Source organism: Neorhodopirellula pilleata (genome assembly GCF_007859915.1).
Lineage (GTDB): Bacteria > Planctomycetota > Planctomycetia > Pirellulales > Pirellulaceae > Rhodopirellula > Rhodopirellula pilleata.
In genome coordinates this window covers 57672-115342 of sequence record NZ_SJPM01000016.1, presented here as the reverse complement: position 1 = coordinate 115342, position 57671 = coordinate 57672, and the positions used below count along the sequence as shown (strand labels likewise).

At 53.3% G+C, this 57671-nt stretch carries 36 protein-coding genes (2 of these 36 cut by a window edge); 34 read left to right on the top strand and 2 right to left on the bottom strand.

Annotated features, from left to right (window positions below; genetic code table 11):
- The 15 genes from Pla100_RS25940 to Pla100_RS25865 form a co-directional block, all read left to right on the top strand.
- Positions 1 to 1143 carry the 3' portion of a DUF1559 domain-containing protein gene (locus Pla100_RS25940; protein ID WP_146581500.1) on the top strand. The gene continues 84 nt to the left of window position 1, outside the view, so 1143 of the gene's 1227 nt are visible here — the last part of the coding sequence; its start codon lies off the left edge, out of view; its stop codon occupies positions 1141 to 1143.
- A 151-nt stretch (positions 1144 to 1294) separates the two neighbouring features.
- Positions 1295 to 1486 carry a hypothetical protein gene (locus tag Pla100_RS25935; RefSeq protein WP_146581498.1) on the top strand — a complete coding sequence of 64 codons (192 nt, stop codon included), beginning with the start codon at positions 1295 to 1297 and terminating at the stop codon, positions 1484 to 1486.
- 299 nt (positions 1487 to 1785) lie between these two features.
- Positions 1786 to 2766, top strand: coding sequence for an alpha/beta hydrolase (locus tag Pla100_RS25930; protein WP_146581497.1), 981 nt, complete (start codon positions 1786 to 1788; stop codon positions 2764 to 2766).
- Positions 2763 to 4937 (top strand): right-handed parallel beta-helix repeat-containing protein, encoded by a 2175-nt coding sequence (locus Pla100_RS25925; protein ID WP_146581495.1) that lies wholly within the window; start codon positions 2763 to 2765, stop codon positions 4935 to 4937. The genes Pla100_RS25930 and Pla100_RS25925 overlap by 4 nt, the downstream gene beginning before the upstream one ends.
- A gap of 114 nt (positions 4938 to 5051) precedes the next feature.
- Positions 5052 to 5438 carry an SGNH/GDSL hydrolase family protein gene (locus Pla100_RS25920; RefSeq protein ID WP_146581493.1) on the top strand — a complete coding sequence of 129 codons (387 nt, stop codon included), beginning with the start codon at positions 5052 to 5054 and terminating at the stop codon, positions 5436 to 5438.
- Between the two features lie 138 nt (positions 5439 to 5576).
- Entirely contained in the window at positions 5577 to 6806 is a 1230-nt protein-coding gene (locus tag Pla100_RS25915; protein WP_146581491.1) for a putative glycoside hydrolase, read from the top strand.
- Between the two features lie 66 nt (positions 6807 to 6872).
- Positions 6873 to 8372 (top strand): alpha-L-fucosidase, encoded by a 1500-nt coding sequence (locus tag Pla100_RS25910; RefSeq protein ID WP_197168237.1) that lies wholly within the window; start codon positions 6873 to 6875, stop codon positions 8370 to 8372.
- Positions 8373 to 8680: 308 nt separating this feature from the next.
- On the top strand, positions 8681 to 10858 hold the full coding sequence (locus Pla100_RS25905) for a right-handed parallel beta-helix repeat-containing protein (protein WP_146581488.1): 2178 nt from the start codon (positions 8681 to 8683) through the stop codon (positions 10856 to 10858).
- A gap of 133 nt (positions 10859 to 10991) precedes the next feature.
- Complete coding sequence (locus tag Pla100_RS25900) at positions 10992 to 12509, top strand: sulfatase family protein (protein WP_146581486.1); 1518 nt, start codon at positions 10992 to 10994, stop codon at positions 12507 to 12509.
- Between the two features lie 222 nt (positions 12510 to 12731).
- Positions 12732 to 14948 (top strand): right-handed parallel beta-helix repeat-containing protein, encoded by a 2217-nt coding sequence (locus tag Pla100_RS25895; RefSeq protein ID WP_146581484.1) that lies wholly within the window; start codon positions 12732 to 12734, stop codon positions 14946 to 14948.
- A 379-nt stretch (positions 14949 to 15327) separates the two neighbouring features.
- Positions 15328 to 16851, top strand: a complete 1524-nt coding sequence (locus Pla100_RS25890; RefSeq protein ID WP_146581482.1) for an arylsulfatase — start codon at positions 15328 to 15330, stop codon at positions 16849 to 16851.
- A 264-nt stretch (positions 16852 to 17115) separates the two neighbouring features.
- Entirely contained in the window at positions 17116 to 18687 is a 1572-nt protein-coding gene (locus tag Pla100_RS25885; RefSeq protein WP_146581480.1) for a sulfatase, read from the top strand.
- Between the two features lie 262 nt (positions 18688 to 18949).
- On the top strand, positions 18950 to 20281 hold the full coding sequence (locus Pla100_RS25880; RefSeq protein WP_231603607.1) for a sulfatase-like hydrolase/transferase: 1332 nt from the start codon (positions 18950 to 18952) through the stop codon (positions 20279 to 20281).
- 474 nt (positions 20282 to 20755) lie between these two features.
- On the top strand, positions 20756 to 24244 hold the full coding sequence (locus Pla100_RS31945) for an alpha-L-fucosidase (RefSeq protein ID WP_231603605.1): 3489 nt from the start codon (positions 20756 to 20758) through the stop codon (positions 24242 to 24244).
- A 54-nt stretch (positions 24245 to 24298) separates the two neighbouring features.
- Positions 24299 to 28708: a sulfatase-like hydrolase/transferase gene (locus Pla100_RS25865; RefSeq protein WP_231603603.1), complete on the top strand. Its 4410-nt coding sequence runs from the start codon at positions 24299 to 24301 to the stop codon at positions 28706 to 28708.
- A gap of 87 nt (positions 28709 to 28795) precedes the next feature.
- Here Pla100_RS25865 and Pla100_RS25855 read toward each other — a convergent pair whose 3' ends face one another.
- On the bottom strand, positions 28796 to 31480 hold the full coding sequence (locus Pla100_RS25855; protein WP_231603601.1) for a glycoside hydrolase family 95 protein: 2685 nt from the start codon (positions 31478 to 31480) through the stop codon (positions 28796 to 28798).
- Here Pla100_RS25855 and Pla100_RS25850 point away from each other — a divergent pair.
- The 4 genes from Pla100_RS25850 (at position 31470) to Pla100_RS25840 (ending at position 35513) form a co-directional block, all read left to right on the top strand.
- Complete coding sequence (locus Pla100_RS25850; protein ID WP_146581477.1) at positions 31470 to 31832, top strand: hypothetical protein; 363 nt, start codon at positions 31470 to 31472, stop codon at positions 31830 to 31832. The two genes, Pla100_RS25855 and Pla100_RS25850, sit on opposite strands and share 11 nt — an antisense overlap.
- The gene (locus Pla100_RS25845) at positions 31829 to 33394 is read left to right on the top strand and encodes a sulfatase family protein (RefSeq protein WP_146581475.1); all 1566 of its coding nucleotides are present in this window, start codon (positions 31829 to 31831) and stop codon (positions 33392 to 33394) included. The genes Pla100_RS25850 and Pla100_RS25845 overlap by 4 nt, the downstream gene beginning before the upstream one ends.
- Positions 33395 to 33681: 287 nt before the next feature.
- Positions 33682 to 33852 carry a hypothetical protein gene (locus Pla100_RS31215; RefSeq protein WP_197168236.1) on the top strand — a complete coding sequence of 57 codons (171 nt, stop codon included), beginning with the start codon at positions 33682 to 33684 and terminating at the stop codon, positions 33850 to 33852.
- A gap of 83 nt (positions 33853 to 33935) precedes the next feature.
- On the top strand, positions 33936 to 35513 hold the full coding sequence (locus Pla100_RS25840) for a sulfatase-like hydrolase/transferase (protein WP_146581527.1): 1578 nt from the start codon (positions 33936 to 33938) through the stop codon (positions 35511 to 35513).
- Positions 35514 to 35942: 429 nt separating this feature from the next.
- Here Pla100_RS25840 and Pla100_RS25835 read toward each other — a convergent pair whose 3' ends face one another.
- The gene (locus tag Pla100_RS25835; protein WP_390620665.1) at positions 35943 to 36212 is read right to left on the bottom strand and encodes a sulfatase-like hydrolase/transferase; all 270 of its coding nucleotides are present in this window, start codon (positions 36210 to 36212) and stop codon (positions 35943 to 35945) included.
- 259 nt (positions 36213 to 36471) lie between these two features.
- Between Pla100_RS25835 and Pla100_RS31940 the strand changes: the two genes are divergently transcribed.
- The 15 genes from Pla100_RS31940 to Pla100_RS25765 form a co-directional block, all read left to right on the top strand.
- Positions 36472 to 36774: a hypothetical protein gene (locus tag Pla100_RS31940; protein WP_231603600.1), complete on the top strand. Its 303-nt coding sequence runs from the start codon at positions 36472 to 36474 to the stop codon at positions 36772 to 36774.
- 56 nt (positions 36775 to 36830) lie between these two features.
- Positions 36831 to 38441: an alpha-L-fucosidase gene (locus Pla100_RS25825; RefSeq protein ID WP_146581472.1), complete on the top strand. Its 1611-nt coding sequence runs from the start codon at positions 36831 to 36833 to the stop codon at positions 38439 to 38441.
- Between the two features lie 39 nt (positions 38442 to 38480).
- Complete coding sequence (locus Pla100_RS25820; RefSeq protein ID WP_146581470.1) at positions 38481 to 39992, top strand: glycoside hydrolase family protein; 1512 nt, start codon at positions 38481 to 38483, stop codon at positions 39990 to 39992.
- A gap of 23 nt (positions 39993 to 40015) precedes the next feature.
- Positions 40016 to 41482: a sulfatase family protein gene (locus Pla100_RS25815; protein WP_146581468.1), complete on the top strand. Its 1467-nt coding sequence runs from the start codon at positions 40016 to 40018 to the stop codon at positions 41480 to 41482.
- Between the two features lie 65 nt (positions 41483 to 41547).
- Entirely contained in the window at positions 41548 to 43095 is a 1548-nt protein-coding gene (locus tag Pla100_RS25810; RefSeq protein ID WP_146581466.1) for a sulfatase family protein, read from the top strand.
- Between the two features lie 106 nt (positions 43096 to 43201).
- Positions 43202 to 44371: a DUF6786 family protein gene (locus Pla100_RS25805; RefSeq protein WP_146581464.1), complete on the top strand. Its 1170-nt coding sequence runs from the start codon at positions 43202 to 43204 to the stop codon at positions 44369 to 44371.
- Positions 44372 to 44508: 137 nt separating this feature from the next.
- Positions 44509 to 45480, top strand: coding sequence for a family 43 glycosylhydrolase (locus Pla100_RS25800; protein ID WP_146581525.1), 972 nt, complete (start codon positions 44509 to 44511; stop codon positions 45478 to 45480).
- Between the two features lie 267 nt (positions 45481 to 45747).
- Complete coding sequence (locus tag Pla100_RS25795) at positions 45748 to 46629, top strand: alginate lyase family protein (RefSeq protein ID WP_146581462.1); 882 nt, start codon at positions 45748 to 45750, stop codon at positions 46627 to 46629.
- 35 nt (positions 46630 to 46664) lie between these two features.
- Entirely contained in the window at positions 46665 to 47804 is a 1140-nt protein-coding gene (locus Pla100_RS25790; protein ID WP_146581460.1) for a glycoside hydrolase family 95 protein, read from the top strand.
- A 28-nt stretch (positions 47805 to 47832) separates the two neighbouring features.
- Positions 47833 to 47949, top strand: coding sequence for a hypothetical protein (locus Pla100_RS32520; protein ID WP_390620664.1), 117 nt, complete (start codon positions 47833 to 47835; stop codon positions 47947 to 47949).
- Positions 47950 to 48075: 126 nt separating this feature from the next.
- Entirely contained in the window at positions 48076 to 50226 is a 2151-nt protein-coding gene (locus Pla100_RS25785; protein WP_231603598.1) for a glycoside hydrolase family 172 protein, read from the top strand.
- Entirely contained in the window at positions 50223 to 52784 is a 2562-nt protein-coding gene (locus Pla100_RS25780; RefSeq protein WP_231603596.1) for a glycoside hydrolase family 95 protein, read from the top strand. The genes Pla100_RS25785 and Pla100_RS25780 overlap by 4 nt, the downstream gene beginning before the upstream one ends.
- A gap of 544 nt (positions 52785 to 53328) precedes the next feature.
- Positions 53329 to 54702, top strand: coding sequence for a sulfatase family protein (locus tag Pla100_RS25775; RefSeq protein ID WP_146581458.1), 1374 nt, complete (start codon positions 53329 to 53331; stop codon positions 54700 to 54702).
- Positions 54703 to 54875: 173 nt separating this feature from the next.
- Entirely contained in the window at positions 54876 to 56231 is a 1356-nt protein-coding gene (locus Pla100_RS25770) for a sulfatase family protein (protein WP_146581519.1), read from the top strand.
- 104 nt (positions 56232 to 56335) lie between these two features.
- Positions 56336 to 57671, top strand: the 5' portion of a protein-coding gene (locus Pla100_RS25765) for a sulfatase family protein (protein WP_146581456.1). The gene runs 107 nt beyond the window's last position; only the first 1336 of its 1443 coding nucleotides appear in the window; the start codon lies at positions 56336 to 56338; its stop codon lies off the right edge, out of view.

Below are 57671 nucleotides of genomic sequence, written 5' to 3'. Positions count from 1 at the left end.
TTGCTTCCCGCCGTGCAGGCTGCCCGTGAGGCTGCCCGTCGAATGAGCTGCAGCAACAATTTCAAGCAAATCGGTTTGGGCATTCACAACTACCACGCTGCTTACAACCAAATCCCTACCCATGGTGCGGGTACGGCGGCATACAACCCAAGCGACACAGCTGCCTATTGGGCAGAGAGTGATATCGCAAACAATCGACGTCTTAGCTCGTTGGTTGGGATCCTACCGTTTATTGAACAGCAGGCGATTTGGGAAGAAATTTCCAATCCAAGTGCAAGGCGAGCTGACGGAAATACCTCAGCGGCGATTGGAACTCCGGCGAATCCATGGCAGGCCATGGGGCCAACGCCAGGTACGATCCAGTATCTCCCGTGGACATACGAGATTCCATCCTATCGTTGTCCGAGCGATCCAGGTGCCGGTTTGCCAGCTCTTGGACGAACTAACTATGCCGCCTGCTTGGGTGACAGTACCTATCACACTCGCTTTGGCCCCTGGAACGACCGACGCACGAACTCAGCTCGCGAAACAAGCTGCCAAGGTGCTCATCGTGGCTTTTTCAAGCCGTATAACCCCAAGGGTCGCTTCCGTGACGTTCTCGATGGCTTGGCCAACACGATTGCGATGGGAGAAATTGCGACGGATTTGGGAGACGGTGCCGTTTCGACGAGTGCCCCAAATGACGGCTCGACTCTGGGGGGCAACAACGGCGCGATTGCGACGGTTCGTGACAACCCAGGTGCTTGTGACTCATTTCCCAACCCTGCTCGGCCACAGTTCTGGCTCAACGGTGGTGCCAACTCCGACCATTCCCGGGGTTTCAAATGGGGCGAAGCCAAACAGATGTTTACAGGTTGCTTCACGATTCTTCCGCCCAACGACCTCTACTGCGGACGACACAATGCCAAGGATTTGTCGTTCCCAGGTCCGATGTCGAGCCGCCACCAAGGCGGTTGTCATGTCTTGATGGCCGATGGGGCCGTGAAATTCATTACCGATTCGATCGAAGCTGGTAATCGAAATGCTGGCAATGTCTGGCACAGTGGCACGGGAGTTCAGGCGCCTGGCAACAAGAGCCCATACGGACTCTGGGGAGCTCTTGGAACTCGCGCCAGTAAGGAAACGGAGAGCTTGGATAATTGATTGAGATAGTTCTCACTTGATGGCAGGACACCCGGAGTCACTGAGCCTAGCTCGCGTCTTCGGGTGGCGTTGCCAACGATCATCATTTCACGCTCTTTTGCAGCTTTTAACTCTCAACTCCTCAATCCAATCTGATTGGCCGCAAGCAATAATGAAAACTAAATCCTTGTCTCTAACACTGCTTTTTTCCCTGCTGACGATGACTTGCTTTTTGGGCTGTGAAGAGCCGAAAGCGACTTCGGTCACAGAGGGTCTTCCTGCAAGCGATATCGAAGCGTACGAAGCACGTGTCAAGGAGATGGAGGCGGCAGCGATGAAAGAGATGGAAGGATCAGGCGAATAGTGAATCGTCACCCGAGAATCCATGTCTTGGCATCAATCGTGCTTCCAAGATGCGCGGATTGGCTGGTCGTTCGTTGCTTTTGAAATCGGGCCTTCGCAAACGCAACGAGAGTTCGCGGCACAACACGCCGTCAAAGCCCGCTAATTTCAGCTGAAGAACACGCACAAGACTGAAGCGACGGCGCTAGCCGCGGATTTCCTACTCAAATCATTGTTTCGCTTACCCGCGGCTAGCGCCGTCGGCTCACAAGCACTCAAGTCATCACCACACGTTTACCAGTCTTCAGTCCAGAAAACACGATGAGACAACCGTTGATATTAGTGCTGGTGTTGATGCTCGCGGGCCTATGCGGCGCTGACGATGCGGCTTCCCCGAAGAGCCAAGTAGATCCCAAGTGGAGCGGACAAACATTTCGCGATGTGACCTACAAGCAAGTGGGCAAGCGGAAGCTCCAGATGGATATCTACTTGCCATCGGTTCGCCAATCCGAGAAGTCGCCGGTCATCTATTACGTTCACGGTGGCGGATGGGCGGCGGGCAGCAAGAACGGCTTCGGCAGTCGTCTGATGCTGCCGGTTTTTGAGCAATTGGCGGCGGACGGATTTGTTTGCGTCTCCATCGACTACCGGCTTTGCAAAATCGGATCGGGAGTGCGGATGCGTGATTGTGTCACCGATGCCATCGACGGTCTGCGTTTCCTGAATAAGAACCATCGGCAGCACGCGATTGATCCCGAACAAATTGTCGTGTTTGGCGACTCGGCGGGCGGTCAACTTGCTCAGATGCTGACTTATGCTGCTCGCGATCAGTTTCCGGGCGATGAAATGCTGGCGGGAAATGATGTCCAGCCGATTGCCGGAATCTCTTGGTACGGCCCTTCGGACTTCACAGACGTCAATCTTTTCAAAACCAATCTCTCCGATAAGAACCCGGATCGCTTTGGCGCCCGGATCGTTGGCGACGACGGCAGCTATTCAACCAACCCGAAAGCTTTCGAGGAGATGAGTCCGTATTTTTGGATCCAAGAGGACAGCGCTCCGATGCTCGTCTTACAAGGCGATACGGACGCGACCATTCCCCTGCCACATGCAATCCATTTGAAGGAAAAAGCCAACCAGATTGGGGCCAACGTCGAGATGGTTATCGTGAAGAACGCTGGGCACAACTGGCGGAAGGCAGGAGGAGATCCGACGCCCGGATTGGAGGAGATACAACGCATGACCGCGGCCTACGCGCGGCAGCAAATCGCTCGTTTCGGAAATCGAAAGAAGACACAATGAATAAACGATGCGGGTACCTTTTGGTCCTGATGACGATCGGCATCTACTGCTGCGATGCGAAAGCGGATGACGTTCACGCGGCAGACTTTTATGTGTCCCCCCAGGGCTCGGACGCATGGTCGGGAACCTTACCCACACCCGCCCCATCGGGAGACGATGGTCCCTTCGCAACTCTTGCTCAGGCGCGTGATGCGGTTCGGCAAACTGCGAATCACGCCGCGAAAGACATCGTTGTACTTGTCCGTGGCGGAACCTATCGACTGACCGAGACGGTCGTGTTTGGTATCGAGGACTCCGGCGCGGGCGACTCGACGATCACCTACGCGGCTTATCCCGGCGAGACGCCGATATTCAGTTCTGGTCACGAGATCACGGGCTGGAAAAAGGTGACAGCCAAACTCCCCGACTTGCCCGAGGTAGCTCAGGGAAACATTTGGGAAGCGAATGTCTCGGGTTCGTTCCTGACACTTTATGACGATGACGGGATGTTGCCACGCTCGCAGTCGGAACGTTTCGTTCCGCTAAAGGGCGGAAGCCTTCGAGAACTTCACTTCCCGAAGGGCAAGCTGAAGAATTGGTCGAACGTCGAAGACGTTGAAATCCTGGTCCGTCCTACACGCGACTGGATGATGAATGTTTTGCCGCTGGAGTCAGTCGACGAAGCGTCGGGGATCGCTCGCACCGCGATCAACGCAACCTACGCAATGGTCAAACACGGTTGCTGGGTCGAGAACGTGTTGGAAGAACTCGACACCCCTGGTGAATGGACGCTCAATACAAAACTGGGGAAGGTCTACCTTTGGCGACGGGGCGATTCACTCGTGTTCGCGCCCAAACTGATCGAACTGGTTCGCGTGGAAGGCACGATCGACAAACAAGGGCCCAAAGATGTTCCAGTCCGCAACCTGCGATTTCGCGGTTTGACCTTCAAACATGGCGCGCGATACACGCTCACCAACGACGATGCCGGGCTGCAGCATGACTGGGACATGCTGGACAAGAACAACTCGCTCGTTCGCCTGCGGGGCACCGAGAAGTGTTCGATTCAGCAGTGCCATTTTCTTCACAGCGGAAGTGGTGCGATCCGCGTGGATCTGCATGGAATGAAAAACCAGATCTCCGGAAACCACATCGAGTCGATGGGCGGAGGCGGCATTCTGCTTTGCGGATACGGTCCGGGCACCAAGGACGTCAATAAAGACAATATCGTCTTCAACAACCACATCCATCACGTTGGCGAAATCTACTGGCACTCACCGGGGATCTTCCTCTGGCAGAGCGGCGAGAATCGTGTCGCCAACAACCTGATTCATCATACCAACTACACCGGTCTGATCGTTTCGGGATGCGTCCTCCGCTTTTTCACGATGCCCGATAAACGCGAACAGGTTCGCGCTATTCGCGGGCACGAAGTTGGAAAACTGTCCGGCGACCCGAAGCCTGACGAGGTCGAACGCTTCCTGCACAGTCGCGAGAACGTGATTGAGTACAACGAGATCCACCACGCGATGCAAAAGCTAGGCGATGGAAACGGGATCTACATTCGCGGCGCAGGCCCAGGCAACGTGATTCGCCGCAACTATGTCCATCACCTCATCGCCCCGACGCCCAAACAAGGCGCGATCCGGACCGACGGCGGGCAGATGGACACGCTCATTTCAGAAAACGTGATCTACAAGTGCACGTCGCAGGGGATGACGCTGAAGCTGAACAATCGCTTTGAAAACAACATTATCGCTGACGTCATCGCACCGCGGGGCGTCTATTTAAAGATCGTCGAAGGCCCCATGAAAGATGCGAGCAACAAGCGAAACATATTTTACTCGTCGACGGCCGACTGTACGTTCCTATCAGAACCGCCCGAAGGCAAAGGGAATGTCGGCGAAGACCGACGAGGTGATGTGCCAGCACGAATGCGAGACATCGATTCGGATCTCAACTTCTACTATTGCAAATCAGACCCCAGCATTGGCAGGGCGACGCTCGAAAGACTGCAGCGCAAAGGCAGTGATCCCAACAGCAAAGCCGTCGACCCGATGTTCGTCGATCCTGAAAACGGTGATTTCACGTTCCGTCCCGCTTCACCCGCGTTGACGATGGGCATTCTTGAAATTGATCGATCCCTGATTGGCCTCCGTGCCTCAGATGCCACGTACTCACCACAAGAATAGAAACCTAAGAGACGTCGCCGTCTCCAAAACCCTGCCAGGGGCAATCGGCAACGGTTTCCGGATTGATGCTAACTGATTGCCCCACAACGCACTCACTCAAACTGAAATACCGAGATGAAGTCCACTTTCCTTTCAATGATGCTTGTTGTGTCGCTTTGCTCGCCATTGCTGGCGCAAGAGTCTGCGACGAAAGCAACCGAACAGATCGTCAAGTACCTGAAGAATCTAGCTCCCGGCGCAAAGCTGATTTTTGCGACGACGACGCCCGTCCCCGACGGAGAACCGGGCCGAGTGGCGGGCGACGCAGACAAATACAATCAAGTTGCCACGAAAGTTCTGCTCGACTATCCGGAAATCAGAATCAACGATCTCTATTATTTCACCAAGCCGAATCATTCGAAATGGTGGGCCAAACCAGGCGATGTTCACTACGGCACCGAAGGTCGAAATGCTCAGGGCGACGAAGTCTCACGCATCATTCTTGATTCCCTTCCGAAGTGACCCAGACGCTGTTCATTATTCATGTTTTGCGTGGTATGTGACCCGATGGCGTTAGTCGCAGTTGCCGACCGAAACCCGCGACCAACGCTGTCGGCTCACGTTTTGAAAACAGCACATCGTTCCGAAGGAGAATAGTCGATGGCAACCAGATCAATTTATCGTATTTTCCTGATCATCGTGTTGATGATTGCTACATGGACAACGCTTGCTACCGCTGAAAAATTAGCGCATTCGTTGGATGAGAATTCCTTGCGAGTCAGTGACGGCAGCCAGTTTGTGCCCCAGGACCTTTTCCCGAAGTTCAGTTGGGATACGGTTCCCACCTATTACATGTTTGGGCACATGGATCATTCGTTGAGTCCCGAGCAGGTCAGCTTCATTGCCGAGCGGACAGATTTTCTCTGCATTGAAAAATCGCATGGCAGGGGAGAGTTCGGGGCGGCGGACCTCGGTGCCAAACATGAAGCGGCGGCCCTGAAAAAGGCGAATCCCGACTTGAAGGTGCTGTTCTATTTCAACTCTGCCTATGCTTGGCCCTACACGTCGTACAGCAAGGAATTCACGCAACAGGGTATCAAGTCCAAGCCAGAGCTGAAGGAATTCTTGCTCTCCGATCCAAAGACTGGCGAATTGGCCAGTCATCATGGCGGCGTTCTGATGTTCGATATTTTGAACCCTGAATTTCGCGAATGGTGGATTGAAACGGTTGCCAAAGGCGTGAAAGAATCGGGTTGCGATGGCGTCTTTGTTGATCAGATGCACGGCAACGCAAGGCTTCGCAAAGACAAAACCACCGAGATTCGACGATTAATGGGCGACATGATGGTGACGCTCAAGGCCCAGCTCGGTCCCGAGAAGCTCCTACTGGGCAACAATGCGTGCAACGAGGATGCAATCTTTGTGTATCCGGTTTGCGACGCAATCATGTTTGAAAATTTCGCCGACGTTCATTGGAACAAAGAACAACTGCTGGCTGACTGGAACGGCATGTTGAGAAATGCCAGAGAGGGGAAGGTTTCTGTGTTTCGACTTGGCGTCGAAGGGTACGGACGTGGGTATCTGCGGAGCATCACTCGTGAAAAAAAGTTGAAGGTAATGCCGCAACGATCGCGAGAGAAATTGGAGTATGCGCTCGCCTCCTATCTCATTGGCGCCCAGCCTTATTCGTATTTCATGTATAGCTGGGGGTGGACATTGGCAGACGGCGCCCTGGTCGACTACCCAGAATTAAGAAAACCGCTTGGCCCGCCTACAGCTGCGTATCATCGCACCACGCCCAAAGGTTGGGAGTTCACTCGTGAGTTCGAACACGCCAGCGTTTGGGTTAACACTGAAACCCGACAGTCCAAAATCACCTGGAAAGAATAAAGAATGACGAGGCAGCGAAAATATCGAAAGCAACTCCGTGTCGTTTTCCTGATCGTGGCATGCACAATGAGTTGGACGAAGTCCGTTTGTGCCCAGGAACAAACGCAGACACCGCCCAAAGTCGTTCAACTCGATCCGGACGAGGTGACAACAATGATTGCTTCAAGTGGATCATTGGCCGGTCATGCGAAGCGTCACTTTCGGAGTGCCAACGTGGTGCATGGATTCTCGTCACCGCAGGACTCCGTGACCTGGACAGTCATTGCACCGCAAGAAGACGACTACGTGGTCGATGTACTCTTCAGTAAGAAGGGACAGGTGAAGCTGGAAGTGAGTTCGGGGGATTCTGTTCTGACTGCACCGTCGATGATCAAGACATGGGAGTATCGCCCTTTCTTTTGGCGTCAAGAATTATCCGGCACATTGCATCTGAAGGCGGGCGAGAACCAGATCACGTTTCGCTTGCCCGATGAGAAACCTGAATCAGCATCCCAGCGCGATGACACTGAAGAGACCCCTCGTTTCGGACAAGGCGTCACCGAGAAATTCCATTTGTTTTCGATTGAATTAGGGACGGCGTCTGCACGGCAGGCGCAGGCCGAACGGGCACTGGCGATTCGCGGCGATGCGTCATGGATGGTGGATGGCAAGTACGGCATCTTTGTCCATTGGTCCGCGCAGAGTCGTGGTTTCCATATCGATGAAAAGAGAGCGGATTGGTTTCAAAAGTCCGTGGAGATGTTCGATGTCAACGTGTTCGCCGACGCCATTGAGCGGACCGGTGCTGCATGGGTCACGTTCACCGCGACGCACCAGGGATTCTATTGGCCCGGCCCCAACGCGGCGCTCGATAAGATTGCACCGGGCCGCACCGCCGAGAGAGATTTACTAGGCGAGATCATTGACGAACTGGACCGTCGAGGCATCCGGACTCTGTTTTATCTGCACACCGGATACAACGGCTATGCCCCCGAAGTGTGGCGAGAAGCGGTTGGCGCAAACGATCCCGATACGACGCGTTTTAGCGACAACATCGAGTCGATCTTACGCGAATGCAGTCTGCGTTATGGCAAAAAACTGAAGGGGTTCGGCTACATCGACGGCGCACAAGCCTGGGATTATCCGCTCAAGCCATCTTGGGAAGGTTGGGCGAGAGCGATCAAGGCTGGCAATCCCGATGCGTTGGTGGGGTTCAGTTTCAATCGCGGCACGACGGTCAGCCCGTTCAATGATTTGTATGTCACCGATGGCGGCAAGGAATTATTGAGTCCCGATCCTCAGTTGATTGGCCCGGGGCGACAGTTGGGCGATGTGACACCGGCGTGGTGGTTTCTGATGGACCACGAAGGATGGTTTCCCAACCAACCGTTCCATGGCAAGCATGGCCTGGGCCCGGTTCATTCCACGGAGGAATACGTTGACTTCTTCCAGCGGATGGCAGCCGCCAAGATTCCCGTGACCGTCAACTTGATCATGACAGCCGATGTCACCGACGACCACGAAATCTTCCATCCCAAATGCACGGCGGTGATGGACGAAGTGCGGATTGCTATTCGTGCGAAATAGTCACAATCGCATGGCTGGTCGATCTGCGGTATGGAATCAGGAATTGAAAAGGCGAGGCGAAACTTGAAAAATCAATTTCTATCCTTTCGGTCGCTGAAGATGTTTCAGTGGATTCTGGTCATACTATTGCCCGCTGTGCAGAGTGAGACTTTTGCAGTCGACATCAATGTATCGATTGCCGGAAATGCCCAAGCTGACAACGCTAGCCGCGGGTGCCGACCGATACCCGAGGCTAGCGCCGTCGGCTCAAATGAAGCAAACTACAAGACAGACGAACCTTGCCAAATAACAACTCGAACGAGCATCTCATGAAAGCACTTCCAATCTTGGCATTTACCCTACTCACAGGATCGTTGTTCGCAGCGACTTTGGGTTCGGCCGCTGGAACGCAAGCGAACTTCTATGTCTCCCCCACCGGATCCGATGAATGGTCCGGGACATTGGATGCCCCCAATGCCGATGCCAGCGATGGTCCGTTCGAGACACTGACGCGAGCGCGCGATGCCGTTCGCGTTCTCAATCGGCAAGAGCCGAAAGACATCGTCGTTCTGGTTCGCGAAGGAACTTATCGGTTGAGTGAAACCGTTGTCTTCGGCATCGAAGACTCGGGGCAAGAGGATTCAACAGTGACCTATGCGGCGTACCCCGACGAGACACCGGTCTTTAGCTCGGGAAAGTCCATCGAGGGCTGGAAGAAAGTCACGGACAATTTACCGGGGCTCCCTGACGCGGCCATTGGGAACGTGTGGATGGCCGAAACGTCGGATCGATTTTTCACGCTCTATGACTCCGAAGGAATGCTTCCGCGGGCCAAGTCATCTGGGTTCATACCGCTCAAAGGCGGCAGCCGCAACCGACTTCATTTTCCGGAAGGCCGATTGAAGAATTGGTCGAACGTGACGGACGTTGAAATCATTGTCCGGCCGCATCACGCATGGATTTCAAACGTGCTGCCACTGGAATCGGTTGATGAAGAAAAGCAATTGGCAACCACGTCCATCGACGCCACCTACGCGATGAACGTGCTTCACTTTCTGCCGACGGTCGAATCCTGCTGGGTGGAAAACGCACTCGAGGAACTCGATGAACCCGGTGAATGGGTACTCAATACGGAGCAAGGCAAGGTCTACCTCTGGCCGCGAAACACAACGTCCGTCTTGGCTCCTCAATTGACAGAGTTGATTCTTATCGAAGGTGAAATCGACAAACCAGGGCCGAACGACATCCCAGCGCGGAATTTGTGCCTTCGCGGCCTGACATTCATGCACGGTGAACGCTACCAGTTAACCGCCGACGATGCGGGACTGCAGCACGATTGGGATATGCACGATAAGGCCAACGCTTTGGTTCGTCTGCGTGGTACCGAGAACTGCAAGATCGAGAAATGTCACTTTGCTCACAGCGGCAGCGGTGCGATCCGTGTGGATTTGCATGGACAGGAAAACAAGATCTCCGGCAACCATATCGAGCACATGGGAGGCGCCGGTATCCTGCTATGCGGTTACGGTCCGGGAGCCAAAGATGTGAGCAAGAACAACCTTGTCTTCAACAACCACATTCATCACATGGGGCGAATTTATCTTCATTCGCCTGGAATCATGGTCTGGCAGAGCGGTAATAATCGTGTGGCGAACAATCTGATTCACCACATGCCTTACAGCGGAATGATCCTCTCCGGTGTCATGACCGACTTCTTCAACAAGCAGGGCCGAGAACTTTCTCGAACCATTCGGAAGCAGGAAGTCGGTGACTTGCCTCGAAATCTGAATCTGGAAGACGTACGCCCATTCCTTCACTCTCGTGACAATAAGTTCGAGTACAACGAGATCCACCATGTGATGGAGACGATGGGCGACGGCAACGGAATCTACATTCGCGGTGCTGGTGCGGGTAATGTGATCCGCCGCAATTACATTCATCATCTGGTCACACCCATGCTGATGCAAGCCGCAATTCGAACTGACGGAGGACAGCAAGATACGCTCATCACCGAGAATGTGATCTTTAAGTGCATGGCGCAAGGGATCATCTTGAAGCTGAACAATCGTGCCGAGAAAAATATCGTTGCGGACGTCCTTGCGCCGCCTCGAGGGTATTACCTGTCGCTGCGAGAAGGGCCTTTGACCGATGCGGTTATCGAACGCAATGTTTTCTATTCCATCAACAAAGAAACTGTTTTTATCGATGAGTTGGCTCCTGGAAACGGAAGAAAGACCGAGGATAGCCGAGGACGAGAATTGGCGCGATCGAAGGACGCGAAGACTGATTTGAATATCTACTACTGCGCGATTGATCCTGAATTGGGTAGGCAGGTGTTGGAAAAACAGCGAGCCGACGGAGTCGACGCCAACAGTCGTGCGGTCGACCCGATGTTCGTCGATCCTGAAAACGGCGATTTCCGATTCATGCCGGGATCGCCCGCGTTGGAGATGGGCATCGTCCCGATCGACCTGTCCCAAGTCGGTTTGCGTGACACCGAACAGTAAAGAAAATCATCGACGAATGATCTGAGGGCGCGTTTGTTGTCTGTCTGATGGCAGACTCTGCCCCTCGGGAGACCATTCTACAATTGTTATTTGGACGCGTCCTGCTGTCGCCCTTGCCCAATTGAGAAACAACATGAAACCAATATTCGAAGTTAGCCCAGTCTTGAAAATCACCAATTTGCTTCTGCTAGTGACCTCTGCATTCTTACCAAGTGAGAACGCGAGTTCGCTGGCTACCGCGGCCGACGGAGCGGGTGCAAAGCCGAACATCGTTTTTCTGTTCGCCGACGACCAAAATACTTATTCAGTTGGGTGCTATGGAAATAAGGATGTTCAGACACCGAACATGGATCAGCTTGCTCGTGAGGGCGTGCTTTTCGACAGGCACTACAACACGACAGCCATCTGCATGGCCAGCCGGGCGAATGTGTTTACGGGGATGTACGAATACAAAACGGGATGCAATTTCAATCATGGCGATATGAAGTCCAAGGTTTGGGAAAAGTCTTATCCCGTTTTGTTGCGAGAAGCTGGTTACCTAACAGCCTTCGCCGGAAAGTTTGGAATCGTGGTCGAGGGCAAAGGGTTATGCGAAGACGATTTCGACTTTTGGGGGGGAAGTCCGGGGCAGACGGAATATGCGACGGTAAAGAACAAGTCGATGCGGAAGTATGCTGAAAAGTACCCCCATTCAACCTTGTCTTACGGAGCTTTCGGACAGGATGTGATCCGTGAATCAGTCAAGCAAAAGAAGCCTTTCTGTTTATCGATTAGCTTTAAAGCACCACACAAGCCAGCGACTCCTGATCCTCGCTTTAACGAAATTTACGCGGGTAAGAAATTCACCAAACCACAAAATTTCGGTCGTCAATTCGGCGAACATCTATCACCGCAAAGCAAGGCGGGTCGCCAGTATCCTCGCTTTACAGAGTGGAACTATGACACCGACTACGACGGCGAAATGGCAAAGTACCATCAGCAGGTCTATGGAATCGACGTCGCCATCGGGATGATCCGGGACCAATTGCGGGAACAGAACGTGGCGGACAACACAGTCGTAATCTACACCAGTGACAACGGCTACATTTGCGGCTCGCATGGCTATGGCTCGAAAGTTTTGCCCATGGAAGAATCCGCTCGCGTTCCACTGATGATCTACGATCCACGCAGTCCGCTCAATGGTCAACAGATTCGCTGTGAACAACTGACGGGCAACATTGACATTGGGCCAACGATTTTGGATATCGCCGGTCTTTCGCCGCCCGTCAACATGGATGGAAAGAGCCTGCTGGGATTGCTGCAGAATCCAAACGAAGGTGGTCACGAGCAATTGGCTTTCATCAACACATGGGGTGCAGTTCCGACGACAAGCCTCACTTGCCTGACCAAAAGATACAAATACACGTACTGGTGGTACGGCGACAAAACGATGAGTCCCGCTGAAGAACTCTTCGATCTGCAAAGCGACCCGTTGGAGCTGACCAACCTCGCTATCAGCTCCGATAGTGCGAGTCTCTTAGAAGCGATGCGTCAGCGGTACGACCAAGAACTTGCCAAGTGGAATCAGCAGGCCGTTAATTACAACGACTATCAACGCTACGGAAAACTGTTTGATCGAACGATCCCTCTTTCGTCAAAGAAAGTGAAGTGACACGCAACGGCGTTCCCAATCGAATTGATACTTGGGACGGTGACTCGCTTGATGATCGTCTTGTCGGGTTTCGTTTTACCAGCATTTTGTAACAAACTACCCGATACTCTCACGTTCGGCTCACAAAACGGATCTGTCGACTTATAGAAAAGACGAACGAACACTATGAACGAGCATTGGCAGTCCTGTTGTTTACAAAGGATCACTTTACTTTTGATTCCTATGCTGGCTCTCTTTGGGGCGTCCGATGCGAGTTTTGCTTTGGACGTCTACGTTTCTGTCGACGGAAACGCTGAGGCTGATGGCAGTATCGCTCACCCTTACGGATCTCTTCACGATGCCGTGCAGGCCGTGAGGACTTTGCGCACAGCAGGCAATACCGAGCCGGTGGTAATTACTCTCCGCGTGGGACGCCATCAGGTCAACGAAACGTTGGTGTTGGGAATCGCAGACGCTGCGCAGACGTCAAGCAATGCGGCGTTCGAACAATATGGAGCTGGCGATGAGATCGGTCCCGCTTATTTGACATTTGCTGCCTACCCCGGCGAGCATCCAGTAGTGAGTGGGGGCGTGCCAGTTACCGGTTGGACGCGATTGGAGTCACCGCCTGCTGATTTGCCTGCCACGGCGGTGGGCAAGGTCTGGGTGACAGACATGCCTTCGGACATGGATCGATTCTATACGCTCTATGACAACTATGGACGTCTGAATCGCGCTCGCAATTCTGGGTTCGCCTACACCAAACCTGGTAGTGCACGAACGCTGCACTTTCCGCAAGGAGCTTTGAGAAATTGGAGCAATGTGGAGGACGTCGAAATCCAGGCAAGGCCCGGTCGCGCCTGGGTGATCAACATGCTTCCGCTTGCTTCGGTCGATGAAGTTGATCAGGTCGCCACTACCAGCGTTTCCGCGACCTATCCGATGGGGCCCTTGGCGCCTTATCTGCACAAGCCTGGCGACTCCGTCGTATGGGTTGAGAATATTATTGATGCGCTAGACGAACCCGGTGAATGGGTGGTCAATACGCAGACGCGAAAGATCTATTTGTGGCCCTCTGATCCTGCCCCGGATGGATCGCCACGTGGAATCCTTGCGCCAACGACGACTGAACTGATTCGTGTCGAAGGGGTCATCGACTACCAAGGTCCGACGGACACGCCCGTTCGCGGCATTGCTTTTTCTGGACTGACTTTTTCGCATGCGGATCGTTGGGCATGGAAAAACGATGAAGGTCGCGTGGGTTGGGGCATGCAGCACGACTGGGACATGTTCGATCGTCCCACCGCCCTGCTTCGATTCCGTGGAGCTGAAGACTGTCGGGTGACAGATTGCACGTTTATCAATTCCGGTGGTTCCGGTTTGCGCATGGACCTGCATGCCCAACGCAATCGCGTTGTTGATTCCGAGTTCGCTCACCTAGGCGAGGCGGGAATTCTGCTGGCAGGTTATGGCCCCGGAACCAAAGACGCCAACCACCACAACGACATCATCAACAACCACATCCATCATTTCAGTGAAATCACTTGGCATTCCCCAGGACTATGGGCTTGGCAGAGTGGACACAATCGGATGGTCCACAACGAGTTGCACCATAGTGGTTATGCAGCGGTGCTGATCACCACGCGCGTGGAACCTGACCGGAGTCTAAATGGCGAGGGCGGAAGAACGGTTCGCCGGCATGAGATTGCGGCTGAGGACGAGAAACGGACACGCGGTGGATATGAGAGCTGGAAAATCCGCGAGAGGTACAATCATGCCCGGCACAACCTTCTGGAGCACAACGAGATTTCACACGCCGTTGAATTGCTCTCTGATGGAAATGGTATCTATGTGTCCGGAACGGGAACAGGGAATATCGTTCGCTACAACTACCTTCACGACAACCTTGCGCACTCCCTACCAGCGGCCATCCGTTGCGATGATGACCAACATGAAACGCTCATCTATGGAAACGTCCTCTACAACAACGCTGGATTCTCCGCAGCAATCGCCTCGAAGGGTGTCAACGACATCATCAACAATTTCATCGTAGCACCAGCGGTGGTTCCCAGGTCGGGATACATCAGCTTTGAATGGGCTCCAGTAGCGGGCTCGAAGGCACACCGCAACATTATTTTGTCACATCCCGATGGTGGTAGTGCCTATTCCGAAAGGCTCAGAAGTGGACAGACAAGTGGAGGTCCCAAGCTCGTGTCGACGGACATGGATTCAAACCTCTACTACCATCCAACGAATCCGCATTGGATTGACGATCATCTGATAAAAATGCGGGCGGTAGGCAAAGAGGACGCCAGCCTCTTTGGTGATCCTCTGTTTACAGATCCCGGCAATGGCGATTTCACTTTCCGCCCCGGCAGTCCCGCCGTGGTACTGGGAATCGAGTCACTGGACGTCTCGAAAATGGGGCGGACGAGCAAGGACAGTGTTGACCATCAGTGATTGAAGTCATTCATTGGAATGATCGTCCAAATGCTTCGAACTGTGTCGACTCTGTTAAAGAGTTCTATTGGATTGGTGCTGAAGACGTTGATGCGGAAAAATCTCGTCTCATGGAGTCAAGCCAGTTTCTCGGCGAAGGCCCAGGCGACGTAATGACAACTTGCCGTTTGTCTTGGTTGATAACATCGTCTCTGTATTGACGTTGCTTCGCTTCACAAGAACCGATCTTGACAACTACAATACGTTCTGAAACCCGTCCAGCGCACCGCAGCGACAACCGGGGGGCATGTCTACGGGAGAGGAACAATGTCTCGGAATGACCTTCGGTTGGAAGTGTTTGGCGAAGTGGTTTGGGAATGCTACTTTCGCAATCAAATCGATGAAAGCAGAACCCCACATCCCTAACATCCAACAAGCGGATGGTGATACCGAATTAGTCTCATCAGCGAAAGCAAAATTAGTGATACGGATACTTCTCCCAACGTTCAGTGCCCTTGGTCTTGGGACGCTGCTTGCTTTTGGAGCACCGACGCTTGCCCAAGCCGAATCCATCGAGAAACCCAATATCATCTATATCATGATGGATGAATGGGGCTACTTCGAATCCTCGGGGATGGGTCATCCAATTTTGCAAACCCCAAACATTGACAAAATGGCTCGCGAGGGCATGCGGTTCACCCAATTTTTGGCGGGCGCGAATGTTTGTGCTCCGACCCGCAGCACGCTGATGACGGGGCAACATACCGGACACACGACGGTACGACTCAATGGCGGCGGAGCAGCCCTGCGCTCCGACGATCGCACGATCGCAGATGTCGTACATGAGTGTGGATACACGACCGGAGGCTTCGGGAAATGGGGGCTCGGTGATGCAGGCACATCGGGTGTTCCAGAGAAACATGGATTCGACACGTTTTTTGGCTACTACCATCAGGTCCACGCTCACGTCTACTATCCGCGTTACCTGCTTCGCAACAGTGTCAAGGTTCCGCTGGAGGGTAACACGGGAGATCCTTATTTCGGTGAAGTGTTTGCACAAGATCTTATTCATGAGGCCGGGCTAGACTTCATTCGAGAGAATGCCAAGCGACCGTTCTTCGCATATATGCCATGGACACCACCTCACGGCCATTGGGGGATGCCCAAGGACGATCCCGCTTTTCTCAAGTACCGAGACAAGAATTGGGATGCAACAAACCAGCGTGGCGAAATCGATGCGCAGATTTACGCAGCGATGGTCGAGATGGTCGATCGTCAAATCGGAGACATCTTTGGGTTGCTTCGCGAACTCGATCTCGATCAAAAAACAATCGTTTTCGTCTGCGGTGACAACGGCGGGCAAGCCTACTTTCAGGATGAGCGTCATCCTCATGGCTTTTTGGGGCCCAACCTGAATCCGAAAACGGGCGAGCGGTTTCGTGCTGGCAAGGGAACGTTCTACGAAGGCGGGCTGCGGATTCCATTTATCGTTCGCTGGCCTGGTCACATTGCTCCAGGTTCGATCTCGAACCATCTTGGATACTTCCCCGATGTGATGGCTACCCTGTCCGAGCTTGTGGATGTGCCGCTCGACAAAAACGCTGACGGAATCTCGATTCTGCCAACGCTATTGGGGGAGGCAGTCGTCGGGCACGAGCAGAAACAACATCCCTACCTCTATTGGGAAGACGGGAAAAGCGTCGCCGTTCGAATGAACAATTGGAAAGCCATCAAACCGAATCCTTCGGCTCCATTTGAGTTGTACGATCTAAGTGAAGATTTGGTAGAAAAGAACAACGTTGCGACTCGCTTTCCTGAGGTTGTCGAGAAACTGAAGTTATATGCCACGGAAGCACACTCTGTCCCACGCTCAGGAACTGTCTTAGACCCAACCGTTGGATTCAAGGGCCACAACGCTCCGTAACAGCACTGCAGCTAGGACGATGATTGCGGCGGAAGCGTCAGCGGCACTTGAGGTGACGTCACTGGTCGTACCTCACAGCGTGAGCGTTTCTCAACTCGCAAATAGCTGCCTGGTCGACGTTTAAGCGATTTAAGAGACTGTAAGCAAATTCCTTCTTCGGCAACCAATTCAGCCAATGACGATACGGGTGAGGCCACCCAAAGGTCTCGAAGTCGGCTATGTTCCTATTGTCTCGCGTCAAGAATCCAACCCTGAGGATCATCAATGATGAAGCCATCAAATTTCATTCTGTTGTTGCTTTTAATGTTCGCGGTGCATGCCGTGGCTGATGATTCCTTCACGCAGGGCAAACCGAATGTGCTGTTTATCTCGATCGATGATCTCAACGATTGGGAAGGAGCAATGGGAGGCAACCCACAAGCCAAGACACCGAATCTCGATAAGCTCTCGACGCAAGGCATGCTGTTTACTAATGCGCATTGCTCACAAGCCGTCTGCATGGCGTCACGAAATTCACTGCTGAGCGGGATTCATCCGAGCACTTCGGGTTGGTACAGCTCGACGTCGAGTATGCGTAAGACGTACGACCAAGTGATGGGGGAGCACAAGATGCTGCCACAACACTTCAGGGATAACGGATACGAAACTCTGGCGGTCGGAAAAGTGTTTCACCAAGGAGTTTCAGATTACGGAGATCGCACGAAAGACTTCTGGGATGAAACTGCGCCAGGTTACAAAGTTCCCAAAAGCTTGCTCGCACGGGGTGATGGATACGGCGGCAAACACTTTTATCCATTTCCGAAAAATGGCAGTCAGATCATTGACCGCTACGGCAAAAAATACTCCGACGGAAATTCGTTGTGCTACGGCGCACTGGATCGCGAAGATATGCCTGGCGGGAAAATGTTCGATGAGCTGATTGCTGATTGGGCGGTCGATCAACTCACCCACGATCATACCAAGCCGTTCTTTCTCGCCGTTGGGTTTGTGCGACCACACGTCCCCTACACCGCACCGAAAGAATATTTCGACATGTACGATCTCGATGAGATTCGCATCCCCGAAGTGCCTGATGATGAAATGTCCGACATCCCAATGATGGGAAAGTCCATCGCTTATGGAACGATTCGGTCGGGTGATCACTACGCCGTCGTGAACCTGAGTGACACCTATTGGAAGGAAATGGTCTACGGCTACTTGGCGAGCGTTTCATTCGTCGACGCCCAAGCGGGCAAGGTGCTTGATGCGCTCGAGAATAGCAAGTATGCCGACAACACGATCGTCGTTCTTTGGTCTGACCATGGCCAACATCTGGGTGAGAAGAAACACTGGCGAAAGCAAGCGTTGTGGGAAGAATCGACTCGGGTGCCGTTGTTTTTCAAGGCGCCCGGTGTTTCCCTGGCTGACTCCAGATCCAGCGAGCCGGTGAGTCTGCTGGACGTTTACCCGACACTGGTCGAGTTATGTGACTTGCCGGCGGCACCAAAATTGGAAGGCAGTAGCCTGGTTCCTATGATGAAGGAGCCGTCGCGGAAAAGTGATCACCCAGTACTAACGAGTTGGTACTACGGCAACTACGCTGTTCGTAGTCATGATTGGCGATACATTCACTATCGAGATGGAACGGAAGAATTATACGACCATCGAACGGATCCGAACGAACACAAAAACGTTGCTGGTAATGCGGCACACTCCGCCGTCATCGCTGAACACAAGAGGTGGTTACCCAAAACCAATGCTTTGCCCGCTGGCAGCGATACGTGGAATGGTGACTCGCTTGATCGTCGGATCGAGCAATGGGAAGCCGACGAGTCACTTCCAGACTGGCTCCGCTAAGTACGGTCAATTATCTTCTAGACCTTAAATCGGAGCCGATGACGCTAGCCACCGTTCCGGCAGGGTCTTCGTTCCCCGATAACACCCGCGGCTAGCGCCGTCGACCCATCATTGATAGACAGCGACTCGTCGCAGTGAAACACAAACCAACATTTCGTCTTGAGTGAATAGATTGATAAATCAGAAGATCATATTTACCCTCTGCGTCTGTATCGCCTCCAGTGCAGCTTGTGTATCGGCTGAGAACGAGGCGCAACCTCGTTTGCCAAACATCGTTCTGATGATGAGCGATGACCAAGGATGGGGTGATGTCGGGTTCAACGGCAATGCGGACATCATTACGCCGAACTTAGACAGTATGGCGAAGAACGGCGTGCGGTTCGATCGATTCTACGCAGCGGCACCGCTCTGTTCGCCAACGCGTGGTAGCTGTTTAACAGGTCGCTTTCCATTTCGCTACGGAATCCTTGCTGCGCACACGTCTGGATTGCGAGTCGGTGAGACAACGATTGCTGAGATGCTCAAGAGCAAAGGATACTCCAATGGTTTTTTCGGTAAGTGGCACATCGGTTGGGTCAAGCCGGATGAACTTGGAACGCGTGGCCACTATTCGCCGCCGTCACACCATGGGTTTGACGAAGTCTTTGCCACGACGAGCGCCGTGCCAACTTGGGATCCGACCGTGACGCCCAAGGGCTGGGACAGTAAATCCAACAAGGTGGGTGAGCCTTGGAAAGGTGGCTTTCCTTACATGCACAACGGAAAAGAAGCGACCGAAAATCTTGAGGGTGATGACAGTCGTGTTATCATGGATCGAGTGATCCCCTTCATTGAACGGAACAAAGAACAACCCTTCTTTGTAACCGTTTGGTTTCATACTCCACATGAGCCCGTTGTCGCTGGTGAGCAGTACAAAAAGCTGTATGCCAAACGCGGACAATCACGTCAGAATTACTACGGTGCGATCACAGCGATGGACGAGCAAATTGGGCGTTTGCGAGACAAACTTCGAGAACTCGGTGTCGAAAAAGACACGCTCGTATTCTTCTGCAGCGACAATGGGCCCTCCGATGGCGCCGCAAAGAAAGGCATCGCGTCGGCGGGGCCATTTAAAGGTCACAAACATCAAATGTACGAGGGCGGTGTGCTGGTACCAGCTTGCGCCGAGTGGCCGGGTGTGATTAAACCCGACACAAAGACCGACGTGCGTGTCTCAACGATCGACTACTTTCCGACGATCGCGGGCATCGTGGGCTATTCGTTCTCAAGCCAAAAATCGAGGACGATTGACGGGATCGACCTGATGCCGGTGATCAGTGGGAAAGTCGTGCGGCGCGACAGGGATTTGTTTTTTGGTTTCCGCCGATTGCATGATGAAATCGATGGCAAGTCAATCATCAGTGGCGACTTCAAACTCTTGCGGGAAGCAAAACCGAACGGGCAAGTTCGTCTCTACGATCTGAGTCGCGACCCCTTCGAAGAGCATGATCTCGCCGCAGAGATGCCCGACGTGCTTGCAAAGATGATGCAATCACTTGAGGCCCTGGAAGCAAGCTGCCAACTCAGTCGCGATGGTGCTGACTACAGCTACTGACGAGGTCCGGGCATCGGTCCTGCAGCGTTGATCGTTTCTACTTTTCTTCCCAAAACGCAGGTTTCACCGCGTGTTGTGGACAGCAATCAGCCAGTGCTTTCGCAGCAATGTGGAAACAGAGGTCGCAATTCCTTAGTTGCGTGTCGCAAAACGTCATTGCTACTTGTTCGTGCAGTGCAGATCATATAGGTCTGCTTAGAGAGGCTGTTGGAAACTGGGGTGAGAACGACATCGAAGAGTGCGAATCGTCATCTTTTTTACCACGTTGTTTAGCCTTCGTTTTCCCAACATCCCGGCTTCAAGCGTCTTCGCGTTCACAAACGTGCCACTGTCCAGTTAAAGTGTCCTACGGCTCGTCTGCTGTGTCTGAAATGACGGAGACGCTCTTCTGTTTTCGTGCGTTGATGGCTCACAAGCCCGACGCTCAACTGAACACACGCTCTGACCGCAAACCCAATTATGTCGCGATAACTCATGACTCAGAAACTTTGCATCTACCTGCTCACTGTTGGGCTTTTCCTCTCGGGTGCCCTTACTGCGGCTGCCACAAATGTCGTGTTTATCATCTCGGACGACCAAGGCTATGGCGACCTTGGATGCACCGGAAATTCGATTATCAAGACACCCAACATCGACAAACTGGCGTCCGAAAGCTCTGGATTGAGCGACTATCACGTTGCTCCCACCTGCTCTCCCACGCGGTGCTCGCTACTAACGGGTCACTGGACGAATCGGACTGGGGTTTGGCACACCATCATGGGCCGTTCGATGTTGCGTGAGAACGAAGTCACGGTTGGTCAAATGTTCGCCGACGCTGGTTACGAGACCGGCATGTTTGGGAAATGGCACCTCGGTGACAACTATCCCTATCGTCCCGAAGATCGTGGTTTTACAGAAGTCTTTCGGCATGGCGGTGGCGGTATCGGGCAAACTCCCGACCTTTGGGACAACGCGTACTTCGACGGATCCTATTTCCACAACGGCGAAGTCGTCCCAGCGAAGGGGTTTTGTACCGATGTCTTCTTTGAGCAAGCCAACGCATTCATTAGCAAATGTGCCAAACAGCAGAAGCCATTCTTTGCCTACATCTCAACGAACGCGCCCCACAAGCCGCTGCACTGCCCGCCCGAATACTTCGAGATGTACAAAGATCAGTCCGATAGCATTGCCGCGTTCTATGGCATGATCACGAATGTCGACGACAACGTTGGCAAGACCCGCCGGTTGATCGAAGAACTCGGAGTCGCCGACGATACGATCTTCGTTTTTACCACGGACAATGGAACGGCCAGCGGTGCGAAGGTCTATAACGCGGGGATGAGAGACGGCAAAGGTAGCCCGTATGAAGGTGGTCACCGAGTCCCGTTTTTTCTTCGTTGGCCAGCCGGCGGTATCACTCAAAGGCATGACGTTCCTGTGTTAACGCACGCTGTTGATATTGTCCCGACGCTTCTCGAGATGACCGGTGTGAAGAAACCGGAAGGCGTGAAGTTTGATGGCGTCTCAATTGCCAGCTTGCTTGATCCGACCAAAAAAGTTGACTGGCCAGAACGCTTCGTGATCAGTGACTCTCAGCGCGTTCGCGATCCGATCAAGTGGCGCAGTTCGTCGGTCATGTCCCAGAAGTATCGACTCATCAACGGCAAAGAACTTTACGAAATTGCCGTCGATCCCGGACAGAAGAACAACATTGCCAACGACAATCCAGACGTTGTCGCAAAGATGCGAGAATTCTATGAACAATGGTGGGCGGAACTCAAACCGACGTTCTCACAGACCACCGAGATCTACCTCGGTCACCCCGAGCATCCCGTCGTCAACCTCACCGCTCACGATTGGATCCAGGAAATCTATCCTCCTTGGCACCAAGGATCGATTCGCGAAGCCGACCGCAAACATGCTGATTCCGAGAAACTCAAGCACTTAGGTTATTGGGCGGTGAAGGTAATCGAAGATGGAATGTATCGGATTTCGCTCCGCCGCTGGCCGGTCGAATCGGGAGCCGCGATCAACGCGGCGCTTCCGGCAGGAGAAAATGTTCCCGGTGCTGATAGAGCGTTTCGCGCCGTGGTTGGAAATGCCATCGGTGCTACGCATGGAGTCCTTCGAATCGATGGCAAGGATCTCGATCGGAAGCCCGTCGGGGAAGACGCCGAAGACGTAAGCTTTGTCACTGAACTCAAAAAGGGATCGCATCAACTCGCCCCAGTATTCCAAATCCCCGAAGGTGAATTGGGCGCGTATTACGTTGTCGTGACGAGGTTGACCGCGGACCAAGCAAAGCTTGAAGCTGGACCAAGTGGTGACTCTCGACTGGATTGGTGGCATGAAGCCAAGTTTGGGATGTTCGTTCACTGGGGTGTCTACTCGGTGACCGGGGGCGAATACAACGGTCAAAAGTTGCCCAACAGTGCCGAATGGATGATGGCTCGGGGCCAGATACCGATCGCTGAATACGAGAAGTATGCAAAACAGTTCAACCCGACGAAGTTCAACGCCGACGAGTTTGTCGGGCTCGCAAAACAAGCAGGCATGAAGTACATCGTGATCACCGCCAAACACCATGACGGGTTCGCGATGTTTGGTTCCACAGCAACCCACTACAACGTCGTCGAGGCGACGCCCTTCAAGCGTGACATCATGAAGGAACTTGCTGATGCTTGTCAGAAACAGGGCATCAAGTTCGGCTTCTATTATTCACAGGCCCAGGATTGGCATCACCCCGGTGGTTTCGGCAACAGTTGGGACAAGTCGATCAAACGGGTCAGCACCGACGAGTATGTCAACGAGAAAGCTGTCCCCGAAGTCCGCCAACTGCTGACTGAATACGGGCCGATTGGGATCTTTTGGTGGGACACGCCTCGCAAGATGAGCCAGGAATCGTTCGATGCATTGCATTCGTTGACCAAGTTGCAACCCAACGTGATTACGAATGATCGTTTGGGTGAAGGCTATCGTGGCGACTACAAAACATTTGAACGCAACATTCCTCAGCAAGCACCCGCTGGCGAAGACTGGGAAGTTTGTATGCCGATCAGTGGCAGTTGGGGCTACAAAAAAGGCGACAACGATTTCAAGTCGCCCGCACAATTGATTCGCAATTTGATTGATATCGCCAGCAAGGGTGGGAACTACTTGCTGAACGTCAGCCCTACCGGCGAAGGAACTCTTATGCCAGAGTCTGTCGAGCGGCTGAAGTTGATCGGTCAGTGGATGAAGATCAATGGCGAGTCCATCCATGGAACATCAGCCAGTCCACTTCCCAAGTTGGATTGGGGACGCTGTACAGCGAAATCGGTCGAAGGCGACACGCTGTTGTACTTACATGTCCTCAATTGGCCAAAGGACGGAAAGTTGCTGGTGCCAGGCGTTAAGAACGAAGTGCAGAGTGTCAACTTGTTGTCAGACGGCACTGTCTTGACCGCGCAAACGACTGACGCTGGGATTGAGTTGTCATTGCCAGCCGAGGCACCCGACGAATTCGCAAGTGTGATCGCATTGAAAGTCAACGGCACACTCGACGTCGGGATTCAATTACCCACACCGGGATCACAGGGGTTGCTCGTGCTTTCCGCTGACTCAGCCTATATCCACAACAACGAAGGCAGCCCGCAAGCTGATGTTCGCGTTCACGACAATGTCCCACACATAGGACACTGGATCGACTCACAAGCGTGGGTTGAGTGGAATATCAGTATCGACCGACCAGGACGATATCGGGTTGACGCCATCATGTCGGTCGAGAATGAGAAGACACAGTTTGGCTTTGGACTCCCAGGACAATTGCAACAGGCTGAGGCAACTTCCACCGGGAGTTATGGCGCATACGTAGAAAAGACTTTGGGGACGATCGATATCGGCCAACCCGGTCCGTGCAGTGTTCAGATCAAACCGGATGCTGGGCATTGGCAGCCAATGAACCTTCGGCGTGTTACTTTACAAAGAATTGAAGACCTACTGTAGAACTTTCAGTAGCAGCTTACTCACTACCGACTGAACACTCACCATCGACTGAATATGAAGTTCACCAAACTGACTGCGGTTTCATTGTTTTTGGTTTTTGGTTTTGCCAAGTCAACGCTGGCAAGTGACATCTATGTCAGCCCGTCAGGAAGTGATACCAATCAAGGCACGCAATCGTCACCGGTCGCAAGTCTTGCGAAAGCCCAATCGCTCGCACGGACGTTTTCCGGAATCGAGTCGGTGACCGTTCATGTTGCCGATGGCGTTTACTATTTGCCTGAAACGATCGTGTTTGAGCCAGCGGATTCAGGTTCGGATGAGCACCCGGTCGTTTACGCCGCCGAGCATGAAGGCGGAGCCGTGCTGAGCGGCGGAACCAAGCTGAGTCTTGCGTGGCAGCCGTACCGTAACGGAATCTTCGCAGCCATGACACCTGCTGGACTCGTCATCGATCAACTCTTCGTCGATGGCCAGAGCCAACGAATGGCACGCTATCCGAACTATGATGCGAGCAAACCGACGGAGGCGTATCAAGGTTTTGCCGCTGACGCATTTTCAATAGAGCGAGCAGCGGCTTGGGCCGATCCGACAGGCGGTTATATCCATGCGATGCACCGTTCGCGTTGGGGCGGATACCACTACCAAATCACCGGTAAAGACTCGAACGGTGAAGTGACCTACGAAGGCGGCTGGCAAAACAACCGCAAGTCGGGAATGCACAATGAATTCCGAATGGTGGAAAACATTTTTGAAGAGCTTGATGCTCCGGCGGAATGGTTTCATGACGTGACGACATCAACGCTGTATTACATGCCGGTCTCCGGCGTCGATCTTGCAAATGCAGTCGTCGAAGTCGTTCGCCTCAAACACTTGGTCGAGTTTCAAGGGTCGCTAGAGTCGCCCGTCCGAAATATCACGATGAAAGGTTTCGCCGTGCGTCATGCTGCGAGGACTTTCATGGAGACCAAAGAACAGATGCTGCGCAGTGATTGGGCCATCTATCGTGGTGGCGCTTTCGTGTTGACGGGAACCGAAGACATCCACATTGTCGATTGCGAATTTGATCAAGTCGGTGGCAACGCGATTTTTGTCAACAACTACAACCGCGGCACCGTGGTGAAGGGAACGCACATTCATGATACTGGTGCGAGTGGAGTGTGTTTTGTCGGTGACCCCGATGCGGTTCGCGATCCTTTGTTTGAGTATGGGCAGAAGAACGACCTAGAGAAGATCGATCGCACGCCGGGACCCAAGACGCAGAATTTTCCATCGCTCGGGACCGTCGAGGATTGTCTGATTCATGGCATCGGTCGTGTTGAGCGGCAACCCGCCGGCGTGCAGATGGAAATGTCGCAAGAGATCACCGTGCGTGACTGCTCCATTTACGACTGCGCTCGCGCTGGGATCAACATTGGCGACGGTGCCTGGGGTGGCCATCTGATCGAACGCTGCGACGTGTTCGATACGGTGCTGGAAACGCATGACCACGGTTCGTTCAACTCTTGGGGACGCGATCGCTATTGGCGCAGCGATCAGGGAACCTCACAAAAGGCGGTGGATGCAGATCCTGATCTACCGTTCTTGGACGCGGTCAAGACTACGACAATCCGCAACAGTCGCTGGCGCTGCGATCATGGTTGGGACATCGATTTGGATGATGGATCGAGCAACTACGACATCTACAACAACTTGCTGCTCAATAGCGGATTGAAGCTTCGCGAAGGATTCCGACGTCACGCCTGGAACAACGTCATCCCGTATGGCAGTTTTCACCCGCATGTTTGGTACGACGGCAGCAAAGATCAAGTGTACGCCAACATCTTTGCGTTCGCTCATCGTCCGGCGCGGATGTCCAGTCCCTACGTGAATGAAACGATGGTCGATCGGAACCTGTTCACAACCCAAGACCCGAGCATTTTAAAAGCCTCCGAGAAACTGGGCTGGGATAAACATTCTGTATTGGGCGACCCAATGTTTGTCGATCCTGCCAGCGGCGACTTTCGAGTCAAAGAAGGCTCTCCCGCTTTACAGCTTGGTTTCAAGAACTTCCCGATGGATCAGTTCGGGGTGAAGAAGGCGTCGCTCAAGGCGATTGCCGAAACGCCTGCGATCCCGGATCTAACCGCAGGACGCAGTCCCAATGCTCCGGTGAAAACCGTGCGACTGGCGAAGTCGAATCCCGTCTGGCTTGGGGCCACATTGCACAGCATCGAAGGTGAGGAGTTCTCGGCCTTTGGCACCAACAAAGAAGATGGTGGCGTCGCTCTGACAAAAGTGTCTAAAACCTCCGCTGCGGCAAAAGCCGGTCTCCGCGAGAACGATTTGATTCAAGCCGTCAATGGAAAGCCGGTCGCGACGGTTGAGAAGCTCTTTGGCGAACTATCCAAGACCGAGTCCGCTTCGGTCAAGCTGAAGGTGATTCGCGACCAGCAAGCGAGAGAACTGACTGTTGAACGGCCATCCGTTGTTGAAATCGAATCGTCATCCAGTGCGAATGGCTTCAAGAAACTTCCACTGCCTTCGTCAACGTCGGCAATAGTAACTACCAATCAAAAAACTAGTGATGACCCGATCAGCACGTTGATCGATGGTAAGTTGAATCAGGGATACGGCCCGATTTTTGGCAACGGAATCCGAGTCGGCGCCTACAAAATGGACTTGGGATCGTCAAGTTCTGTTGCTGCGGTCACCAGTTGGTCGTTCAACAAGGGCGGTAAACGCGGCGCACAGATACTGACAGTTTATGGCAGCAACGCGTCGTCCGATCCTGGTTGGGACCTGACGAAATTCACGGCGATTGGAAACATTTACACTGGCGAGGCAACCGCGGAATACACGGCAGCCTCGCTTCGCAGTCCGGAAGGCAAGCCGCTCGGTAAATTCCGGTGGATTGTCTGGGCGGTCTCACCGGTGACGGAAACTGGGGGCGGCGAGAATACCGCCTTTCAGGAATTCGCCGTCGAAGCGGAAGCGTCTGCCGACGTGCAGTCTGAATCACAGCGAGGCTCGAATGAAAACAGCAAGCCAAATTCAGAAGAAGTCAGCGGTCTCCCGCAAACCGCCAGACCCAACATTGTCTTCCTGATGACGGATGACCAACGATGGGACATGTTCGGCTGTTACGGGCGAAACGATGTCGAGACTCCCAATATCGACAAGCTCGCCGCACAAGGTGTGGTCTTCGATAACGCCTATTACGCGGTAGCGATCTGCATGCCCAGTCGCGCGACGATGTTCACCGGACGCTACTTTTCAGATCACAGATCGGGATTCACGTATCCTTATGATCGCGCGATCCCCAAGGAAGAGTTTGCTGATAGCTATCCGGCCCAGTTGAAACAGGCGGGATATCGCACCGGCTTCGTTGGCAAGTTTGGGACCCGTTTAGAAGAGATGGAGAAATCCGTTGCTGAGTCTTTTGACTATTTTGTTGTTGGAGACAACGTCTATTTTCCAAAAGGTGATCCAGGGTTAGAACAGATCTACCGGCACGACCGTCCAAGGCAAGAGCGGACTTTGAAGAAAGGCGACGCCATGATTCGGTTTCTGGAGACTCAACCCATTGAGCAACCGTTCTGTTTGTCGATCAGCTTTGACGCAGTCAAGAATGACAAAGACTCGGACATGTACGCGCCGCATGTGGAGCGATTCAAGGACAGACAGATGTGGGTGCCCGAAAACTGGGTCGCAGGGAAGAACGATCGGCTACCCGACGTGCTTGATCATTGCCGAGGCACCTATCTGCACGTCGCTCGAACCGCGACCCCAGAGCAGTATCAAAACGTCGCACGCCGATTTGCCGTCCAAGGCTATACCGTCGATCTGCAAGTTGAACGCCTGATGGCAAAGCTAGAAGAGATGGGGGTGCTGGAAAATACTGTCGTCATCTACACCAGTGACAATGGCCGCTTCCACGGTTCTCAGGGACTCTTTGACAAAGCGATTCTATATGAGGAAGCCATGAAAGAGCCTCTCATTATTTTCGATGGTAGGGCTCCACAATCACAACGAGGGCGTCGTGTGGACGCGATGGTTTCTTCCGTCGATATAGCTCCGACGATTCTCTCACTGGCGGGTTTGAAGACTCCAGAGATCGTGAAGGGGCGTGACTTGCGTGGCTTGTTGAAAGGCACGCAGGACCTGTCCCAGTGGCGTGATGCGGTACTACTGGAAAACTTCTTTATCCAGGAAATCCACGCTGCTGGCGTCAAGAAGCGTCCTGACATTCCCGAGCTCAATGATGAACTCATCGCTGGAAATCGATCCTATCGTACGCAAGGAATTCGTACAGATCGATACAAGTATTTTAGGTACCACGAGCATGACCCCGTCATCGAAGAACTCTACGATCTGGCGAAGGACCCGCACGAGCTGAACAACCTCGTTTCCAACCCAGAATACGCGGATGTCTTGTCAAAGTTGAGGACGAAAACCGAGGAACTCTTGGCCGAAGCGATCAAGTAACTTCGCTTTGTCGAGCAGATCATTTCTCAACAACCCATCGGAGAACCCAACGAGATTCATGAGAAAGGCATTGGTAAACAAGTGCCTCTACTGCAAAAGCCGAATCGCCCTTGCACCCCCGTCGCTCTCACGGCCATCTGCGCGCACCGCGGTGACTTTGATTGTCATCTGGTCGACCTGTTTTAGGTCAGGGGATTGGTACGTGAAATCGGTGGCTGTGATATCTGCAGCGATCAACTCATAGTCCGGTGCGTTGCCCACCGCGCGGTAGAGTTTATACGACGTTGCATTCTTGCTGCCGGTCCAGGAAAGTTGGATCTGACTTGTTCCTGTCTCCTCGCTGATCTTTAGGTTCGTGGGCGCGATCACTGGAATGCACGTCGGGATGTCGGTGACCACATAGGCCTGGCCTTTGACTGTCTCGATGCGAACTTGGTCACTGCCTTTATGGACGAATGCGACTGGCTGACCTGATGCAGTCTTGATCACGGACTGCGTAATGTTGGGGTAGCGTAGGTCCAAGTTTCCTCCCGATTTGGACAGCACTTCCAGTTGGCTGGCGTGACCGCCGGACCACTGCGCGGAGACTTCGAAGTTGCCGCGTGCTAGGAGTCCTCGATAGCTGCCTTCGGGCCACGCTGCGGGTATCGCGGTCAACGGGGCCACGACGTGATCCTGGCTCTGTAGGAGCATCTCGGCCACGCCGGCAGTGGCGCCGTAGTTCGCGTCCGCCTGGAATAACGGTCCGCCTCGGTGGTCGTTGAACAGGTTGTGAAGATAGTTATCGCCCAACAACGCTTCGTAGAATGAGTAAGCCTCATCGCCGTCGTGGACTCTGGCCCACATCGCAATCCGTTCGGCACGCGCCCAACCAATGTTCGTTTTGTTGGTGCGATTGGCCAGGCTGACTCTGGCGGAATCGAGCCATGCGGGCGTCGCGTCATTGATCAATTGGCCCGGGTACAAGCCAAGCAGCATGGAGGCGTGCCGGTGGGCGGGATCACCGATCTCGCCGTAGTATTGCTCCTGACGAAATTCCTTGATGTGTCCCGACTTGCCGATCTGGATTGGGTCAAGCAGTGGTAACTGAGTCTTGAGTATCGACAATCGGCTATCGCTACGTCCCAAAATCTCCGCTGCCGTCACAGTGTTGTGGTGGTTTTCGTAGAACATCTGCTGATCGAACGTGGTCCCCACCGTGTTACGCAGTTTTTGTTCCGGAGACGAAGAAGGTTCGGCGAGCAGGACGCCGTCAACATCTTTTACGAACCGGGATACAAAATTAGCCTGGTCGTACATCACGGGATACACTATCTCCGCCAGCAGTGCCGGATCTCGCGTGTAGTCGTAATAGTCCCAGAACATTTGTGCGATCCAAGAACCCGTGCCGAAGCCTGCCACAGGTGACTTGCCTGTCACGGTGTACGGGTTGGTCCAAAACGGTCCGGACCAACCGTTGTCTCCATTGGGGTCAAGCTGGGCGGGGTTGTACTGCTCGATGTACTGCGTCGCGTACTGGCGCTGCCGAGGCACGAAGGTATTGAAGAAGCCCACATAGCTCTCGAACAACTCCGGCATGTTGGCGACAAAGGCTGGCGCGTAGGCCATCTGCACGTTGGTGTCGTGCAGATACTGTGACGCCCACGGCGGATCGCTATAGACGTTCCAGATTCCCTGGAGGTGAGGCGGAAGCGTGCCTGCCCGGGAGGAACAGATCAGCATGTAACGCCCGAACTGAAACGCGAGTTCTTCCAGGTAGCGACTCGATTCGCCCTCGGGGTACGCATCGATCAGTTCATCGGTGCAGACCGTTGGTTCTGCGGCACCAAGGTCAAGGCTCACTCGATCATATATCTCTTTGTAATCGGCGTGATGGCTTGCTAACAGTTGTTCGTAGGACTTCGCCGCCGCGTCGCTCAGGTACCGAGTGACTTTGGCGTGAGGGTGCGGAAAACTTGATAGCTTGTCAGCATTCTCCGTAGTCAAAAACACTTTAGAATCGAATTGATAGTTGGTTCCGACCGCGATCAGTATCACAGCGTTATCGGCATCCGAGACGTGGATGGTTCCCTGTGACTGACTCTGTGACTGGGCATTGGCGACCGTCATCGTCCCACCGGAAGGAATGACCTTGAACTGTCCCTCGTACTGCACACCGAAGAAACTCATCTCACCGGACAGAGTGATCGAGTCATCCTCCGCCACAACCGAACCGGACTTGCCGGATCGCGTTTTGCCAGTTCCCAGAAAGGGGATCGTCGGACGCAGCGTGAATGACAACATGCCCGCCTTTGACGCACTTAAGCGGATCGCCATCACCTTGTCGGGATAGCTCGTGAAATATTCTCTCGTGTACTCCACGCCATCTTGCTCATACCTCACATGCGAGACGCCTTCGTTGAGGTTCAGGTCCCGCTCGTAGTTGCTGGTGTTGTTGTGGCCGAAGTCGATAAAGACCTCGGCAAAGTTGTTCAGTCCTCCATGGCGAAGGCCTCGACCTTCCGTCGAGTCGTACAGGCTATTTTCGGTGATCTGAATTCGTTCGCTCGTTGTGCCACCGAACACGTTGACACCCATGTAGCCATTGCCCATCGGGATCGAACGATCGACCCAGCCTTCATCGCTGTCCGGGGCAGGCTCGTCGTACCAGAGCCGTAGTGCCTTACCAGGCCCGTCTGCAATCAAACCAGACGCATGCTCCGCAGCGAAAACCGTTCCCGTCCAAGCGAGCGTGAATACGGCCAAGCCGGTCGTGATTATCTTGCGTACCATCATCATTTCTCCAAAAAAATCAACCTTGCTCTGGTGTGCCCAGCGTCATCCTAACTGGACAGCGCCACTTTCGCGTCGCTACGCTCGCAAGATCGTGGAAATCGGGGCAGATTCACCGTCTGCTGACGGTAATTACGATGACTTGCCGAATCACGGGAAACAGGTTTCAAAGTGGCATCGTTTAGCTAAGCTACATGTTGACTTAGCTTTTCGGCGTCGCCAAGTGGAGTTGTCCGGCAGGTCTGAAGGATACATCGTTTATCATGAGGCAACGATGAGTAATACCACCAGCAACGATTCCCAACTTCAACTCGAAAAAGGGTCACTCACTATTTCGGAAAAATCGAAATGAAAAAATACATTCCATCCGTTCTAGCGATTTGTCTCGGTGTTCTTTCTTCCTTCGCCGAGGCAAGCGGTCCCAATATTGTCTACATCCTCGCCGATGACATGGGTTATGGTGACGTGCAATGTCTGAATCCCGCGAGGGGCAAGATCGCGACACCGCATATGGACCAAGTCGCAGCAGAGGGCATGATCTTTACTGACGCCCACACGACATCCTCGGTCTGCACTCCGACACGCTACGGCATCATGACTGGCCGCTACAACTGGCGGACGACATTACAGTGGCACGTTCTCGATGGATATGGCTTGCCGCTGATTCCAACCGACCGAATGACCGTCCCTAGCCTTCTCGGTGATAATGGTTACACGACAGCCATGATTGGCAAGTGGCACCTGGGGCTCGATATCCCGACGCTGGACGGTGTGAGAGCCGAGCCTGCAAACGGGCTTCGACAAAAGATGGGCAAGGGATCTTTTCCGCCGGAAGAACTTTCCAACATTGATTGGAAGGGAACCATTCAAGGCGGACCGGTCGATCTTGGATTTGATAGTTGGTTTGGTATCACCGCGTCACTGGACTTTCCTCCCTATGTTTGGATTCGCGATCGAAACTGGGTCGGCGAAGGCGACCACGCCAAAGCTTTCGCCCGATCCGGTCCGGCGAGCGAAGACTTTGAAGCGATTGATGTCCTCGACAAACTTGCGGCGGAATCAGTTGAATACATTTCCAACTATCAGAGTGAGAAGCCATTCTTTATGTACATCCCGTTACCATCACCTCACACACCCATTGTTCCTAGCGAAAAGTGGCAGGGCAAAAGTGGTATCGGTCGATATGGCGACTACATGATGCAGACCGATGATCTCGTAGGGCAGGTCGTCAAGACGCTGAAAGCGAAAGGTGTATCGGAAAACACGTTGCTGATCGTAACCAGCGATAATGGTTGCTCCAAAGCCGCGAATTTCAAACAATTAGAGAGTCATGGTCACTTCGCAAGCGCGCAGTACCGTGGCTCCAAAGCAGACCTTTGGGATGGCGGCCACCGCGTACCATTTCTTGTCAAATGGCCGCAAGTCATTCAGCCAGGCAGCATTTGCGACGAGTTGATTTGCCAAACCGATTTATTGGCGACTTGTGCCGAACTGCTTGGTAAGCAACTACCTGCGAATGCGGGCGAAGATAGCGAGAGCATCTTGCCGCTCTTCACCGGAAAGCCAGCAAAGTTTTCACGCAAGGGTCTTATCCATCATAGTGTCAGTGGACATTTTTCGTACCGACAGGGCAAGTGGAAACTCCTGCTGGCCAAAGGATCCGGTGGTTGGAGCGCACCGACCGAGAAGGACATGTCAAAGGTTGCCGATGCGGCTGAAGCTCAGCTCTACAATCTAGAAGAGGACCCCGGTGAGCAGAACAATCTCTACCGGAAGAAACCGGAGGTCGTTGAAGCACTCATGGCCCAGCTCAAAGAAGATGTCGGCAATGGCCGCAGCACGACGGGCGTTAAGCAGCAGAATGACATTCCGGTCGATCAGATCAAGCTGTGGAAGGGAAATGTGGCGAAGTAGCTTCCGCGAGAGGTAAAGAAGGTATTTTTGAATGACCCAGAACTTCGTAACCAACTGCGATCGACCAGTCGACCGGACGCTGAGCCTTCCAACAGACAAACCTCTGCCGACGGCAACTCTGTGATAACCAAGTCCAGTGCTGACAGAATTCAATAAAGAATGAAACCGGTATCCCCAATGAAACAATCTTATCTGACCAAATTCGTCGCTGTCGGAATGCTGGCGTGCTTGTGTGGCGTCGCTAGAGATCATTGTGTCGTTGGCTCCCAGTCTCTCAAAAGTTGCAAATGCCCCAATACGAATTGTCACCCGCTGACGGTGTGTGTGACCGAAAGCGATACAGCGGCATTTCTACTCGTCAGGTCTGCGAATCGCACGGGAGAATTCGCTGGATCGTCATGGTGGTTTCGTCGATTTCAAAAGGAGTCTGCGAAGACGGCACAGACTTGCTGGAATAGTACGTTTGATTGAAATGAGCGGACTGACTTGTCCACGTCTTCTACCCAACTACCGTCGTGACCATCAACCAACAGGTAACAACATGAAGTATCTCGCTCCGTTCCTCATTTGCTTTGTATTGGCGCTCACGGCATCGGCGGCAAACCGTCCCAACATTCTGTTCATTATCGCCGACGATCAGTCGCCGTTTGACTTGAAGGTCTACGATCCGAACTCAACCCTGGAAACACCTAACATCGATCGTCTCGCTGCCGAAGGCATGGTCTTCGACGCGGCCCACCAGATGGGTGCATGGTGTGGCGGCGTTTGCACTCCGTCTCGTCACATGGTCATGTCAGGCCGCACCCTTTGGCACATTCCCGACAAGACAATGCCTGGCCGGAGTCCACTTTCGGCTGATCCCAAGTACGTGCCCACGGACTTGCCCCGTCACACCATGGCAGCGGTCTTCAATGACGCTGGCTATGATACGATGCGAACCTGTAAGCAAGGGAATAGTTACGCGGCTGCGAATAAGCAATTCACCGTCGTTCATGACGCTGTAAAACGAGGCGGGACCGACGAAACGGGAAGTGCGTGGCACGCCCAGCAAGTGCTTTCCTACCTCAGTGACCGCGAAGCCTCGAACGATAGCGATCCTTTTCTGATCTACTTCGGATTCTCGCATCCGCACGATACTCGCGACGGCAAACCCGAACTGCTCGACAAATATGGCGCAGTCAATCACAAGGACCGAAACTCGCTCCCCGCTGCGAATCCGAAACAGCCGCCGCTACCTGTCAACTACTTGCCGGCTCATCCGTTCAACAACACGGACATGAAAGTGCGCGATGAAATGGCGGTCAGTGGTGTCTGGGGCAAGCGTGATGAACGCACCATTCGTAACGAACTGGGACGTGAGTTCGCTTGCAGTGAAAACATCGACATTCAGGTCGGTCGAGTGCTTGAGAAACTAAAGTCCATGGGCGAGCTGGACAACACGTACATCGTCTACACGTCTGACCACGGAATGGCGATCGGTCGCCACGGTTTGCAAGGCAAACAAAATCTTTACGAGCATACTTTTCGAGTTCCGTTCATCGTCAAAGGTCCCGGCATCAAGCCCGGTTCACGAGCGACAGCGAACATCTACTTGCTGGACGTCTTGACCACGATCTGCGACCTCACCGGAATCGAAGCCCCCGAGACCTGCGAAGGTTCCAGTTTCAAGCCGGTTCTTGAGGGCCAATCGGAGTCGGTCCGTGACGTGCTCTACGGAGCCTATTGCGGCGGCGACAAACCTGGCATGCGCTGCGTCAAGAAGGGTGATTGGAAACTGATCAAGTACGAATCGTCAAAGGACGGTACAAAAGAGACTCAGCTTTTCAATTTGGCCGAAAACCCGAACGAACTTTTGCCGGAGCATCACGCTTCCCATGTGATTGCTTTGACGAAAACCACTCCGAAGCCAAATCAAACGAACCTCGCAACGGATCCAAACTATGCCGAAAAGCTAGCGGAAATGGAAGATCTGCTTTTGACCCAGATGCGCAGTCACGACGATCCATACCGGTTCTCCGACCAGCCCAATGATGAACTTACAAATCCTATAGGGTTTGACGACCCGCGTCCGACATTGAAGCAGCCTCGCCAGCGGAAATCCATACGTTCGAATCAATGACATACTTTCTGAAAGGCAAGTTGTCAACATGCGAGTCCACACTGGTTGCCCCTCCCCGAACTTCGCTTCGCTGGTTCGACCCTCCCCAAACTGCGTTCGGGGAGGGTGAAGATGTTGGCGTTTGCCGAGAGGAGTCTCTTTTGTTGGTCTAGAATCCGACTGTAGCGAGTTCAGTTCACTGTTTGAAACAATCAAACAAACAGGAAAACGCTCGGCGGACGAAAACCTTCGGCGGTTAACATTCTGCCAATTCGACTTCGATCGATTCGTTACCGGTCGGACAGAACTGGCAACCTGTTCCGCCGCTAGTGCCGGATTCGGCCATCCTCGCGTGCTTTGTCTAACGCTGTTGCCAAATCTTTGACTATGTCGGCATGCTCTCTCGCAACATCATTGGTTTCACCCTCGTCAGTCGACAGGTCGTAAAGGCTATGAAGTTTCTGCTGGTCGGCCAGTCATCAAACCGTAACGCGACGGAGAGCAGACCGACGCAGCGGTATGTGCATCGGTAAACATCATGCCTTCACCAGCCAGTCGATCAATATTGGGCGTTTTGATCTTCGTCGCGCCGTAACAGCCAACGTCACCATAGCCCAGGTCATCTGCCATGATGATCACAATGTTGGGACGAGAATCGTCAGCAGCAAGGGTACCGCTAAGGTTTGCAAGCAGAACGAAAAGTTTGAGGTGGATACGCATTCGATTTGGATGGCGGAAAGCAAGAGTTTGATAGACAGTAATCAGTGAACCGATCGGTAATATATGCTAAGGCGCACTGGATTTGTTCAGCAAACGAATGAATTTGATTTGCTCAGCATTTGTCGCATTTCGTTAGTGCCGTGTCGCTAATTGTAATTGTCAAGACAGCCCTGCAAGCTTTAATGAACTATTCGACAGTGCTCGATCGGTCAAGATTTCTCTTGCGTCATTCACCGCATGGTTAGCGTATTGAGTTACGATGCGTGCGTCGATTCTTCGGTTTGATGCCGACCCCGCCAATGCCCCCACATGGTTTCTTGCTTCTATGAAACACCTCTTCACTACGATCGCACTTGTCCTTTTCACGCCGTTTTCTGCAATAGCGGAAACTCAGCCATCAAAGCCCAACATCATCATCGTGATGCCCGACGATTTGGCGTACGGCGACTATGGGTGTCTCGGCAATCCTGAGCGGACGACTGGATCGCAACCGAGTGACAAGAAGGACCGCGCGGCTCAAAGGCGAAAAGCCAAAGAGCAAGCGAAAGCCAAAGAATTGTAAGTGGTCGATCTTGGGGGGCTGTCCAGCTAAACTCATTCTCAAAAAATTCTTCGCAAATGAAAATCTCTGTCATTAAAGCCGTATTTCGATTGCTGGCAGTACTGCTCTCAGTATCGTTTGGCCTATTGGGCAACAATATCGCTTGCGGTCAAGATATAGCAAAACCACGCTATGACGGCAGTTGGGAATCGCTTCAAACGATGCCGGTGCCGACGTGGTTTGATCACGGCAAGATCGGCATCTTCATCCATTGGGGACCATACAGCGTCATTGGCTACAAGAAGGGCCATCGTGGCTATGCCGAACATGTGCCGAAGCTACTCTATGCCGAACCAGATCACTACTATCCGTACATGCAACAGCGCTGGGGAGCGACACCTCCAGAGTTTGGTTATAAGGACATCATCCCCGAGTTCAAGGCAGAGAAGTGGGATCCCGATGCCTGGGCCGAGTTGTTCGCGGACGTGGGTGCCAAGTATGTCGTGCTGACCGCCGAGCACCACGACGGTTGGGCCAATTGGAATTCAGAACTCACTCCCTGGAACGCCGTCGACAAAGGTCCAAAGCGGGACCTCGTGGGCGACCTAGGAATAGCCGTGCGGAAACGCGGTCTGAAGTACGCGCCGTCATATCATCGCGAACGTCATACCGGCTTCTTTGCCAAAGAACTGTATGTTGTCCACAGCGAACCGCGAGCCGACATTGCCGCAGAGATTCGCCGTGTTCCCGCAGCGGCCACATTGTACGGCCCGTTCGATCTCGACAAAGCCTTTGTTGACGACTACGTCGCCCGCTGGAAAGAGATTCAAACCAAATACAAGCCGGACTTCATGTGGATCGACGATGTGCCGATTTTCACTCGTGACGGCAATGACACTCGCAAGGATCCCCAAGTTTTCAAACCCGAGGTGCGGTACTTTTACGACCAATTCCGGGCGATGATCACTGACTTCATGAACGATGCCGCGGCCCGTGGCCAAGAAGTCTATTTGAACAACAAGGGTGCCAATCGAAACTGGCCCGACGGCGTCGGTTGCTTGGAAAAGGACAATCTAAAGCTCAAGGTGATCGGTCCCAAATGGGAGAGCTGCACGACCTTCGGCAGTTCATTTGGCTACTTGGAAGGGGATGGATACAAGTCGGTCGAAAGCGTGATCCATGAAATGGTGGAAGTGATTAGCCGAAACGGAAACTTTCTGATCAATATCGGTCCCAAAGCCGACGGCACGCTGGTTCCCGAGCAGGTTGAGCGGTTGCGCGCGATGGGTGACTGGTTGAAGATTAACGGCGATGCCATTTACGGCACCCGCTACTGGAAAGAGAGCGAGCAGAAAGACGAGCGACTCGCATTCACGACCAAGGGCAAGAAGCTGTACGCGATCAAGCTGACCAAGCCCACCAAGCCGTTCACCATCAGCGGTACCGCCGGATGGAATGCCGATCAAGTGCGGGCCGCTCGCTTGTTGGGTTCCGAATTACAAGTTCACTGGTCGATGACGCCCTCCGGTTTACAAATTACGCCACCCGCAGATCTTGGCACCAGCGAGTATGCTTGGTCGTTCGAGATTGTGACGGACCAAGAACAACATCATCCCAACTCCCTCGTGACCAATGCCTCAAAAGCCCTTCAAGGCACGAAGAACGTCGAGTTGGAAGGAGGCAAATGACCCATGATGCGACACCCTAACCAACCCAATTCTGTTTCAATGAATCCCTCCATCTTTGTTTCGATCATCGCCCTATGGGTTTGGGGCATCCTGCCGTCTGCCAGCGCCCAGAACAGTTGGACCGTGGATAGCCAGTCCGATTGGTTTGACGGCACTGCGAGTCAGTCTCACTTGAAGTTCCAAGACGGAATGGCGGTACCGACTGGCAAAACGGCCACTCTGAAGAGCAAGATCAAATCGTTTGACCAAAAGCGGTCGGCCAAGTCGATCACGGTAACGCAGTCGCCAGCTTGGCAAAACTGGGAGCAAACGGATGATCTTGGTCCGGTGAACCTCGGTGACGCTCCGGTAATGTTGAGCCTTGGCCCAGATAATTATTGGATGTTTGGTCGCTATGGCAGTGGGCGAAAGAGAGGCGACACGTCCAAACGCCCTCGCTTTGTCCCCGAGCCAGCAACGCTTGAAGGTTTTGATGTTCCGCTGCAAACGACCCAATTTCCAAATCAATTCGATGCGCCCGGAGGTTTGAAACCAAGGCTAGGCGGATATCACGCTTGGCAAAGTAAGGACATGGTCAATTGGGTTCACCATGGGCCAATCACCGAAAAGAAGTCCGCGTGGATGACGACGGCGGAGTACGCCGACGGCCAAGCGTATTTCTATTACGACTTTCCGAACGACCAGGATCCTCACGTCTATGTCGATGCGGACATGTTCGATGGCATTCCTGGGGACAACAAAGGAATGGCTTACGACGATCCTTCGCACGGTTCAGATTGCGCGATCATTCGAGACCTGGATGGCAAGTTCCACCTGATCGTAGAAGACTGGAGTCCGATCAACGCACAAACCCATGCTTGGGATTCTCCATTGGCTGCGCATGCGGTGAGCCCCGATGGCATTCAAGATTTTAAACTTCTAGCACCGCCAGTCGATCAACGCACAAAACCGACGGGCAAGACGGGAACTTACAAGCATCCGCATTGGGTGAAAGAAAACCCCGAGCGTTTCAAGACCAACGTGGCCGAGTACGAGATCCACGAACCGGAACAAGATGCCTTCGGCGATTGGGCGGCGATTTCGATTGGAGGACGTTATTACTTGTTCTGTGATTGCGATCCCGCGGAAAGCAAGTCCATGAGCGTTGGCTGGTTCACGTCCGCCAGTATCAACGAAAAGTTCACGTGGTGCGGCAACATCGGAAAGGGACATCCTGATCCAGACATCATGTTCGCTGAGGGCAAGTTCTATCTGGCGACTCAGCAACCAATGGATTTCATCAGCCCAGGTCCCTGGGTCGAAGACGTGCAGGTTCGTGTTGGCGTCGATACCGACAACGACGCTGCGATCAACCAGTGGACCGACTGGGCACCTGTGAAGGAAAGCTACGACTACATTCCGGGTTTCGCGAAGCAGGTCGCGAAGACACCCGCAAGGCTAGACCTATCCGAGTTGCCAGAAGGATTTGGTTTTCAGTTCGAGATCAAAATCAAGGACACCACCGAAAACCCCTCTCAACCCATCCTCGACAAAATCGAAATCGCATTTTGAGCGAGCAATTGATAAACTCTAAAATGAATCAACATATGGTTGTCGCCTTGATGGCGATGATCTTCGCGGCTTTGGTTAGCTGTATCGCTGAGGCAGCAAAACCCAACATTGTTGTCGTACTTTGCGACGACCTCGGCTATGGCGATGTTCAGTGTTTGAATCCCGAGCGAGGAAAGATCCCAACGCCCAGTGTCGATCGGTTCGCGAGAGAGGGAATGATTTTCACGGACGCACATTCCGGTTCATCGGTTTGCACACCCACTCGCTACGGTTTGTTGACGGGACGTTATAGCTGGCGATCTGAATTGCAAAGCGGTGTGGTGCAAGGATTCAAGCCGTGTCTGATTGCCCCAGATCGTCCGACCGTTTCCGGATTCCTGAAGTCGCAGGGCTATCACACGGGGATCGTTGGAAAATGGCACCTCAATTTCGATTATCAGGATGCGGCGACGGGAGACACTCTTAAGCGAGGTAAGAAAAACGGTCTGGCTAGCGTAGGAAGCAAGGTACCTGATGGTCCAATCAGCCGTGGTTTCGATTATTATCACGGTTTTCATCATGCAGGCGACATGAAGGCCGTGATCGAGAATGACGAAGTGATCGCTCATGATGATGAAATCAACATGCTGCCGAGACTGACGCGCAAAGCGGTCGAGTATATCGATGACCGCACAAAGACTGCTGCAGACCAACCTTTCTTTCTCTACGTGCCTTTGGGTTCGCCGCACACACCGATCGTGCCTTCGAAGCAGTGGCAAGGAAAAAGCGGGATTAGCCCCTATGCTGATTTTGTGATGCAGACCGATGCGGGGTTTGGCGAGATACTCGCAGCGATTGATCGAAATGGGCTTCGCGACAATACGCTGGTAATTTTCAGTAGCGACAACGGTTGTTCCAAGGCGGCCAACTTCAACCTTTTACATGAGTACGGACATTATCCTAGTGCGAACCTGCGCGGTTCCAAAGCGGATATCTGGGATGGCGGACACCGGGTACCGTTTATCGTTCGCTGGCCAGGTGTGGTGGCTTCGGGATCGACAAACGCTCAAACCATTTGTTTGACGGACCTGTTCGCGACTTGCGCCGACGTGATGGGCGAATCCCTTCCTGAAGGATCGGCTGAGGATAGTGTCAGCATTCTCCCAGCACTCAAGGGCGAGCCGATTGTTTCGACCCGCGCCGGCGTGATTCATCATTCCATCAGCGGTCATTTTGCCTACCGATTAGGAAAGTGGAAGCTCTGCTTGGCGAAGGCTTCGGGAGGATGGAGTAAACCGACTGAGAAGGACGCAGCCAAAGACAGCCCCGAGGCACAGCTCTATGATCTTGAAGCCGATCCAAGTGAAACCACTAACCTGTACACATCAGAGCCCGAGATCGCTGCAAAGTTGCTCAAGCAACTCGAAGCAGACGTGCAGCGCGGTCGCAGCACAGCGGGATCAACCGCAACCAACGATCTGGAAAAAATCAAGCTTTGGAAATCGCGTTAGTAGCGGTCTTTCGGCTTCCATCAAACTTGTCGTACCAACCCATAACATCGCGATCGACTGTAGCCATGCCCAGCCATCTTGTATTCTTGACGTTCGTCACATTGCTGTTGAGCTTTCAGGTTGTTCATGCAGAGAACGCCAAGTCTGGCCTGACTAAACCAAACATCATCGTCATCTACACCGATGACCAAGGATATGGAGACGTCAGCGCACTCAACCCGCACGCCAAGGTGCAAACGCCCAATATGGATCGTTTGGCGAAAGAAGGCATCGTGTTTACCAACGGCCATAGCGCGGACTCGATATGCACCCCGTCACGATATGGACTGCTGACCGGTCGCTATCCATGGCGAACGACTCGCAAAGAAGGCGTCATGGGGGCCGAAGGCGAGTGTTTGATCCGGGATGGGCAAGTGACCTTGGCGACTTTGTTGAAAGACAACGGGTACCACACGGCGATGGTTGGGAAGTGGCATTTGGGCATGGATTTTCCTGGCACAAAAACCGATCGCGATTGGTCGCAGCCGATCAAGGACATGCCGCTGGATAAGGGATTCGACTACTTCTTTGGCGTCCCCGCTTCACTGAATTATGGCGTGTTGGCGTGGTTTGAAGGTCGCTATGCGAAGGTGCCGCCGACACTTTACACCAGCAAAAAAAAGAACCCGCGCTCGTCAGACTATCGCATCATGCCGCCCTATGATCCGAAGAATGGCATGGAGGTCTCTGAAGATTTCATCGACAACCAATGTTTGACTCGTTTCACCGATCGGGCGATCGAGTGGATGAGTGGAAAGGTTGCGGATGCTAAAGTCGGCAAGCCGTTCTTTTTGTACTTGCCCTACACATCGCCACACTTCCCGATTTGCCCGCTACCCGAGTTCCAAGGCAAAGGCGAGTGTGGTGCGTATGGGGAATTCTTGGTTGAAACGGATCATCACGTTGGTCGTGTTCTCGATTTCCTAAAACGCAATGGGTTAGACGATCAAACGCTGATCGTCTTCACCAGTGACAACGGGCCGGAAAAGGTCTGGGACGCACGCATCAAGGAGTACCATCACGATAGTCGCGGTGGCTTGCGAGACGGCAAGCGATCCGTGTACGAGGGTGGGCATCGCGTTCCGTTTTTGGTGCGTTGGCCCGCCGGGATCAAGGATCCCGGACGACAATGGGACAAGCCCGTGGGACAAGTCGACTTGCTGGCGACGTTCGCCGATATCGTCGGCGCCGAACTGGCACCTGATGCCGGAGCGGACAGTGAGAGCTTTGCGTCGGTGCTGCTGGATGCGACGGCGGATTATGACCGCAAGCCACTGATCACTCATGGAAACGGTGGGGAACCTTGTCGCTATGCCATCACGAGCGGCAACTGGAAACTGGTCCTGCCCAATCGCAAGTATGGAGTCGAGCTTTACGACTTAGACGCTGATCGATCTGAGACGACGAACGTCACCGATCAGCATCCTGAAACGGTTCAGCAGTTGACCGCACGAATCAACAAAATCATCGCGCAAGGCCGCACCACCGCTGGGCCTTTACAAGCCAACGACACGCCGTACTGGGATGATCTGCACTGGATGACCAAACAAGATTACGACCAACTCACAAACTGACGAAGGAAACTTAATGCATCGTTGTTACATAGTAACGCTCAGCTGTGCCTGCATTCTAGCCACACTCAGTCTGAGTCACTTTTCATCTGCCCAGGAGCTGGCGCAAGTGCCTCAATTCTTCCAACAAGATCTTGAGTTTCTAAAGAAACATACGCCGATCGTCTTGCTTGAGGACGCAGACGCGGCCGTTGCGGTTGCACCGGCGTATCAAGGCCGGGTGATGACCAGCACGTTCGACCGGGATCACGGGCCGAGCTTTGGCTGGATCAATCGTAATGTGATTGCGAAAGGACTACTTTCCGACGCGGATCGCAAGGGCAAGTTGGAAGAACATATTTACGTTTTCGGTGGCGAAGAACGATTTTGGCTGGGACCGGAAGGCGGCCAGTTTGCGTTGTTCTTTAAGCCGGGCACGAAATTTGAGTTTACTGATTGGACCACACCGGCGGTCATTGATACCGAACCGTTTGAACTCGTCGAACAATCCAGTAACTCGGCTGAATTCAAACGCGATTGTGAAGTGACTAACTTCAGTGGCACGAAGTTCAAAATGGGGATCCGTCGCACGATTCGATTACTCGACAATTTGGCGATTGCCAAAGTGCTTCAGTCCGAATCACTGGCGAAGGGCGTAAAGGTCGTTGCTTATGAAAGCGATAATCAATTGACTAACCGCGGCAATCATGCTTGGGCCGCTGAGACCGGATTGCCATCGATCTGGCTGCTAGGGATGTACAATCCGTCCTCGCAAACAACGGTCGTGATTCCATTCGAGTCTGGCGATGAATCGAAGCTGGGACCGAAGGTGAACGATACGTACTTTGGCAAAGTGCCACCCGAGTATCTGGCCGTCAAAGACGATGTTCTGTTCTTCAAAGGCGACGGCACACGGCGCGGAAAGATCGGCATTAGTCCCAAACGATCCAAAGGCATTGCCGGTAGCTACGACGCCGAGGGAAAAGTGCTAAACATCGTCACTTACAACGTGCAAGAATCGCCACAAGGCTTCGTCAACTCGATGTGGGAACACCAAGATAAACCTTTCGAGGGTGACGCGATCAATTCATACAACGACGGTTCGCCCTCGCCAGGCGAACCGCCACTAGGGCCATTTTATGAATTGGAAACGTCGTCACCAGCAGCCGCGTTGAAGCCAGGCGAGACGATGCGACACGTTCAACAGACGCTGCATATCCAAGGTTCTGAAGAACAACTTGACGAGATTGCCGAGCGTATGCTCGGCGTTCGATTGAGTGAAATTCAAATTGTAAAGTAGAGACTATGTTGACAGTGCTAACCTCCCTTCACATGACTTCTCAATTGAAAAATCTATTCGTTAAACCTTCAAGAACCGAACGGGATTTGTGGGCCGTGGCTAAGCTCGCCAAAGCGGGGATCTATCTCCGCCACGCGATGGCAGCTACGGCTTGCTGTGGTGTGTTGTTGATTGTACTGGCCGGCTCCTCGCACGCACAGGAAACAACGGCGATTCAATCAGTGAACATCGTTTACTCTGCCGCCATAGGAATTGGACCTCAAAACGGTGTGATGCGTCGTGATCCGAGCGACATCATCAAGGTCGGTGACTTGTACTATGTGTGGTATTCCAAAGGGGCTCAGTCCCATGGGTACGACGCGACGGTTTGGTATGCGACGTCGCCCGATGGACACACATGGAGCGAGAAAGGTGAGTCGCTTGCTCGCGGCGGTGTCGACAGTTGGGACGAACAAAGTGTCTTCACGCCTAATATCCTGGTTGCTGAAGGACGCTATTGGCTCTTTTATACAGCGGTTCCGAAACCGTTTGTCAACAAAGGTACTGAGACTACGAAGACCGCAATTGGTATCGCGGTATCTAACTCACCGAATGGACCTTGGGAAAAGCTCGACACAAACCCGATTCTCAAGACAAGCGAGAATCATGACGACTTCGACAGTCTCAGGATTGACGATGCTTGTCTGATCGTTCGTGATGGCAAGTATTGGATGTATTTCAAAGGTCGCCAGTGGAACAAGAGTCCCGGTGAAACCAAAATGGGTGTTGCGATCTCAGAGAAACCCGATGGGCCATACATCAAGCATTCCGGCAACCCAATTATCGGCGGCAATCATGAAGTGTTGGTTTGGCCTCAGGGCCAGGGCGTTGCCGCGATGATTGGCACCGTCGGCCCCAAGTCGATCACGCGTTCGATTCTTTATGCGGACGACGGGCTACATTTCTCGAAGACGCATGCTGTGGTCGACGTCCCCACTGCTGCGGGCGCCTATCGGCCAGAAGCGTTCACCAACAGCGGAAACGGGGCTCAAATCGAATGGGGAGTCCACATCGGAAAACGCCGAGGGACGCTTCCCTTCATCGAGCGATTCGAGGTGTCGCAACAGTAACGCCGCCTTGTAGTGAAGGCACGCTGGGTTTGAGTAGAAATAGAGAAGCCGTTTGCGTTCCTGTTTGATGGGCGATTCTCAGTTGTCCGAGAACGCGGTATTGAGTGGCCAAGAGAGTGTGGTTTGGAGTAGGCCGTTCCCGAGATCAAACTATTTCGGCAGACCAATTTGTTCAGGTTCTTCAATGGAGATCACATTTTCTAGTCGCCAATTCGTCTAGAGTTGTGACGTCCTCAATATCCCGCCGCTAACACTGCAACTGATACGATGCAACTGCAATCACCACCTCACCTATTCAACTTCCGTTTGATGCGAGTTTACGTCGGATTGTGTCTCTTGACTCTGTTTGTTCGACACAACGCAATCGCGGACGAACCCGCTTTCGTTCATCCAGGAATTGCGCACACTCGAGCCGGCATCCAACGCATCAAAAGCAAACTGGATTCATTGGAAGAACCGTGGACGAGCGAGTGGAATCAACTCAAGCAGTCGCCTGATGCGAGCCTTGATTGGTCGCCCGATCCTCGCGCACATGTCGAGCGAGGCCCCAGTAACAACCCAGACATCGGGTCGTCGGAATTCGACCGTGATGGTACGGCAGCATACACGTTAGCACTTCGCTGGGTTCTTTCGGGTGACGAAGCCTACGCCCAGAAATCAGCAAGGATCATCGATGTTTGGTCAGCAACGCTGAAAACAGTCACGAATCACGACGCCAGATTGCTAATCGGAATGACAGGGCAGAAGTATTGCAACGCCGCCGAGATTCTGCGTCATACATGGGACGGGTGGCCTGAATCGAATCAAGAGCAATTTCGGTCGATGCTCCGCAATGTGTGGTATCCGATCATCAAGGATTTCTACCCTTCTGCGAACGGAAACTGGGATGCATCAATGATGCAAACCATGATCGCGATGGGAATCTACTTGGACGACCGAGAAATGTTCCAGCGTGCGGTCGACTATTTTCTGGAAGGCGAGGGCACCGGCATGGCCGCCAATCGATCACGCGATGACTTTCGCGTTGGAAGGCAAGACGGGGTGAGAGAGGTAAGACGATCTCGATCAGGCCGTCGAAGTTATAGCACGCTGCCGTGGGATGCGTTGATGTTCCGCGACCTGTCCGCCGCTACAAGCGAGTGGCGTTGAGCAAGACAATGAGTATTACCAAAAAGGAAATCGGAATGTATCGAACACTATTTGCAGTCGTGGTCGTCGGCTTGATTGCTGCGGACACATCCTGGGCAGCGCGTCATGACGTGGACGAGAGCAGCAACCCGAAAGCAAACCAAACGTATGTCGACGAGGCCTCCGCTCCCGACGAGCCATTGACGCTGTGGTATCGCAAACCGGCGACCAGATGGGAAACCGAGGCGCTGCCCGTAGGAAACGGACGACTGGCCGCGATGGTTTTCGGCGGAGTCAATAACGAGCGAATTCAATTAAACGAAGAGACTGTCTGGGACGGAGTGCCCACGGATTACAACAATCCAGAGGCACTCAAGGCTTTGCCGGAAGTCCGTCGTTTGCTTTTCGATGGCAAAAACGCCGAAGCGACCCGATTGGCAGGGAAAACGATGATGGGCCGTCCAATGAAGATCAAATCTTATCAGACGCTTGGTGACATTCACCTGGACTTTCCTGACACCGATGAAGTCTCGAGTTACCGACGCGATTTGGATCTAACGACGGCCATCAACCGAACTCAGTACACCGTCGATGGAATCGAGTACACGCGGGAAGTGTATGTCAGTGCGCCGGACCAAGTAATCGTGATTCACCTCGCAGCGAGCCAACCGGGAAAGATCAACTTCACAGCCCGCCTAGCTCGTGAAAACGCATCCGCTAGATCAGCATCCGATAACCGTTTGGTTTTGCAAGGCAAACTCGGCGTTGACTACGAGGCACAGCTTCGCCCTGTCATCCATGGAGGCAGTGTCACGTCCGCAAATGGAGAACTGAAAGTATCGGGTGCCGATGACGTGACACTGCTAGTGGTTGCGGCGACGAGCTATAACAGTGCCACGGACATTTCAGGTAACGCCACCGCACGCTGCGACAAGTACCTTCAATCGATCAGCAACAAATCCTACGAAGATCTGCGTGCCGCGCATGTCGCCGACTACCAGACGCTATTCAATCGCGTGCAACTCGACCTGGGGACAACCGATGCGGTCAGCAAGCCAACCGATCAGCGTCTGCGCGACATCAAGAAAGGGAAACATGATCCGCAATTCGAGACGCTGTACTTCCAATTCGGTCGATATTTATTAATCAGTAGTTCGCGTCCTGGGTACAGGCCTGCGAGCCCGCGGTGGCTTTGAAGTGGACATCGCGTGGAAGGATGGAAAGTTGACGAACTCCACGATTCGTTCTCTCAACGGAACCCCATTGCAAGTTCGCTATGGCAACGAAGTTCGCAAACGCGAGCTAGCCAAAGGCGATAGCTTCACCTGGGATGGAACTTAGGAAAGGCCGCCGAGTAGCAGGGGGCTTGAGTGCATCACTAGTGCGACCCCGTTTTCATCACACGCTGAAATGGATGCGTTACTGGACCGACACAGATCTGAAAATATAGACAGCAAGAATACCAATATGATCTCAAAAACAACCTGTTTCTTTTCTGCCGTGATGGCTCTTTCTGTTCTTGTTGTGAAAGCACAAGAGCCGGTTTCCGTCGAATCGCTGTTGCGCGAAATGGTCGATCGCGATGCCGTGGCTCGCTATCCGGAAAAGAATTTTCGACTGAAACAACACAGCAGCTACAACCGGGCATCAACGACCCCTAATGAACCCGCGGGCTGGTTCAACAACAAAGACAACAACACGAGCGACAAAGACAAGTGTTTTGTTCGCGTCGAGGAAAACAACGGACGAAAAGAATGGGTCTTGATGGACCACGAGGGGCCAGGTGCCATTGTGCGCACTTGGGTGCCGTGGCGAGGTCATTCAAACGCAAGCACCGACATCAACCTGCGGATTTATCTCGACGGTGATGTCGAGCCGGTGCTGGAAGGGAACATGCTGAGTATGTTCGATGGCAGCGGATTGATCCCGTACCCATTCGCACATCCATCGCTTCGCTCGGCGGTGAACTTTTTTCCGATTCCCTTTGCGAAGAACTGCAAAGTGACGACCGATCAAATGCCTTTCTTCTATCAGATCACTTATCGGCAGTACGACGAGGGCACGCCGGTCAAGACCTTCACGATGGAGGACTTTGAGGCGGCGAAAGGGCTGACTGGAGAAACGGGCAAGCTGCTCTTGAATCCAGGTAGCGGAACAGAGCAAAAGGCTTCTGGATCGGCCGAACCGAAAGGTCTGGAGACTTCTGCGACGATTTTGCCTGATGGCGATCAGTCACTGGATCTTCCCACAGGCTCGGCCTCGGTGCGAGAATTGACGGTCAAGCTAGGCAGCTATGAAGATCCCAATGTCACGCGACAAGTAGTGCTGAAGATGGAGTTCGACGGCAAGGAAACAGTCTGGTGTCCGATTGGAGATTTTTTCGGCACGGGCATCGGTCTGAATCCGATGCAAGGCTGGTCGAGTACCGTCGCCGAAGATGGGACAATGACGTGTCGCTGGGTGATGCCCTATCAGAACAGCGGCAAGGTCTCGCTGCTCAACCTGAGTGCCGCGCCGGTGGACGCCAAGTTGATCGTTAGAACCGGTGACTGGGACTGGGATGAACGCTCGATGTATTTCCATGCTGGTTGGCACGGGCAATATCCCGTACAGACTCGTCCGTATTCGGATTGGAACTACATCACGTTGAAAGGCCGTGGCGTTTATGTCGCTGATACACTCACGATCATGAATCCGGTTGAGAGATGGTGGGGCGAAGGTGACGAAAAAATTTGGGTTGATGCAGAGGATTTTCCATCTCTGTTTGGAACGGGAACCGAGGATTACTACGCTTATTCATGGGGCGGTGTTAGCACTGACTTCTATGAACATCCTTTTCATGCTCAACCACGTGCCCACAAATACAATAAATTGAATCGCAAGCCGGAAGCGAAGGCGTTGGTCCGCAATACGCTGGGGTACAGTGTCGAGAGCCGTAGTCGTGCGTTGGATACGATGCCCTTTGGCAGTTCGCTGCAGTTGGACATGGAGGTGTGGTCTTGGACGGATTGCGAGATGGGGTATGGCGTCGGCATGAGCTGGTATGGATTTGCAGACACGGAGTCTAACCGCGAACCAGAACCCGCCGAGGTGCTCAATGTACCGCCAGTGCCGGATCCGGAGAACGCTCCGGCGGTCTCGTCCGCTGACTCGTTCAAGGACGCTGTCGAGATCATTCCCGAACAGATTTTGTCGAAGCCGGACGGGATCGTGCTGAAGTTTCAGGACTTGAGAAAAATGAAGTTCAAGGGCAAGTGGAATCTGGGGACGCATCAGTTATTTAAAGGTGCTCAGGTGGGTGACGCGATCGAAATTCGCATCCCAGCCACCAGTGATGGAGCAGAAAGGTTGGCTTTGTATGCCACCAAATCCAATGACTTTGGCATTCTCCGTTTTTCGGTGAATGGTAAACCGGCGGGCGAGGAAGTTGATCTTTATGCCGCCAAGCCGGTCCCGACCGGGGCGATCGAACTGGGCGACTTCGAGCCGGTCGAAAATGCGTATGTGTTGCGTGTTGAGATGGCCGGCAAGAACTCCAGCAGCAAGGACACGTTCTTTGGTCTCGATTGCGTCACGCTGTCGTTGCCGACGAACGAGAGCACGGACGCCAAACAATGAACGAGACCACGACGAGAGTGGCCAAAAGAGAATTTTCCCCGACCACAGCAACAAAAGTGACTTTCAGAATGAGCATTGGGAAATTGGCAGCTCTACTGGGAGTCCTCTTCGCATTTGCAACTCTAGCCATAGCGGATGAACGCTACGTACTGCGGTACGATGCGCCGGCCATGGACAATTTGCGAGAGCCATCGAAAGGAAAACCCAAGGGGCTCGGCTACATCCAGACGGCGTTGCCGCTGGGAAATGGTCGATTGGGAGCCATGTTTTCAGGTGGTATCGATTTCGAGCATGTGCTGATCAATGACATCACGTTGTGGATGAACGCCAAGCGTGGACAGGATGTCGTGGCGCAGTCCAGCACTCGAATCGTTGCACCAGATGATCTCGAGACCGTTCGGAAAGCCTATCGAGACGGGAACTACGGTACCAAGTCGAACAGTATGGAGAGCCTGTCAACGAAATACTTGAGCAGCACCGAGCCGCTGGGGAACTATGCACCGTTCAGCGATCTGTTGATTTCCACCCATCACGATCCGGCATCGGTCCGCAACTACCACCGCTCGCTCGATTCACGCACGGGTCTGGGAACCGTCAGCTATTCGATTGGAAATGGAACATTCACCAGAGAATTGTTCTGCAGTTATCCGCACGATGTGGTCGTCGCCCGCTTTACGGCTGACGGTGCAAAGTTGAACTTGTCAATTCAGACCACCACCAAACATCAGGTGACGCATGTAGAGTCTATGGACAAACGGATCGTTCTGAGTGGCAAAGCGAAGATGGTTCAGGACGATGTTGAGTTCATGCAAATTGTTCAGGTCGATGCCAGGGATGCCGACATTACGCCGCAAACCGATGGCTCGATCAAGATCTCCGGCGCCAACGAGGTGAAGATCTATTTAGCGGGATATTGCGATTACCTGCCGGTGTATCCGTCGTTCAAAGGGCGTGACTATCAAGCGGATTGCGAAAAGGCAATTGCGGCGGCGTCCAAGCTTGGGTTTGATGTGTTAAAAGAATCGCACGTCAATGACGTCTCTGCACTTATGAATCGCTGTCGACTAGCACTGGATTTTGAACCGTCTGGATTGACCACGGACACGCTGGTGTCCGGCAAGGGAAGCCTGGAACTGGAAAATCTTTACTTCCACTACAGCCGCTATCTGCAGTTGAGTTGCTCGCGTGATGCACCGGTGCCCTCAAATCTGCAGGGGCTTTGGAATGCGGATTTCAAACCAGCGTGGAACTGCGACTACCACACCGATATCAATGTGCAGATGAACTACTGGATGGTCGACCCAGCGAACCTGTCGGAATCGTTTCGTCCCTTCGCTCAGTGGACAAAGATCCTTGCTCAATCAGGCGTCCATACAGCAAGGGAAACCTTTGGTGTCAACAAAGGCTGGAGCATGGGTCTGAATGGCAACGTGTTTGGTTTCACGGCGCAGAATGAACATGGCCGTCGCAACCAGCAGGCCGCGCATTGGCTTTGCCAGAACCTGTTCGATCACTATGCCTTCAATCAAGAACGTGAGTATCTTGAAGAAATCTATCCCACGATCAAAGGCGCTGCCGAGTTTTTTGTTGAGTACCTTTCACCATGGAAGGACGGCACTTTGGTCGTCTATCCGACTTGGTCGCCAGAAAACAGTTACCTTGTCAAGCAACACGGCAGATTGAACAAGCAGGCCTACGGTGCCTCATGGGATCAGCAGCTCGTGCTGAGTCTATTCACAGACTGCATCGAAGCGTCCACGGTTCTCGGACGCGACGAAGTCTTCCGCAAGACCTTACAGGAAATGATCCCAAAACTCTGCCCCCAGAAAATTGGTCAGTACGGGCAGTTGCAGGAGTGGCCAGAGGACTGGGACAACCCTAAAGATACGCACCGCCATATCTCGCACTTAATTGCGTTGCATCCCGGTCGCGATATCTCGCCGTTGACAACGAAAGAACTGTACGAGGCGGCCCTGGTGACAATGCAGCATCGCGGCGACGAATCCACTGGCTGGAGCACAGGTTGGAAAACTTGTTTCTGGTCGCGATTGCATGACGGAGATCGGGCGCACAAGATCTATGAATTTTTGACATCTCAACGGGCCTATCCCAACCTGTTCGATTTCCATCCGCCGTTTCAGATTGACGGAAACTTCGGAGGTGCGGCGGGCGTTTGCGAGATGCTGCTGCAGAGTCATCTTCGCAGTATCGACAACCATGCGGAAACCATCGAAGAGGCTGCGTTTGTGGCCTATCAAACAGATCCAGAAGAACCGCAGCATTTTGTTCCCGTTGTGCCGAATGAAAAACTGGCTGATGCGCCCTATATCCTGCACCTGTTGCCCGCGCTGCCGTCTGCGTGGCCCAGTGGGAAAATCAGCGGACTGAAGGCGCGTGGCGGATTGGAAGTCGATATCGAGTGGAACGTTGGAAAGTTCGTTCAAGCGACGATTCACGCTAACCGGAACGGGGCCTTCCGCATCTATGCGGAGGGCAAACTGAGCGAAGTGATTGTACTTGAGAAAGGCCAATCTTTGGTCTGGCCCCCGCTTCAATAGACAAGGCGAACGACTTGCGTTGGGAAATAGCTGGTGCACCACTGCTTCCCACGCAATCCCAGCACTGAAAGGAGCAGGTCTCATGATCGTTCGCGGATGTCGCAAATTGTCATTGTCGCGTCGCGATTCGCTCTCGACATACGACTTTCATTGAAGACACTGAGGGGTGGACGAATAGATAGGGCGACTGAAATTGCTCCAGTTCTCGCGAATGCTGGCTGCGAATTGCTTCCTCAACTTACTGGTTGTTTTTTACTGGCAATTCCGATGAGTTTGGCGATAGCTTTTGAGCATCTTTATCTTTCTCGTAGGCGCCGTCGCCAGACGGTGGACCACTTTCTGGCGAACGTAGCCGATCGCCCAGAAGCGTTCGCGCAGAGCAGCAAAGGAGTTTTTCGCAAGTTGAGCGTCGACGTCCGCACGGCCGAGGCGCACCTGCCGTTCATTGGGCGTTATGATGGAATTTAAATAGAATCGCGACGGAACACCACACCGCTGTCCCATGCATAAAACGCGACAGAAACATCACGAACGAGAATCCTTCATGATCACAACGCAAAACATCTTGAGACTATCATTGCTACCCATCGTGCTGTTGATAGCTCACGTAGCAAATGCCCAATCAAACCGGCCCAACATTGTCGTCGTTCTGGCAGATGACATGGGTTGGGGGGACTCAGCAACGTACGGTCACGAGCTAATTCAGACGCCCAATCTCGACAAACTGGCGTCGCAAAGCGTGAAGTTCACTCAGTGTTATTCGGCTTGCGGCGTTTGCTCTCCGTCGCGGTCAGCGATCTTGACGGGACGGACTCCCTATCGAAATGGTGTCTATCGACACTTGTCCGGTAATCACGAAGCTCATTTACGGAAGAGCGAAATCACGTATCCAAAGTTGCTGAAATCGATCGGCTACGAAACCTGCCACGTGGGCAAGTGGCATCTCAATTCATTGCCACAGTTCAATACGCCGGAGTATCCGCAACCGGGTGATCATGGTTACGACTATTGGATGGCGACGCACAACAACGCCGAACCAAGCCACAAGAATCCGAACAACTTCGTCCGCAACGGAGAACCCGTCGGCGAACTGCAAGGCTACTCAGCACCTTTGGTTGCCGCGGAAGCAACACGGTGGTTGAGTCAGGTGCGTGACAAGACAAAACCCTTTGCACTATCCGTTTGGTTTCATGAGCCACACTCGCCCATCGCGACCGATGCGAAGTTCTCGGGACTGTACAACGGTCACGAGAACAGCAAGTACATGGGCAACATCTCGCAACTCGATGACGCGCTCGGTCAGTTGATGCAGACGCTCGACGACGAAGGCGTCAGCGACAACACGCTGTTGTTCTTCACATCAGACAACGGTCCTGTCGCAAACTTTGGTGGCACCACCGGCGGTTTGCGTGGCGGCAAGCGTAGCGATCACGAAGGCGGCATCCGCGTGCCCGGCATCGTTCGTTGGCCAGGTCACATCAAGCCCGGAACCGTTAGCGATGTTCCCGTCATCGGCACCGATATCTTCGCCACAGTGCTGGACATCACCGGCATCCCGCTTCCCGATGATCGAACCATCGACGGCGTGAGCATGGTGTCCGCGTTCGCAGGCCAGCCCGTCGAAAGAAAAACGCCGCTCTTCTGGCGAACACACGTGTCACCACCCGGCGACCGCGTCGCTTTGCGGATCGGCGACTGGAAACTGGTCGGCAACGATACGCTGACAGAGTTCCAACTCTACGAGATCCAGAAAGACTGGAAGGAAGAACATGACCTCGCAGCGTCGATGCCGGAGAAGACGGCAGAGATGAAAACAAAACTCTTCGAAGTCTGGAAGGCAATCGAAACAGAAGGCCCCAACGAGTGGTGGAAAAGCGATCGACAGAAACCTTCGAAAGGTGGGAAACTGAGCTATTGAATAAGCGTGAAATAAACAGGAAAGGATCGAAATGGATTCATCCAATCATCAGACTTGTAAGAGCCCTGCAGAGGAAACCGTTAATGTCAAGAAGTTCGTTTTCGTTGTTCACCTGGACCATCGGTACGCAATCAATATTGAAACTAGCTGCTGTGGTATGCGTGTTTCATTGCATGACCGGTATGGCAGAGTCTAGCGAAAGACCCAACATCATTTTGCTTTTGGCAGACGACCTCGGGTATGGAGATCTTTCGTGTTTCGGCAGTCCTGCCGTCAAGACACCGAATCTGGATCGACTTGCCAGTGAAGGCAAAAAATTCACGCGTTTTTACGCTGCGTCTGCCGTCTGCTCGCCGACACGGGCGGCTGTATTGACTGGGCGATATCCGCTGCGATTCGGCATCACGAAACATTTCAACGACGTCAATCAGTGGCTACCAGAGTCAGCAACCACCGTTGCGGAACTTCTGCAAGACGCTGGTTACAACACGGCACATCTAGGCAAGTGGCATCTTGGTGGGCTGCACGTGGACGCCGAGGGAAAGAGGTTGGACGACCAACCCGGCCCGCGCCAACATGGTTTTGACTTTTATCAAACACAGATCGAGCAACAGCCCGTTCGCGGTCGCATGGGTCGAGAGCGGACTCTCTTTCGCCAAGGCGGCACAGTGCTCTTGCGTAACGATAGGCGAGTCACTGAAGACGATGCGTATTATTCAAAGCACTTGACTGATGCCAATGGAGACTTTGCTGTCGAGCTCATTGAAAAGTTCGCTGCCGAGGACAAGCCCTTCTTTCTGAACGCGTGGTGGCTTGTTCCTCATAAACCCTATGAGCCCGCCCCCGAGCCGCATTGGTCGGACACCGCAGCCGAAGGCATCAGCGAGGCTCAGCATTGTTTCCGTTCCATGGTCGCGCACATGGATGCCAAAGTTGGTCAAATTCTAGATAAGCTTGATGAGTTGGGAATCGCTGACACTACACTCGTTCTGTTCACGAGCGACAACGGAGCAGCCTTTGAAGGGTTCATCGGCGATCTGAAAGGTGGCAAGACCGATTTGCACGACGGAGGAATTCGCGTCCCAATGATCGTGCGGTGGCCGGGAAAAATTCTAGCTGGACAAACTTCCGATGCGTTTGGGCACAGCAATGATTTGTTGCCGACGTTCTGCGAGGCGGCTGAAGTCGAGCTGCCGAGTGATTTGCCGATCGACGGTCGAAGCTTGCTTCCTCACATGAAAGGCGAGGCCCCACCAAGCGACGAAGCTCGGGGAACCGTGTTTTGGCAACTCGACTTGTACAAGAGTATTCAACGCCACTATCCAAAACCCAAACCATATGCGACTGAAGTCGCTATGCGAGGAAAATGGAAGTTGCTCGCTCTCAGCGGAACGCCCGTGGAGTTGTTCAATGTCGAGTCCGACCCCAACGAACAACAAAATGTCGTCGAGGACCATCCTGAGCTGGTCGAGTCGTTATCGGCTGAGCTGAAGGAATGGCTCAATGCTCCGCGAACTCTACGTCGGTAGGCGATGATCACGAAATAGCAGACATAGTGGGCTTCACCAAAAGTACAACTCGTTAAAAAACGCATGCGAAGCTCACTGCCACATCCCCATCTCAAAGCATCTCAATGAAACTAACACTGCTCGCTCACGTGCTGAGCGTTTTCTTTTTGACAACCTTCTTCGCAGCAAAGCAGGCCGACGGTTCAGATGGTGCTACCAAGCCCAACATTGTGTTTATCTTTGCTGACGACTGGGGATGGGGAGACCTCGGCTGTCACGGGCATCCGTATGTGAAGACACCGAACGTTGACCGTCTCGCGAAGGAGGGAACCGACTTTATGCGGTTCACTGTGGCGAGTGGAGTGTGTTCGCCAAGTCGCACGGCCGTGATGACCGGCCATTTCCCTGCTCGCTACAACATCGATGGGCACTTCGCGACGGTGCAGAGTAACGCGAGTCGAGTCATGCCGGATTGGCTCGATCCGAAAGTGCCGACTCTACCCAAGATGCTCCAGTCCGCAGGCTACGCAACGGCTCATTTTGGCAAATGGCATCTTGCCAATAACATGATCCCCGATTCACCGTTGCCGAAGGATTATGGTTACGACGAGTATGGAGCGTTCAACTGTTCTGGCCAGCAGATGCCGGTACACGAGGACGCCACCCGCGCGATCGGTTTTATCGAAGAGAGTGCTGCGGCGAAAAAGCCATTCTTCATTAACCTATGGATGCACGAACCTCACACGCCGTTTCACTCAATTCCAGAGTACCGCAAGCGATTTCCAGAGCTAGACGATTCAGACAATGTTTATGCGGCGGTTCTCTCGCATGCGGACGATCGAATTGGCGAAGTGCTTGCGGCACTGGACCGTTTGCATTTGACCGACAACACACTGGTGATCTTTAGCTCGGACAATGGCCCCGCTGGCAGTGGCAAGCCACGCCCACTAAAAGAAATGTACGATTCCGCAACCGGCGTTGGGTTCAACACCGGTGCGAGTGTCGGGACGACAGGCGGCCGAAACGGACGCAAGAAATCCATCCTTCAAGGTGGGATCGGTGTTCCATTCATTGCCCGCTGGCCAGGACAAATCAACGCGGATGCAATCGATGAAGTGTCGTGGATTTCGGCTGTTGATCTACTACCAACGTTTTGTGAAATCGCTGGTGCGACAACCCCCGAGGGCTACCAACCTGATGGCAAGAGTCAGTTAGCGACCTTGCGAGGGACCAAGCAGACATTGCGAGACAATCCACTGTTTTGGAAGGGGCTACCCAGTCCAAAGGGTCCTGTCTACTCAGTACTGGATGGCCGATGGCGACTGCTCGTCAGCACCCAATTTGAGGTGTTAGAGCTTTACGACGTTAACAGTGACCCGCTGGAAAAGAACAACTTGGCTTCATCGCATCCTGATGTTGCTAATGAACTGTTGCAAAAGCTCCGAGACTGGCACGCTACGC

Excerpts from the sequence above, each read along its gene's own strand:
- Pla100_RS25835 (WP_390620665.1), bottom strand. The coding sequence starts at position 36,212 with ATGCGTATCCACCTCAAACTTTTCGTTCTGCTTGCAAACCTTAGCGGT.
- Pla100_RS25810 (WP_146581466.1), top strand. The coding sequence starts at position 41,548 with ATGCCCAGCCATCTTGTATTCTTGACGTTCGTCACATTGCTGTTGAGC.
- Pla100_RS31945 (WP_231603605.1), top strand. The coding sequence starts at position 20,756 with ATGACTCAGAAACTTTGCATCTACCTGCTCACTGTTGGGCTTTTCCTC.
- Pla100_RS25825 (WP_146581472.1), top strand. The coding sequence starts at position 36,831 with ATGAAAATCTCTGTCATTAAAGCCGTATTTCGATTGCTGGCAGTACTG.
- Pla100_RS25785 (WP_231603598.1), top strand. The coding sequence starts at position 48,076 with ATGATCTCAAAAACAACCTGTTTCTTTTCTGCCGTGATGGCTCTTTCT.
- Pla100_RS25895 (WP_146581484.1), top strand. The coding sequence starts at position 12,732 with ATGCTGGCTCTCTTTGGGGCGTCCGATGCGAGTTTTGCTTTGGACGTC.
- Pla100_RS25795 (WP_146581462.1), top strand. The coding sequence starts at position 45,748 with ATGCAACTGCAATCACCACCTCACCTATTCAACTTCCGTTTGATGCGA.
- Pla100_RS25820 (WP_146581470.1), top strand. The coding sequence starts at position 38,481 with ATGAATCCCTCCATCTTTGTTTCGATCATCGCCCTATGGGTTTGGGGC.
- Pla100_RS25845 (WP_146581475.1), top strand. The coding sequence starts at position 31,829 with ATGAAAAAATACATTCCATCCGTTCTAGCGATTTGTCTCGGTGTTCTT.
- Pla100_RS25775 (WP_146581458.1), top strand. The coding sequence starts at position 53,329 with ATGATCACAACGCAAAACATCTTGAGACTATCATTGCTACCCATCGTG.
- Pla100_RS25925 (WP_146581495.1), top strand. The coding sequence starts at position 2,763 with ATGAATAAACGATGCGGGTACCTTTTGGTCCTGATGACGATCGGCATC.
- Pla100_RS25935 (WP_146581498.1), top strand. The coding sequence starts at position 1,295 with ATGAAAACTAAATCCTTGTCTCTAACACTGCTTTTTTCCCTGCTGACG.
- Pla100_RS25910 (WP_197168237.1), top strand. The coding sequence starts at position 6,873 with ATGAGTTGGACGAAGTCCGTTTGTGCCCAGGAACAAACGCAGACACCG.
- Pla100_RS25770 (WP_146581519.1), top strand. The coding sequence starts at position 54,876 with ATGACCGGTATGGCAGAGTCTAGCGAAAGACCCAACATCATTTTGCTT.
- Pla100_RS25840 (WP_146581527.1), top strand. The coding sequence starts at position 33,936 with ATGAAGTATCTCGCTCCGTTCCTCATTTGCTTTGTATTGGCGCTCACG.
- Pla100_RS25920 (WP_146581493.1), top strand. The coding sequence starts at position 5,052 with ATGAAGTCCACTTTCCTTTCAATGATGCTTGTTGTGTCGCTTTGCTCG.
- Pla100_RS25790 (WP_146581460.1), top strand. The coding sequence starts at position 46,665 with ATGTATCGAACACTATTTGCAGTCGTGGTCGTCGGCTTGATTGCTGCG.
- Pla100_RS25900 (WP_146581486.1), top strand. The coding sequence starts at position 10,992 with ATGAAACCAATATTCGAAGTTAGCCCAGTCTTGAAAATCACCAATTTG.
- Pla100_RS25815 (WP_146581468.1), top strand. The coding sequence starts at position 40,016 with ATGAATCAACATATGGTTGTCGCCTTGATGGCGATGATCTTCGCGGCT.
- Pla100_RS25780 (WP_231603596.1), top strand. The coding sequence starts at position 50,223 with ATGAACGAGACCACGACGAGAGTGGCCAAAAGAGAATTTTCCCCGACC.
- Pla100_RS25800 (WP_146581525.1), top strand. The coding sequence starts at position 44,509 with ATGGCAGCTACGGCTTGCTGTGGTGTGTTGTTGATTGTACTGGCCGGC.
- Pla100_RS25890 (WP_146581482.1), top strand. The coding sequence starts at position 15,328 with ATGAAAGCAGAACCCCACATCCCTAACATCCAACAAGCGGATGGTGAT.
- Pla100_RS25930 (WP_146581497.1), top strand. The coding sequence starts at position 1,786 with ATGAGACAACCGTTGATATTAGTGCTGGTGTTGATGCTCGCGGGCCTA.
- Pla100_RS31940 (WP_231603600.1), top strand. The coding sequence starts at position 36,472 with ATGCGTGCGTCGATTCTTCGGTTTGATGCCGACCCCGCCAATGCCCCC.
- Pla100_RS25905 (WP_146581488.1), top strand. The coding sequence starts at position 8,681 with ATGAAAGCACTTCCAATCTTGGCATTTACCCTACTCACAGGATCGTTG.
- Pla100_RS25855 (WP_231603601.1), bottom strand. The coding sequence starts at position 31,480 with ATGGTACGCAAGATAATCACGACCGGCTTGGCCGTATTCACGCTCGCT.
- Pla100_RS25865 (WP_231603603.1), top strand. The coding sequence starts at position 24,299 with ATGAAGTTCACCAAACTGACTGCGGTTTCATTGTTTTTGGTTTTTGGT.
- Pla100_RS25915 (WP_146581491.1), top strand. The coding sequence starts at position 5,577 with ATGGCAACCAGATCAATTTATCGTATTTTCCTGATCATCGTGTTGATG.
- Pla100_RS31215 (WP_197168236.1), top strand. The coding sequence starts at position 33,682 with ATGCCCCAATACGAATTGTCACCCGCTGACGGTGTGTGTGACCGAAAG.
- Pla100_RS25885 (WP_146581480.1), top strand. The coding sequence starts at position 17,116 with ATGATGAAGCCATCAAATTTCATTCTGTTGTTGCTTTTAATGTTCGCG.